Raw genomic sequence first — 50,957 nt, forward strand, 5'->3', positions numbered from 1 at the left:
AGAGTGTTTTGACAATTTAGAAACACCGTTAGGACAAAAAAAAGCGCCTGGAGGGAAAATATTAACCTTTTCCCTCCAGGCGCTCTATCTTTTAAGATTTACTTACGAATTGGCAATCTAGGCTTTGCGCTTCTTCGGAGCAGGAACGATTCCAGGTTCTTCTTCACGCGCTTTTTTGCGCGAGGCGGTCGCGACTTGCTCAAGTTTGGTATTCTGATGTTTTACCTCTTCCTTGATCACTTCTTCTTTAACGATGCGCTTTCTGAGGTCTGTTTGCAAAATATCGTATTTTTTATCTGCATTCTTGGCAGCCTCTTCTCTCTTTCTGCGATCAATTTCGCGCTGCATCTCATTCATTTTTTGCAAAAAGGCTAGCTTGATTTTCTCTGGAATATTGCGCATCTGAAGAATCATGAGATCCATTTTCAAGACGTCACTTAACAAATTTTCCTTTGCAAAATATTGGCGCACATAAGAACGGCCGGAGTTGCGGCGATCTCTGGAATCTTCTTGGCGATTTTTCTCTTCTTGAAGGCCTTCTTCTGGATTTAGGCGAATATAATCTTCAAATGTTTCCCCAACAACAGCCAAACGCTCGTATTCCGATTCGCTCAAAGCTTTAACAGCTACTTTTTTACCATTGATGGATAAATCCTGGGCTGTGCTCAAACGCTCAGCAAATTGCGGACTGACGTGCGCATACAAGACATCGCCCTTTTCGACTACGGCAACAAAACGGTTATCTTGCGCAACTTTTCTTAACTTTTCCAGCCGCTTTTCAGGAGACAATCCCTCTAAATTTAACAGTTTTAAAGTGGGAGACTTTTTAGAAATAACAAAAAGAGAAACTTTGACATCGCTCTTGTCTTGAAATTCACCCGAATTAAAAATTTGATCTAGCACTTCATTTTTAATTTCCATAAGGCACCTGCTTTTATTATTAAAACATATTATATTGATTATATTTTTTTAAAACAATCAATTTTTAATTAAGAAATTTTAACATCTTATTAATTCTATGGTAACATACTAGCTGATTTATGCCTGCTCCTATGTTGTTCTAACGCCCTCCATTTAAATTTTTTTACCGGATTCGGGCTTCTTTCTAGGGAGTGTCCCTGGGAAAAAAATTCAAATATAGACTATTATGAATTCGACAACAGTCTCTTATTCTTTATTTTTATTACTTGCTCTCATATGATAAGTCCAGCAAAGGAGGAGGAAACATGTTTAAATTTCCCTTTATGCCTAAGCGAAAGGCAGACAGCATTTCTAATGGTATTTTTCTAATTTTATTGGGAGTCCTGTTTTATACAGGTGCTTGGTGGCCAGGCATTCTCTTTGCAATCGGATTATCTTTTGCTTTAAGACAATTTTTAACAGGCAAGCGCTCCAACTTTTTTATTACGCTTGTTCTTCTAGGTTTATTAAGCATTATCACCTTGGCGGGAATGGCTTTTTCCTTATTATTTCCTCTTCTTTTCGTCCTCTTTGGAATTTATTTAATTTTGCGCGAATATGTCTATATCAGCGGGCAGCGTCTGCATTTCCGGTCTTTTCATGCTAATGAGGATTCTAAAGAAAGGTAAGAGAGAGCGATAGGAAGAAGAAAAATGAATGCTTTTAAATCCCGTCTGATCCACGTCGCGCGCATACAAGAACAAAACGAGCAACCGGCCTATCTTTTTTTACGCCAGCTAGATCCCTATCGCTATGTTTGGTTTAAAGAAGAGGCAGCGGGACAAGAAACCGAAACCCCCGTTTGGGGAGCGACAACTGAAGAGGCCATCCTTGCAGCCCGCAAGGCATGGAGGCAGGCTTATTTTACTCCTTTGCATTGCGGCTTTCGTTATACCTTGCCAGAAAGGGATGAGCATGGAATTAATGCTTTATTCTACCAAATGGCCGCTTCTTATGCTTCTATGACAGGAGTATATTTTGAAGAGGAGCTTGGATCCAATTGCCTGGTCCAAAATGCGTCAATAGAAGCGCGCGAGTTATGGAAAGCCCTACAACTCGCTAATCGTTTATGAACGATTAACTCTAATTTTAAACTGTATATCATTGTTTTTGCACTCTTATTTATAATGTAATTGTTTTATATTTTTATTATAATATTATATTTCATTTAAATAGGAAATTAAAATAATGAATACAGTTTCTTCAAAATTAATTAATTTTGATCGTTATGCCGATTACATCCCTTTGTTAGCATAGCCACAAATTTAGTTACTTTATTTCAAAAATATGTTCTCAAAAATTTTTCTACAGCTCAAATCCAAGATCATTATTTCAGGCATATAAAAGAGAAAAATAGTGTTAGATGTGCAATTTTGTTAGTTCCCTTTCTCGGAAATATCTGTATTGCTTTATTTGATTTATTAAATAGAAATCGGTTTAGCCGAACGGCACAAGTAGACAACAACGCGAGACCGGTGACAAGATTGGAATTCACCAGCCCAAACGTCAGAGACCATTTCGATATGGTCTTATAAATTGTGAGGCAAGATCCTTTCGCCCTGCAACAGGCAAGCGATCACTTGAAAAATAGCATTTTTATCGTTGATGCAGCCGTTGAAAGAGACGGGCTTGCTCTGGAATTCGCCGGCCCGAACGCCAAAGACCACTCCGATACCGTCCTAAAAGCCGTCAGGCAAAATCCTCTCGCCTTGCCGCATGCAAGCGACCGCTTGAGGAATAATGCCGCGATAGTTCTAGGTTAACTCTAATCCAGTCTTCCCTCATTAAGGCGCAAGAGGCATTAAAATTGCCTCTTGCCCTTTAGAAATGCCCATTTTCTAACGCACACAGAAGACCATGCGATCCTTATTCAGCTTTAATTCTCCTTTTCCCCTTGCCTATCTCACATGATCCGGTAGCCCATCCCTCGTCCTTGCCTTTGATAATCAAATATTTTACATTCTCACTTATCATATATAGCTTTGCTTTTTGCCTTTATTAATTTAATATGACGGCAAGCAGACCCATCCATTTGCTTTTGTTGCTAATTTAAGTTTAAAATTTCATCATGCAGAATCAGCCTAATCCCATTTCTTTTACTTGTGCATTTTGTAAACAAAGCTGCACCCTCTCTCTGGCGCATCCTCCAGCTTTTTGTCCTTTTTGCGGAAAACCGCAAAATGACTTGGAACTTCCTTTTACCCCTACACAGACTGATAGTTATAAAATTGTTAAAAGCATTGGCAAAGGCGGGATGGGAGAAGTCTTTTTAGCCTATGATACCTCTTGCAACCGCAACATTGCCTTAAAAAGAATTCGAACAGATCTGCTGGATCATCCTCAGATCCGCCATCGCTTTTTGAAAGAGGCCCATATTACGTGCCAGCTCACTCACCCGGCTATTATTCCCATTTATACCATCCAATCCGAACAGGCTTATTATACAATGCCCTTCGTAGAAGGCGAGACGCTCAAGCAGATCATCCGCAAGACCCGCCAGCAGGAGAAAAAGGGAGAAAAGTTGGATCACATTGGAGGCTCCATCCCCGCTTTAATGCGCATCTTCCTCACCATTTGCCAAGCCGTCGCTTATGCGCACTCCAAAGGCGTCATCCATCGTGATTTAAAGCCCGAGAACATCATTGTTGGAAAATATGGCGAAGTATTGATTTTAGACTGGGGATTGGCCAAATTCCTGAATGGCGCATCTGAAGAAGAGCTACCCGGCAACCACCCTCCTTCTTTAAAAAGGCAGGCCAACATTACACGAATGGGAAAAGTGGTGGGCACGATTGCCTATATGGCGCCCGAGCGGGCCCTTGGCCAACCGGCAACCATTCAAACAGATATTTATTCTTTAGGCGTTATCCTCTACCAGCTCCTGACTTTGCAAAGCCCATTTAAAAGAGGAACGCTGGAAGAGTTTAGGAAAAATCTGAACAAAGAAGAATGGATCGATCCTGTCCTTGCCGCTCCCTACCGGGACGTTCCGCGGATGCTGGCCCGCTTCACCGAGAAATGCCTGTCTCGCAATCTGCAAGAACGCTATCAATCGGTCGATGATTTGATTAGAGATTTAGAAAACTATATCGAAGGACGGTCCGAGTGGTTCCAACTCGCTCAACTGGATATTAAGCAAAAAAAAGACTGGGAATTCCAAGAGAACATCCTCATTGCCGAACATATCGCCATCACAAGAGTCACGGAAGAGGCAGAATGGGTCAGCTTGATGATCTCCCAGCAGTCCTTTCCGGGCAACATAAAGGTCGAAGCCGATGTATGCATAGGCGAACACGGCCACGGCATTGGATTTTTAATCAGTATTCCAGAGGCCAGCGAACGGACTTACCTCAACGAAGGCTATTGCCTCTGGCTGGGATGCGATAATAATCGTTCCACAAAACTTCTGCGATCCAATGTCGAAGTCGTCCATGCTCCCGACATTTTCTTAAAGCGACAACAATGGCACCGCATCCGGATTGAAAAAATTGAAGAGACAATCCATTTTTATATTAATGATGCCCTTCAATTTTCTTATATTGCCCATATTCCCCTTACCGGCACCCATATCGGCATGCTGTCGCGCGATGCCGATTTTGATATCAGCCCCTTGCAGGTCTCAGTTGGGAACTTGAACATCATGGTCAATTGCTTGGCCGTACCAGACGCGTTCTTGGCCCATCGGGATTATCCGCAAGCGCTAAGCGAGTACCGCCGCATCGCCTACCTGTTTCCCGATCGCGCCGAAGGCCGTGAGGCCATTTTTCGTAGCGGCCTGACTTTGCTCGAGCAAGCCCAAACGGCAGCTGATAAGAATGCCTTGCTCGATCAGGCTTTGCAGGAATTCGAAAGGCTGCATCATACGCCCGGAGCCCCGTTTGAATACTTGGGCAAATCTTTGGTGTACCAGGCGCTCGGAGATAATGAAGAGGAAATTAAATGCTTCGAGCTAGCCTATCGGCGCTACCCCAAACACCCTTTAATGCCTGTCCTTCAAGAGCAGATTATTTCTCGCCTGCATGAAGTTTCACGCCAGCAACGCATTGCCACCTATCGCTTTACTCTTCTATCCGTCCGCCATCTCCCCGCTTCCGCCATTGACACCCATACACGCCGCTTATTTACAAGTTTGCAAAAGCACTGGGAGATCCTACCCTTTATCGATGAAACCTCTTCCAAGCAGCATATGCATTCCTCTATGCGGCTTGCCATTCCGTTGGCCTTTTGGCTGGCCAAGCCTTATACTTTAGGAGAAATTATTCAAGAATTGCTCCAAGGCGATCTCTCCTTTTTACCAGAGCTGGGAAATGCCCTTTTTTGCCTACTTGAACTGGGCGCTTGGAAATATGCGCAAGAAAAGTTTGAGGAGGTTCGCTCTCACTTATCCGTTTCGCCTGCCCTCAATTGGACATGGCTGGAAGGAACCTTTGCCTGCCATGTTTATTCCCTTGAGGAAACATTTAAACACTTTTATCAGCGCCCGTTGACACGAATCGAACCGCATGAGTTGCGCTCAATTCTCTATTTTATGGATCACGCATTGGATCAATTCCAGACCGAATGGGTCCATGCCTGCACACCGGTCTTGGAACAATGCGAACTCTCCTTTGATTCTCAGCTTCGGCTTAACTGTAAGCGTATCTGGGCCTATTTATTAGAAAAAAATTGGCAAAGCGCAGGCGAAATTATCTATGTTTATCCTGTCGAATTGCTCAATCAAGACTCTACCCTTCTACACTTTTTATATGGATGCTGGCTACAGGGGACAGAAGGGAAAGAGATGGCTCACATCCATTTTACCGGTTTGCTGCCCGTTTCCTATCCGCGCACGTGGACATTGGCCAGCCACTTCCTCATTGAAAATCTTCCAGAGAATTGGCTCGATAAGGCGTTTCTTTGGGAAAAAAGACAGCTTTACCGGCAATTAATTCTCTATTATCATTGTTCAGGAGAAGAGGATAAAAAACTCCATTTCTTAAAACTTTACCAACAACAATTTATTTCTATCGATGAGTAATCAACCTTTCCCCTTACCCGTTATTGAAGAAAGCCGCCTGGTCTTTGAGGAATCTTTAATTAAGATCCGGCGAGATATGTTGCGCAAGGGTCAACAGCCTCCTTACCGCTATTATTCTTTGCTCACCCGCCCTTTCGCTGTTGTCATCTTGGCAACGACTCCGGAAGAATCCTATGTGCTCATTGAAGAATACCGCCATCCGACAGGAAAGATTTTATTGGGATGTCCAGGAGGTTACATCGATGAAGGAGAAGATCCGCTAGAGTCCGCTGCCCGGGAATTTGAAGAAGAGACAGGCTATCGAGCTGATTCATTTGAGCTGATAGGAAGCGCTTTCCCCTATGCGGGAGTCAGTGCGCAAAAAACATTTTATATCAAAGCAAAAAATGCCGTCCTTCATTCGAAGCCCAAGCTTGAACCTTCAGAAGTCATTCAAACACGCCTTTTATCTGCTGAACAGCTGAATCGGACCATTGAAGAAGGCATAGAATTAGACGGCACGCTTTGCACGGCCCTTTTTTTCCATGCCCGCCGCTATATTCTTACCACTCCTTAACAGATTAAAGAATTAGCTATAGAAAAAATGCATTAAAGTAAGGAAGAGGGCAAATTTAATTTTACTTGCCGGAGAATCGCTCTTCTGTTAAACACGTGACCTTTTATTATACAACATCCTTCTAAACAAGGAGTTTTACAATGAACATAAGCTTATACTCTCAAAATTGGGCATCGAAAGTCTTCGATAAAATTAAAGTAACCACCCAGACATCAGCCGATATAACCAGCGAGTGGGCCGGAAAAGTAGGAAAATGGACAGGACGAGCTGTCGTCTACATCAAAAGCATCCCTTCCCGCATGCAAGAAAGCGATCGCTATGCCGTGGCCGTCATTTTGGGAGCCAATCTAGCCATGTTCGCGCTTATTTATAAAATTACGGCATTCGTTAACCGACGCATTCAGGCAGATTCTCCTCCTTTAGACAACGATCAAATTAGAATAAAGAATTATGTCCTTGATTTTATTACCGGCACCTCCATGCTGACATTTAATCTAGTCTTTTCGCGCTTAACCCAATATTCCATTCACCCTCTGGCAATAGCCGCATTTGCAATCAGCAGCATTATTCTAAGAAGGGGCCTTGCGCGCGAATCTACCTCGACTGCTTCGGTATAGGCTACGCACAAAGCCTTTTAGAGAATGTATTAAATTCAGAATCACCTATATTTGAAAGGAGATTCTCTCGGGGAATCTGACATCAGATAGCGGGCAATAGGGAGTGACGATTGCCCGCTAATTCACGTCGCTTAAGGGGAAAAAAGAACGCGAACCTAGATCATTAGCTTAAACCCTGAAAGTGGCAAATTGCCATTCATCCTCTTCTTTGGGCAAACTTGCATTAAAGGGAAGAAAGGCTTGGACATCTGACAAAGGCGACCAATCCACTTGCTGCGAGAGGAATTGGCCTAAATAAGGCTTGGCGATTTCCATGATCTCTTGGTAATTCAAATCATCGGGAAGGCAACAGCCTTCTTGCGGATGCCGAATCGCATAAATAATAGCCGCAACCACTCCTATTGCAACTTGAACCGTTGTAGCGTTTTGGCCTGGCACAAGCCGCCGCGCTTCTTCTATATCTAGAATGCTCCCAATCCACCACGCCTTTAAATCATGTCCCATCAATAGACATCCCAATTCATCGCTTCCGGAAAGAATTTCATGCGATAAGATGCGCCTTTCTTTTTGAGGGCGGTAAGCCCGCATATGCAATTCCTGCAGGGAATTAATGGTCGAGTCACAAGGACAATAAGCGTAATGCACAGTGGGCCGGTAGACGGTTTGCCCGTCTTGATAGACTGTTAAAAATTGGGATAGGCTGAACGCCTCTCCATGACGGATCACCATTCCGACAATCGGGCCGCTAGGTACCCAGGAGCGGACCCATGTATGAATGCCTTTTTGAGACAGGCAAATTTGATTGCCAGGCCCCTTTGAATGCAAGAGAGCTCCTGGAGGGAGTTGCCTTTCGTGCGTGCCCCATCCAATCTCCGACGGCGCCATTCCTTCTTCAATGATGCCTTCCACGCTCCACGTATTGACGAATTCATTGACACGCTTGGGATCGTTGGCGATTTGGGTGTCCCTTTCCGAAATATGGATGGTTTTCAACCCAATCGCTTGAGCCAAGCGAGGGAAATCTAAATGGTGAAGAGCCTGCTCAAGCCCCACCTGTCTTTCAGCCGCAAGCGGCCGTTTCAATAGCTCTTGCGCAATATCAATGAGGCCTTGTTTAACAAAATGCGAAACGAGGCCGGGATTGGCTCCGTGATCGATAATGGCTGTCGGCCCTTTTTTTTCCAAAGCGGCAAGCCTGTCTTTCAACCTCATCTGCCGATGATAAAGCGTTAGCTCTCGGGGATCTCTGATCGCATAATGATCAAAGGGATTCCAAAGCTCCAAGGACGTATTGATATACCGCACTTGGCGCTGTTGGCACCACTCAATCAAGCTGGCCGTCTCTAAATTCCAGGCTAAATCGACCAATAAATCTCCCGGCGAAAGACAGTTTATCAATATTTCTTGATAATTTTCTTGCGTCAAGCGCACTTGTTCATAGCGAACTCCGCGCCTAATAAAAGGTTCGATGGCAGAGCGATTATCTACAAAATCAATGATAGTCACAGAAGAAGGCAAGATATCGATCAAATTAAATAAAATGGGCAACGTGCATTGAGCCACGCTTCCGCAACCAATGATAACGATATTTTGCCTAAATGGAACCATCATGAACTCCTTATAAGTTAAGGAAATAAGTTAAATTTTAGCACACTTGCCGGCACAAATTGCCATAATAATAATTAAACCATATATTTTAACCTGATTTTTAAAGAAAAGAGAGGAAAAGCGATGAGAGTGGAATTTTTAAGAGTAGAGGAATTTTCTAGATGGCTAGGTCAGATGACGCAGCCCACCCATCCGTATTATTTTTCTGCGCAGCTCCTCCTTTTTTCCGGACTGTCTTATTTAAGCACGGCCTGCCTAACGTCTATTCCTCCCGTCCAGGGAATGGCTTTTATGACTATAGCCTTTACCATTAGCCACTTTGTTGCCCCTCTCTTTGCCAAATGGCTAGAGCCTTATTGGACTGTTTCCCTTGTTCCTTTAGCGGGTCAAATCCTGCATTTAACCACCTCTGCGTTGCTATCCAAGGCGATCTGCTTTCTTGCCGGCTATCATTTAACACTGACCCAGATTGCCCAAGTCAGTTCGGCCTTTCTAGTAGCCGTCTATGTGCTAAAATTCGCCTTATTAAAATTCAGGCAATTATACCAATTTCCCTCCACAGCTTGATTGACTTCGGTATAGAGGAAAGTTGCAAATCCTTCCCCATTTATGCTAAATTATTTTCGTTTTATTAGAGAGGGTATTAAAACCTTAATTAATCGATAGTTGGGATTATTTTAATCCCCCTTGTCAAATTCATAGTTCAACCTTCAATAAATTGAATGATTGCATTCCTGCCCGGATTGCCTCAATAAGGAGACCCATGGCCGATTTACCCAAAGCCTATGAAGCAAAAACCATTGATGCAAAGTGGTATCAATTTTGGGAGGCCCGCGGCTATTTTCGCGCCGACGCCCATTCTACAAAACCTGCTTATTGCATTGTCATCCCCCCTCCAAATGTGACAGGTGTCTTGCATATGGGCCATGCGCTTGTGAACACCTTGCAAGATATTCTTATCCGTTGGAAACGCATGCAAGGTTTTGAAACACTATGGGTTCCAGGAACAGACCACGCGGGTATCGCCACACAGATGGTGGTTGAACGGCATCTCATTCGGACGCACAATAAAAAGAGAAAGGATTTTTCGCGCGAAGAATTCCTCGTCCATGTGTGGGAATGGAAAGACAAAAGCGAGACCCGCATTATTGAACAGCTGAAGCGCTTGGGCAGCTCTTGCGACTGGTCCAGGCAGCGCTTTACCATGGACGAGGGAAATACACGCGCCGTCCGAACCATGTTCAAAAAATTGTTCGACGATGGCTTAATTTATCAAGGCGACTATCTTGTCAATTGGGATCCTGTGACACAGACGGCTTTAGCCGATGATGAGGTAGAATACGAAGAAAAGCAGTCTTTCCTCTGGCATTTTAAGTATCCCTTAGCCGATGGATCGGGTTATATTCATATTGCAACAACCCGCCCAGAGACAATGCTGGGAGATACGGCGGTAGCCGTTTCCCCTCAGGATGAGCGCTATGCAAGCCTTATTGGCAAAACCGTCATGCTTCCTTTGGTTGACCGTCCTATCCCCATTATCGCAGATCATCATGTCGACCCTGCCTTCGGGACAGGAATGGTGAAAGTCACTCCGGCGCATGACCCGAACGACTATCAAATGGGCTTGACGCATCGCCTGCCTTTCATCAATATTCTCACTCCCGACGGCAAAATTAATGCCAATGGAGGAGAATTCGAAGGTCTGACCATGGCAGAGGCGCGCGAAGCCGTTGTCGCTCGCATGAAGGAACTTGGCCTTGTAGAGAAAATCGAACCTCACGTCCATCGCGTCGGCGTGTCTTACCGCTCTAAAGCGACGATCGAGCCTTATCTTTCCAAGCAATGGTTTATCCGCATGGACGGATTTGCCAAACAGCTTCGCGAAGCGGTCGATCAGGCAGAAGTCAAATTGATCCCTTCTCATTGGGAAAGCACTTATTTCCATTGGATTGACAACTTGCGCGACTGGTGCATCAGCCGCCAGCTTTGGTGGGGGCATCGCATTCCAATCTGGTACCACAAAGACGATCCCAAGCGCCTGATTTGCTACGATGGAGCGGACATACCGGAAGAGGTCAAGCAAGCTCCGGATGAATGGATACAAGATCCCGATGTCTTAGATACGTGGTTTTCATCGGCATTATGGCCTTTTGCGACTTTGGGCTGGCCGGACAAGACGCCCGAGCTGGATAAATTTTATCCCAATTCAGTGCTGGTGACAGGCCATGACATTTTATTCTTCTGGGTAGCCCGCATGATCATGATGGGCAAATACGCCATGGGAAAAGCGCCGTTTCCCGAAACATTCCTGCATGGCCTCATTTATGGCAAATCTTATTGGCGCAATTCGCCCGAAGGGGGAATTTTCTATGCCAGCGAACAAGAGCGCTTAGAGTATGACTTGGGCAAGCCAACCCCTAAAGAGGTCTTTTCGAAATGGGAAAAAATGTCCAAATCCAAGGGCAATATCATCGATCCTTTAGAAATGATCGATCAATACGGAACGGACGCCGTCCGAATGGCCCTTTGCGCAAGCGCCACGCAAGCGCGTCAGATTGATCTCGATCGCCGCCGCTTTGAAGAATTTAAAAACTTTGCCAATAAAATTTGGAACGGCGCACGCTTTGTTTTAATGAATCTGGACGGAAATGAAGAGCTCAGCAGCCATCCTCTCGATGCACGCTCATTCTCCACAGGCTTGGACGAATCCCTCCTCAGCTTAGAAGACCGCTGGATCCTCTCAACATTGGCCCGCACGGTAAAAAGCGTAAATAATAGCTTGCAGCATTATCTATTTGATCAAGCCGCTTTAGAGGCCTATGACTTTTTCTGGAAGGAATTCTGCGCTTATTATGTTGAAATTGCAAAACCCATTCTATTTGGAAAAATAGGAACAGCCCCGGAGCGGATCAATAAACAAAAACTGCTCGTTATTGTTCTTTGCCAGGCTATCCGCCTGATGCACCCAATGGCCCCTTTTATTACCGAAGAACTTTTCCATATTCTAAAGGAACGGTTTGAAGGCCTCGAAGAGGGCAAAGCAACAGATCCTTATACTATTGAATGCATTCGCGCCCTAAAAAGCCCCGCTTGCCTAACAGCTCCTTACCCGCAAGTCATCCGTGAAAGCGACCTCAATCCTCAAATCGACCAGACCTTTGCTTTAATGGAGCAAGTTGTCTATACGATCCGCAATATTCGCGGAGAAATGAAGCTTTCCCCCGGCACGGCGACCGATGTTTATATCATTGGACAACCGGATGATCCGGAATGGCAAACGGTCAAAGAAAATATCGGCATTATCTCGGCTTTAGTGCGCACGCAACGCATTGAAGTACAGAGCAAAGAAACGGCAATGGGATTTGCTTGCACGGGAGTATTCCATTCCTTGAAAATCATGCTGCCTCTTCCCGAAGAATTGCTTAAACAAGAGAAGGCGCGCTTAAGCAAAGAAAAAGAAAAATTAGAAGCTGCTTTGGAAAAACTCAACGTCCAGCTTTCTAATCCCGACTTTGTCAGCCGCGCGCCTGCCCAGCTCATCGAAAAGCAAAAAAATCAGCTTGAACAGGGAGAAAGGGAATTACAGGAAATTAACCGCAAGTTAAAAACCTTTTCTGACTGATCCTTTCATACATAAGGGAATTCAACCTTGAATTCCCTTATCTCCCAAACCAAACGTTTTTCCCGAATAGAAAATTCTAAGAGAAGAGATGAAAACAGCTCATGATCTCTGAATTCGACTTGGCATTCCTTGCGAAATTCATCCATCCCCGCACCGAATAAACAGATATAAGGATATAAAGAGAATGCCGCTACAAACCAAGCACGCCTATTCAAATGCTTTTATAAAAGAAAGAAACTTGAATTCAGCTCGTTAGCGGTTTTAATTCCCTCTCTGATAGCCCTTTACAATTCATATATAAATTTAAAATTTTAAAATACCACATTTTCAAATTTATTTTTCCTTAATCATATTTTAACACATAAAAGTTAACATTTAGATTAATTAAAAATTTGTTTTAAAAATAAGAATTTAGTATTATAAAAATAAAACTAAACAAATTTATTAACAACATATGATTAAACCAATTTCTCACTCCTATTCCAACTCTGCGTTTTATTCCGTAGATGCCCATCTAACTAGTAAGGGAAAATTGGAGATATCTACAGGTGATCGGACGTACCAAGTCAAATTATTGGATAAGGATGGCCTATTATTAAATAGAAATAAGTTTGATTCAAAAAAGATTGAACCTATTAAACAATTTTTTGCTCATGTGCTTCGCGAAAGCAAATTTAATAACAAAAATGAAAAAATTAAAGCGTTGACGATTACCCTTAATTCTACCGACTCGGCAGAAGTGACAATCCTTAAGAAAAACCGAATTGAACGCGTATATCGCGAAAAGGTGATTTCTATTACGGATCCCCATTTAAAAGAAATTTTCTCTCCTATGGGTGGTCCCAAATCCGTCATACAAATCCGTCACGTCAACCATTCGTCTCTTGTTCGAAGTGTTGTTAAAGCTTTTAAGAACTTCCTCGGCTTATTTTTTGGCAAAAAATCTCCAGCTACAAGAGAACTGCAAGGAGAATTTAAACACCTCATTTCTCAATTTCCTCGAAAAATCCAAAAGGCCTTTTTAGAGCGCTTATCCAAAATAACAGATGAAGAGCGCTATACGGCCACCTATTTGAGAGAAAAAATTGACTGGACTGGTTTGGATCAAAAAGACATTATTTTAAAGATTTTAAATGGCGCTTATGTCTTGATTGAAGATGATGGAAAAACGTACCAAGATTGGACCGCGCACTTAGAGGAAAAACACGAGCGTCCCTCTTCTCATGAGTCCAATGCCAAGCAATACGCTTTCCGCGGACCTATTGCAAGCGAAGGCCTATTCTCTAAAAAGACAATTACCTTGCCGGATGGAACCAAGAAAGAGGCTACCTGGTTTCAGCTCGAGCGCTATCCTGCAAAATTGGGGTATTACATCGCCCATTTATGGACATGGCTGCTCTATAAGAAAACAGGGCTCAATCAAGGTCCTTTTGGCAGCTCCCCTCATAGCGAAAAGTCCAACCCGCTTGTGTTACGCCTGCGTTCTCCGGGATCGGATCATCCCGTTTTTCCTGTTGCGGCCGCAGCCTAAAATTACCGAAAAAAATTTCCCCTGTAAAAGACAAAGCTCCAAAGAGGGAATCCTCTTTGGAGCTTTTGTTTATCAATCGCAATGGAAAGCGCAACAATAACTTAAGCCAAGGCCTCATTGTTAAGAGCTGCCTGTTTTTCCGCTTTCAATACATTTAGGAAAAGGTGGGTTTCAGCAATGACCACACTCGACAAGGCGCATAGTCCAATCAGATTAGGGAAGGCCATCAAACCATTAAAGACATCGGAAATTTTCCAAACAATATCTAACTCTAGTACAGCTCCCGGAATAATAACTAAGGTAAATAAAATGCGGTAAAAAGGCACCGATTTAACGCCAAATAAATATTCCACGCATTTTTCTCCATAATACGCCCAGCCTAAAAGGGTCGTAAAAGCAAACAGGATAAGTCCGATTGTTACCACATAGCCTCCGCCTGAAAAAACGGATTCAAAAGCTGCAACGGTCATGGACGCTCCATTTAATAATTTGCCTTCGGCATCCATTTGTCCAAAAACACCTGTCACCCCCAAAACCAATCCCGTTACCGAACACATGATAATAGTGGCTAAGAATGAACCTGTCATAGACACAAGCGCTTGACGTCCGGGAAGATCCGTTTTGGCAGCCGCAGCGGCGATAGAAGCCGTCCCTAATCCCGCTTCGCTCGTCATCAAGCCTCGACTCACACCGACTCTTAAGGCTAGCAGCATGGTCGATCCCATGAAACCGCCAAACGCCGCTTGCCCGGTAAAGGCATGCGTGACAATGGCCATCAGGGTGCCGGGAATCTCCATATAATTGAATGCTAAAATAACGCTTGCGCCGGCAATGTAAAAGAGGGCCATGAAGGGAACCAAAAAACCGGCCACTTTGCCGATGCTCTTGATCCCGCCCAGCAGGGTTAGCCCCGTCAAGGCAGCCACGGTAATACCGGACCACCAAGGATTGATGTGAAACATTCTTCCCATGACATCTGCGACGGAATTGGCTTGAAGCATATTTCCCCCGCCTAGCGCCGCTATGGCGCCGAATAAGGCGAAGCAGACGGCTAGCCAGCGCCAGCCCAGCCCGGAGGCAATGAAATACATCGGTCCGCCGCACATTTCTCCCCGCGCATCTGTCACGCGGTATTTTACGGCTAAGATGGCTTCGGCATATTTAGTGGCCATTCCCAAAAGAGCCGTCACCCACATCCAAAACAAAGCGCCCAATCCGCCGACAGCAAGGGCGGTTGCCACACCGGCAATATTTCCTATCCCAATCGTCGCTGCTAAAGCTGTCATTAAAGATTCAAAATGGCTGATATCTCCTTTTCCTTCAGCTTCCGGATGATCCTTGCTTGGACTGAAGACCAGTTTTAAGGCATAACCTAAGTAGCGGAACTGCAATCCGCGCAAGGCAATGGTCAAATAAATGCCAACTCCGGACAAAAGGATTAAAAGAGGAGCTCCCCACACCCAACTATAAAGGACGTCCAGTCCATTCAATAACGTTTCACCCAAATTCGACATTTACTTTTCCGCCTCGCTTAGCTTAAGATTTTCCTCTTCTTCCTTATTGACAGTCAAAAGAAAATCTTTGGTTTCTTTTACAATCACTCCCGACAGTCCGACTAAGGCAATTAAATTTGGAATAACCATTAATCCATTGCTGATGTCGGCTAAATGCCAGGCGATTTCCATTTTCAAAGCCGCTCCCGGAATGACAACCAAGGCGAATAAAAAGCGATAGGCAATGATTGATCTTTCACCAAATAGATATTCGCAGCATTTCTCTCCATAATAAGACCAAGCCAATACCGTTGTATAAGCAAATAAGATCAGCCCGATCGTAACAATATATTCGCCGCCTGTAATATGCGAATTAAAAGCCGCAATGGCTAAAGACGCGCCGTTTAAAACTTGGCCCGAGGCAGACATCGTTCCCATGACGCCCGTCACAGCCAAAACGAGTCCTGTCATTGTGCAGACAATAACTGTGGAAATCAAGGCACCGGTCATGGTAATTAACGCTTGTCTGCCGGGACTATCTGTTCTTGCTGCCGCTGCCGCCACAGAAGAAATGCCCAAGCCGGCCTCATTTGAAAATACACTGCGCGCTACGCCCATTTGCAAAGCCATGACCATGGTCGAACCCAAGAATCCCCCTGTTGCAGCTTGTCCATTCCAAGCGCTATGAATAATGAGAAGAAACGCTTCAGGAATGAGATCGATATTAACAATTAAAATAAAGATGGCAGCTCCGATATAAAGAAGAGCCATGCCAGGAACTAATACGCTAGCCACATGACCGATGCTTTTCACCCCTCCGATGACGACGACCATGGTCAAAACGCATAGAACAAGGCCTGTAATCCAAGGGTCGACTTGCCAAACATGATTAATGGCCTCGGCAATTGAATTTGTCTGCACCAAATTGCCCGTGCTTAAGGCCGCGATCATCCCCAAAGAGGCAAATACCCATGCCATCCACTTCCAGCCCAATCCCTTTTCAATGTACTGCATAGGTCCGCCCGCCATTTCGCCGCGTTTATCCTGCTCGCGGTACTTGACGGCAAGCAGCGATTCGGCATACTTCGTCGCCATACTCAAAAAAGCTGTCACCCACATCCAAAAAATGGCTCCCAAACCGCCCACTGTAATGGCAGTTGCCACACCTACAATCGTTCCTGTTCCGATCGCCCCCGCTAAAGACGTCATCAATGCTTCAAAGTGGCTGATATCTCCCCTAGATCCTTGGCGCTGCCGCGCAACAACCTGTTTAAATGCATAGCCTAAATAGCGAAATTGCACACCCTTTAATAAAAAAGTTAAATACGCTCCTGTGCCTAATAATAATAACAATAAAGGAGCGCCCCAGACCCAATTTCTCAGCTCACTTAAAAATTGATCGACTTGTTCCATGGTTCACCCGTTAAGTAAATGTTTATTGTTTATAATGGGGGAATTGCAAGAATCTCTCACACAACTGACAACAGCTTGTTCAGCGAACAAGAAGGAACGAACGCGGTTTCTTGCCAAATTTTGACATCAAAATTTTAGCGAAGTATAACAGAAATTATATTTCTGGCTCAAGAAATAAACATAAAAATTTTTATAAAAATTTTATTTATAAAACACTCGTTTATTAAACTAAATTTAAATTTAAACAAATAATATTTAAACAAACAAACCCCCATTTAAAATATTAAATAACCTGAAATTGAAACTGTGGGCAGGAAAATCTTCATGTCTTATGGCTGAATTTTTGGCCTTATCCGCTTATTGTAGAGGAAGGGAATTAATACCATTAATGACCTAAATTCGCGTGTTGTTCTCTAGAAGGAAATAATCGCGAACAAGGTCATTAGCCATTCAACGCTAGTCCACTAGCGTATTTTCCCGATAGATCTGCTCCATTGCCGATCCGGGATCTCCTCGAAAAGGCTTAAGGGCAAAGTGGATGGCCAGCGCCTGCCGAACGCCTTGGCTAGCTCCTTGCGCAGCTTCGCTCCAAAAGGATTTTTGCATGTCTTGCCCGGTTAAGAAACTGGAGAAAGGCAAGCGGTGGGATTGAAGAAAATGAAAAATGATTCTTCGCGCGTCCCGGCAAAAATAATAAAAGTAATCGGCTATAGATGCATGCGGACTGTTGGATTGCCCTTTCTCCTTTTGGGCAATCGCCTGTAGATCGGCCAATTGAGCCAGCAAGCTTTCGGCCTTTAAGCGGCAGTCTTCGAGAGGAAGCATCGAAGATCCGTCCTCCCGGGTTAGCGCCTGTATATGTCTCAGTTCTAGCGTTAAATTCGCTAGGGAGTTAAACCATTTTTGCAAAGTCATAAAAGAAAGATCCGAACGATAGGCCCGAAACCATGTGTCCATTAAAAGGGACGGGGCAAGCGGGCGCCAAAGCGCTTGCCCGGCGACCCATAAATTGCAGGCCAATAAGCCGCTCCTATCGGGAAATCGATTAGTCAGCGCAACCATGCCGGCAAAGGCATGGCGATGGAAGCGGCCAAGAACAGCGTCTATGCGCTCAGGCGTGAGAACCGGCCATAGGCCTTCGCCTTGCTGAATCGCTCCGACATTCACTAAAGGAAGCAAAGGCGTCTGAAGAGGATCGGGCAGTTGCCTCAAGTGGTCCCAAACGGGATGCGGAGGGAGAAAATCTTCCCAAGGATCGCCGGCAACGGCAGAGAAGACAACTAGCGTTTTTCTTCCTGCCCGCTGGCATAAAAAGGCTAGCCTCTGCGCCTGCTTGAGCATCTCCTCTTTTTTAGTGGCTGATAGATAATAAAAGAAGAAAGCGCCGGAATTAATGTTCTGCTCCCATCCCTTCAATTCTTCCAGCATGGCCTCAGCTTCCGAAGCGGCATCCGCAAGCGGATGCTGCATAAATTGCGGATGAGTCGACTGACTCTCCCACATTAATCCATCATATTCAGCTGACTTTAAATGGCTTATATGTTCGGCTAAATAGCTGCGAAAATGGGGATCAAAAGGCGAAATAAGAAAAGAACGAAAGGCAGGATCTAAACAACGCCAAGTAGGTTTTAAAATAATTTTCAGTCCATATGCATGAAAAGCTCGGCATAGAGCCTGTAAATCAAGGGAGCGAGGAGGCTGGGTTTGGCTTACTGCGTTTTTTTGCTGGCAGCTTCCTAAAATGACCGTATTAAATCCTTTTTCTAAGGTTTGGAGGCAAAACGAGCGGAAAACCGGCTGTTCCTCTAATGGAACGTCTAGCGCGCATAAAAAAGAAGGGAGAAACAGGCAGATCTCAGGAGTCAAAGAGCAGAGGAGGTCGCCGTTTAACCAAAGCGGGCGCCAGGCATAGCAGGGGGTTGATGCACCTAGATAATCCGGTAAATGGCGGCTGCTAGCCGCTGCTTTAAGCTGAGCCAATCCATAAACAGCAGCAAGCGGACTATCGGCTTCCAAATGAAGGGCCCCTCGATAAAGAGACGCGGTAAATCCTTCTCCTCCCCTTTCCCGTATCTGAGGGAAAAGACAAGCAGGGGCATGTTCAGTTTGCCTTGTTTCTTGATAGTCATTATAAAGAGATTCGACAACTGAAAAGAGTTTTGCCTTCGGACGATGCGTTAAATCTGCATCTGTGCTACACTTTAAGTTCAAATGAAAATTTTTGTTATAGGTCACCATGGAACGATTGCCATCCTATAAAGAACTAAAGAACCGACTGCCGCTAACTCTGCAACAAAAAACTTTTGTGACGCAAAGCAGACAAACGATTCGCGATATTTTAAATAGAAAGGATCCCCGTCTTTTGCTCATTGTGGGCCCTTGCTCGATCCATGATACTCGATCCGCAAAAGATTTTGCCAGACAATTGAAGGAATTGGCGGCAAATGTTGCCTCGCAATTTTTTCTTGTCATGCGGGTTTATTTTGAAAAGCCCCGTACCTCTGCCGGATGGAAAGGATTTCTCTATGATCCTTTGCTCGACGGCTCCAACCGCATGCAGCAAGGAATCGAGCTTTCTCGCCAACTCCTTTTGGAGCTAGCCGATCTAGAAGTGCCGACAGCAACGGAATTTTTGGATCCGTTGACGGCTTTTTATTATAATGATTTAATTGCATGGGGATCGATTGGCGCCCGCACTTCCTCTTCCCAAACGCACCGTCAGTTTGCATCAGGCTTGGATATGCCCATCGGGTTTAAAAATGGCATTGCCGGCAACATTTCAGCAGCTGTGCATGGCGTGATCGCCGCCTCCCATTCCCATTCTTATATGGGCCTCAATGAAGAAGGATTCCCTGTTGTCATTCATACCCCAGGCAACAGCGATGCGCATATTGTTTTAAGAGGAGGAGAGCATCGGCCGAATTATGATCCCGCCTCCATTTCTGAAGCTGCCTCCCGCTTATCCCATGCTCAGTTGCCCGTCCGCTTAATTGTCGACTGCTCGCATCAAAACTCCGGAAAAAAATACGACCGCCAACCGGGAGTCTTCCAATCCGTTTTACATCAAATTGCGGAAGGAAATCCCGCTATTCGAGGGCTCATGCTGGAAAGCCACCTCTATGCAGGCAGCCAACTCCTGCCCTCTCATCCTAGCCAGCTCTCTTATGGGGTCTCCATTACGGATTCCTGCTTAGACTGGAATTCGACGCAGCACCTCATCCGTTGGGGGGCTCATCATCTCAATGCCCTAGCCCTTGCATCTACTAAAGCCCATTTAGATGCACCGGAGCCTATTTTGACATAACCTGCGCTTAATTTGAATGGAATAGATAAGACAAAGCCACGTAAGTGGCATAACTGAAAGCGCATCCGAGATTAAATTCCATTCTTTCAAGAATCCATGTATCGCCTGCAGGAAGCCTGGAATCTCTTTATTTTTTAATTGCAAATTTGAGATAATCATTCCGCATCGCTTCGACCGGCAACGGAGCGGCATAGAATAACTAAAAAGGCTGCTCATTTTCATGCTTAAAAAATTGCTTTCCGCCAAGCTTCGCTTAATGATTTTTCTGGGGCTCTTCCAGCTAGCCTTGAGCAGTTGCGTCTTTCAACGCTTAAGCGTTCAAACGCATTACCTTAGCCATGAAAATTTAGCCAGTTATTATGTTTATACGCCGGATCCTCATCTGGACAATCCGATCATAGGTCAGCGGCTGCTCATCCAATGGTCGCTTCCATCCAGCTATTGTGCCTATGACGACTTGGCCTTGCATCTTAAAGTTCGCTTGCGCAACCATAAAGAAGAAACCATTTCGCTTCCTTTGAAAAGCATGAAAGGGACCTACCTATACTATGTCGTCAACGAGGCTTATTGCGAATCAGGCGGCGTAGCCACTTATAAAATTGATGTGACAGGCGGCGGATGTGTGCTTGAAACATGGAAACATCCTTTGTGGGTAGATTTAATCACGTTCAATATTCCCCAAGAAGAAAAGCCCGCATCCCCTTAAAGACTGGGCCCGATCATCTTTTTGGGATCTACAATTCGATCAAATTCCTCTTCCGTTAAAAAACCAAGCGAGAGGGCCGCTTCTTTTAAAGTCATATTTTCTTGATAGGCTTTTTTCGCTATCTGGCTTGCCCGGTCATAACCGATCGCTTTATTGAGGGCCGTCACAAGCATCAAGGACTGCTTAAGGTGTTCGGCAATGCGGGGCCGATTAGCCTCAATTCCTTCCAAACATTTTTGGGAAAAGTTTAAGGCTGCATCGCTGAGCAAACGAATGGATTGAATTAAATTATAAGCAATCAACGGACGGAAAACATTTAACTCCAGATTTCCTTGCGAGCCTGCAAAAGTAATTGTCGCATCATTTCCCATCACTTGAATGGCTGTCATCATCAACGCTTCAGATTGAGTCGGATTGACCTTGCCCGGCATAATGGAGGATCCCGGCTCATTGGCCGGTAAAATGAGCTCGCCAATTCCACAGCGGGGACCCGAAGCTAGCCACCGGATATCATTGGCTATCTTAAAAAGGGAAACAGCCACACGCTTTAAAGCTCCGCTAGTCTCAACAAGGGCATCATTGCTAGCTAAAGCTTCAAATTTATTAGGCGCAGAAATAAAAGCATAACCCGTTAGATTGCTGACAGCCTCAGCAACGCGCCTGGCATAGTCGGGATGCGTATTGATGCCTGTTCCCACTGCAGTCCCGCCTAAAGCCAATTCCGATAAATGCCCCAAACTATGCTCGATCGCTTGTATGCCATGGTCAATTTGACTGACATAGCCTGAGAACTCTTGCCCTAGAGTAAGCGGCGTAGCATCCATCAAATGCGTGCGCCCGATTTTGATAATATCTTTAAACGCTTGCTCTTTTGAATAAAGCGCATTCCTGAAAACTTTCAGATTGGGCAGAAGCTTTTGGCAAATATCTAAATAAGCCGCAATATGCATGGCAGCGGGAAATACATCATTGGAGGATTGAGACAAGTTCACATCATCATTTGGATGGATGGGATACTTCGAACCTAATTGCCCACCCGCTTTTTCAATCGCCCGATTGCTGATCACCTCGTTGAGATTCATGTTTGTCTGTGTTCCCGATCCTGTTTGCCAAACCGAGAGAGGAAAATGCTCATCCAGCTTGCCTGACAAAATCTCATCGCATACGTCACTGATCAAGCGGTACTTATTCTCAGGCAAAAGCCCCAATTCATGATTGACCTTAGCTGCTGCTTTCTTGATCAGCGCTAAGGCATAAATCACCTCTAAAGGAATTTTCTCCGTTCCGATGGGAAAATTGTAATAAGAACGCATTGTCTGCGCGCCGAAATAGCGATCAACGGGAACAGCCACCTCTCCAAAACTGTCTTTTTCAATGCGATGATTCATTTGCCCCTATTCCCTTTTAATCGATCGAAGAATACTGAAAAAAACGCAACTGGCGAATGTTATGCCAACACAAAGTCAAAAAGCGAATTTTTACATTCACTTCGCTATCGTTCCATGCGGTATAACGCATTAAAATAAATTCTACAAGCCTAAAAGATGGTTCACAGAGGGGCATTCCTCCTTTTAGAACTCGAAAAATTTTCCTCTTTTAAATAATCAACCCCCATTTCTTTTTCAATTAACAAAACTTCAAAAAAAACTATTCTTTAAAAATTAAGGCAAAACAATTAGAATTTCATTAATTGATTTATTAACAAAGATAAATATGATTGTTCAAAGCTTGCAAAATTTGGTTCTTAATTTTTTTTTAGATCCTTTGCCAGAATGGGTGGAAGGGAAGACGGATGCGTTACCATTCGCTCAAAAGCGTTCTATTAATCAAATTATAAACGGGCTCTTTTGCCAAGCAATTATCGATAAAAAGAAAGATTTAAAGTTCTTAACCTATTTCTCTAATAATCATATTTTAAGTATTCTTCCCATTAGGAAGTTATCCAGTAAACTAAATCCCGCCGAAATTGCCAACATCCTTTTAAACGCTTTTCCGCATCTTAAGGCGCTTGATTTTACCCAAACGCCTATTGCAAGCTTTGAAAGAATGGATTTATCGCGTTTAGAAGAATTAGACCTTAAAGAGTGCAGGCATCTTTCCACTCAAGAGATAAGAAGGCTCGGGACGTTATGCCCGCTTCTGCGCAGGCTTAATTTGTCCTCTACAGGCCTGACAAGCTTGAAAGGCTTGGCCCTACCTTCGCTTGAAGAGCTAGACTTAAGGGATTGCGAAGAGCTTCCAGCCGCAGAGTTTCAGAAAATTAATGGGCTTTTCCCCAATCTCAAGAAATTGACTCTTTCTCGCACCCTGATCACAAGCCTGGACGGATTGCAATTGCCCCTGTTAGAGGAATTAAATTTAGCCGACTGCGAGAGATTGAAACCAGACGAATTTCTCAAAATAAAAGACTACTGTCCCCAGCTCAAAGCTCTCAATCTTGCCTATACTCGAGTGGCTAATTTGGATGGTTTGCAGCTCCCTTTTCTGGAAAGATTGAAACTGAACAATTTCCTCTCGCCTGCAGAATTTCTCAAAATCAAAGCGCTTTGCCCACAGCTTAAATGGCTGGATCTTTCCGGTACCAACATCACAAGCTTAGATGGACTGCCTTATTGCCTGGAAACCTTAATTCTTTATGGATGCAAAGATCTTCCGGCTGAAGAATTTTCCAAAATTAAAAATCTTTGCCCACGGCTCCTCTTGCTTAACGCCAGCCAGACGAACATAAATAGCCTTAATGGACTGCAGCTCTTTCATTTAGAAGAATTGTATTTATATCATTGCTTGGAGCTAAAGGAAGAAGAATTTCTCAAAATTAAGACTGTCTGTCCTCAACTTAGGATCCTCGATCTTTCGCGTACGCATATTTCCAGTACAGATGGCCTTTATCTACCTCATCTTAAAAAACTTAATCTTGAGCTATGCCCTTTTCTTCCGGGAGACGCGCTTGTTCACTTGAACAAGCAATGCCCTTTTCTCAAAACGCTTAATCTCAACCATACGAAAATCGTCTATTTGGGTGAAACGGCATGGCTCCATTTAGAGAAATTAACCCTTGACCATTGCCTATTTATTCCAGCAGCAGAATTTCCTAATATGCGCACGCTCTTTCCGGTTCTCAAAAAACTAGGATTGAACCATACAAAAATCTCTTGCTTGGATGGACTGCCTTCTCAACTGGAGAATTTAAATCTCTCTTTAAACTACCACCTGTCCGCCGAAGAATTCAGTAAAATCGGAACGAATTGCCCTTTCCTCAAGATACTTGATCTTTCACGCACTATGATTAAGAATTTAAAAGACTTGCCTTTGCCATCGCTAGAAGAATTGTATTTGCAAGGAAGCTGTGGCCTTGTAGCAGAAGAATTCCAGCTAGGCAGGCTTTTTCCCAAACTTAAAAAGCTGTCTCTTTCCTGTATGGTCCATGCAAAAATTCAAGAAGCAGGCTTAAAACTGCCCGCCCTTGAGAGTTTGACCATCTTTTAATTAGTCTTAAATTCTTGGCTATTTTGTACTCCTGCAGAATTGCAGGAAATGATTCATTTAACTATATTTCAGCCAATTCTTATTCCACCAAGGAAAGGTACTAACCAAAGATAATTAACTTATTGAATCATTCGCTTTCTCGAAAAAATCGTTAATGCTTTGGCACCTTTTCTATTCTATGCTCGCTCCGAACTGTTTCTGTTATCGCTTATTTGCCAACATCTTTTAATTTGTTATCAACCCTTAAAAAAGAATAATTCATGCTTTCTTTACAAAAATTTTCTGCTATTGCTTTCGTCAATTCATTACCAATAAACATGACAGATACTGTAAAGCAATCATTAGAATTAATTGAATCCTATCCTCTTAGCTCATTAGCAAATAGTTTGATTTGTCAAACTATTCTCGAACAAAATAAAGACCCCCGCTTATTGCGGCCGTTTACCGATAATATTGTTAGCCATATTCCTCCTATCAGATCTCTAACTAAGCCGTCCTTAAACGATAAGAAAATAACAAAAATTATCTTAAAAGTTTTCCCTTGCCTTAAGGAGCTTGATCTATCCTTAACCAATCTGACTAGCCTAAAGAAACTCCCTGTATCGGAGATAGAAGAATTAAAACTGAATGGATGCACTCAGTTATGTCCCGAGGAATTTCTTAAAATTAAACAGCTTTTTCCCTCTCTTCGAAGGCTTAGTCTTAAAAATACCGCCATTAATTGCCTAGAAGGATTAGATCTGCCTCTTCTCGAAGAATTAAATTTGGATGGATGTGCCCATCTTCCGGCAAAAGAATTTACCAAAATAGCCCTTCAATTTCCAAAACTGCGAAAACTTAGCCTTGAGTGTACGGCGATTGCCAGCTTAGAAGGATTAAAGCTGCCCCTGCTTGAAGACTTAAATGTATCGAATTGCAAAAGTCTGCCTCCCAAGTGCTTCTTCCTCCTTCAAGAGACATGCCCCACCCTCAAAAAACTGAATCTTAGTGCCACTTTAATTGGCAGCTTGCAAGGCCTGCAATTGCCTTTATTAGAGGACTTAAATTTAGCCGACTGCCCCTTTCTTATCCATTCTTACACTCCCATTAACTGCCCCCGATTGAAAAAGCTTAACCTTTCTCGTAGCACGTCTCTTACAGGCTTAGAGGGTTTCGATTGTTTACAATTGGAAGAACTTAACCTATCCGGATGCTGGAAACTCTCCCCTCGCGCCTTTCTGCACATTCAAAATAATTATCCCAATCTGCTCTTCCTTAACCTTGAATTTACGTGTATTCTGAGTCTGGAGGGATTGCATCTATCTAAACTGCAGGCATTGATTCTTGACAACTGTTCGCTCCCTCAAGAGGAATTCCTTAAAATTAAAGAGCTGTTTCCCCAACTTAAAGAGCTCGATTTAAGCTATACCCCCTTAGTAAGTGTAGAAGGATTGGCTCTCCCTCATTTAGAAGCCTTGAGCCTTTGCGGATGTCAATTCCTTCCTCAGGAGGAAATCTTTAAGCTCTCATATAAATGCCCGAATCTTAGATGGCTCAATCTTCAGGATACTAATATTGAAGCGCTGACAGATCTGCATTTGCCTCTACTCGAAGTGTTAGTTATTAAGGAGTGGGATTATAGGAGTAACTTTACAAGGACGTGAACACAAAGAGTGCATTGAAAGCAAAAAACCGGCGTTCCGGCCAGCAAAGGAAAAGCCCAACAATCAAATGGGACTGTTGGGCCGTTCAAACCATTCTTTCTCGCTTGCCTTTACATGATCAACAGAGCAAAGACGAAGGCAAACAAAGCGAAAGATTCAATAATACCGATTGCGGCAAAGCATTTACCGTAAACAGAAGGCTGTTTCATAGACGCTTGAATACCCGTCGCGCACACTTTTCCTTGGTAAATAGAGGAAAATACAAATGCCAAACCGGAGAATGTTCCGATGGCAATGGAAGAAACGGGAGAGAGCGTTCCGGCTTGAATGGCCTTGCTCATCTGCAGCATCAACAAGAATCCATAAATCACTTGGGAAGAAGGAGCGGCAGCCATACCAATGAACTTACCGTGGCCTTCCTCTGTTCGACTCATGGCAGCATGAGACGCAGCACCTGCAATCCAACAGCCAACGCAACATCCCATGCAACTTAAGCCCAGCGCAATGGCAGGACCTACCATATTGAAATCCATAGTTTTTCTCCTGATTGATTTATTCCTTTTTTAATAATTTAAGCGGTTGGAATTGCTTGCCTCCCCCCTCAAACGAGTAGTGATACCACTCCAAGAAGTTAAGACGCAAACCGTGAATAATGCCACTCATTGTTCCCAGAACGATATTAACCATATGGGATACCACTATCAGCAGAACAGCGAAAATGAGAGGCAGACCGCTTGCAATTTCGTTAATTGTTGAACCAACGATGGCCCCTGCCAGTCCCAAAGCATATAGACGCAGATAAGACAGCGTATCGGCAAATACCTGGATCAGCGTCATGATTTCAAAAATCCCCTTCCACTTATGAATGAAAATGGAAGCGAGCCAAGCAAAGCCGATCCCGCCCATCATCAACTGAAAACCGACCTTCCCTCCCTTTTCCAAGTCAATGCCTCCTACCGTATTGAGGAAACTTGGCGTATGCAGATAGGAAGGAAAATACAGATACGCTCCGACTAGAAAAATGGCCCAACCTATATTGGGAGGATTCCGTCTGGCATAGCGCAACAGCGACAAGATTAAGTGCACGACGCCTATAAAAAGGGCTAGCTCGAACATAATATTGTCGGTAATCTTGTTAAGCACGATATGCCCTTTTTGGGGATCGGACGACGGAACAAACGAAACGAATTCATGGCGGTCCGTTACATGGGACAGCGTTGGATACTTCTCGATCCATTCCTGATACGCAGCATCGCGGTGCACAATGTGGTATTCGACCTTCTTTTCCGCAAGCCATTGAACGAGCGACAATTTGCGAAGCGGATTATTAATGTCGATTGACATCCCGAAGAAAGAGGTCATCAGCGTTCCCCAGACCACGCACCCCACACACAAAACCGTGAAAAGGTTCAAGGCCCGCTTGCCCGCCCCTTTCAAATTGGGAAATTTATAGCGCAGGAATAAGGCCAAAGCCAAATAGACCAACCCATAGCCCGCATCGGCAATGATAAAGGCAAAGAACAAAGTAAAGCACCACAACACCCACTTAGAAGGATCTTTGTCCGTTGCCGAAGGCGTGTCATAAATATGAACCAGATCTTCCCCTAGACGCCCCAACCCCTCGTTTTCCAAATAAGTCGGCACGACATCGGTCGGCTCAATGGCAATTTCTTCCGCATAGACATTCAAGCGGCTAACAAGCGTCTCAACTTGATCTTCCTTGTTGATAGGCACCCATCCTTCGACAGCAAAGAGCATTCCGCCCATCGCTTCTTGCACATAGGTTTGGGCATTATAAAGATGGTATTCGTTCAATTTGTCCACAAGAGCGCGGTGAAGAAATTCATTGTATTTCGCATAGCCTTTCAAGCGATGCTCCACCTCGTGAAGTTCGTCCTGCGATTGGGCCATGCGCGCCCTCAATTCCGCCAGCGAATGATCGATTTTCATTTCGATCATCCTGTCATACACGACAGAACGAGGATTGATGGCAACGTAGTAGTCTAAGTTGTGCTCGGAAGCAATATAGATCAGCTCTTCCGGGAGCGGCTCTTCGTCGAACAAACTGGGCCTGCCGACAAAAAACTGGACCTTGCGCTTGCCCTCTTTTTCAATATAGGCGATATCTTCCAAGGAAAAATTTCCAAAGACGCTAATACGCGCAATTTCTAAAGACAAGACGCGTAGCTCCTCTTCAAGGCGCTCTTTTTTTCCTTGCAAATCCAGAATGTCTTTGACAATTTGATCGCTGTCTAGATGGGTAAAGTTTTCCTCTTGTTCCACCGGAGGCAGCCCGCGCAGGATTTTAATGGCAGCCCCAACGCGCTGGACATCTTCGGGGATCTCTTTATGCGAGCGGGACAAGGGATCAATAAAGTGGATGATTCCCATGGACTGGGCTTTCTTAAAAAAATAGTCCTTATCGTCCTGGGATCCGATAAACAAAAACTTCTTTACATCTTCACGCATACTCCCTCTCCTCTCCAGGCTGATTCCTGCTCTCGGCGGCTTCTTTATTCGCTTCAATCTTTGCCTTGGCGACTTTGGCACGCGAAACCGCTGCTAATTGCTGATCGCCCAAAAACACCTTGATCGTACGGATATTTTCGATGGCACGAGGAATGAGAATTTTCTCAAACAAATTGACCCGGATCGACACTTCGCGCAACTCCTTCTCAAGCGCGCTCTTCTGCTCCTGAGTAATTTTGACATGTTCGCGCAGCTCGGCCAATGCCCGCAAGCCTAAAATAGCGGCATCGACCCAAGGCGCAGTTTCAAATAGGCTATAGGTAAATTCTTCGAATTCGATGCCTTCGAAATAAGGCACTTCAACGCCGGCAATGTTCTCATAGCGCTTACCCACATGCTTGATTCTCACAGCCTGCAAGGGATCGATCGTCGTCTTCGTTGCCAGCAGGCCGCTGAATTCATCGACTTGGCGGCGTTTTTCCGCTAATATTTGCTCCAAGCGATGAATTTCCTGGCGTGTCTCCTGCACCTCTGCCTGCAGCATGGCTTTCTTTAGCTGCAACGTTGGCAGATACTTCTCCAGCTGCGCCAGGCGCGTCTGTTGATTGCGCAATTCATTCTTTGTTAACTTCACATCAGCCACAGATGACTCCTCAACCCATAAATAATCTTAAGAAGCAATCGAAAAACCACTCACGATAGTTTTTCGATCCTTAACTCCCTGAAATAGCGACTACTAGATCTCTTGTATAACTGGCAGCCTCTCAGATTCGAGTTTTTTCCAATTGAGAAAATAATTCCGCATATGAGGCGTTACCAGTTATGCAAGAGATCTACTAAAAAGCTGCACCGACTAGGCCGTCTGAGCAGCTTGAGGCCAATACTTGGATACAATAGATTGCTTAATGCCCACTTCATTTGGCTGGAAGCATTCGGCAAGCGTCTCCCATCCCAAATTCAAGGCTTCCTCTAAAGTATAGTTAACCTCTAGATTCATCATTCTTTCTTCAAATAAATGGGAATAGGTCAGCAGCTTTTCATCCCAACGCGAAAGCTTGAAACCCATCGCCTGCCTTTCACGCGCCTTCTTAGATTCGGCATACAAGCGGATCATGGCGTTGGCCAGATCACCGTGGTCTTCGCGCGTGACTTTCCCGATGACGAGCTGTTTCAAGCGGGAGAGCGATCCAAAAGGATCAATCCTGCCATGGTGGAGATAAAACTGCCCTTCGGTAATATAGCCAGTATTATCAGGAACAGGATGCGTCACATCGTCGCCCGGCATCGTGGTGACGCCGATAATGGTAATCGATCCGCTCCCCTCAATGGAAACAGCTTTCTCATAGCGCGATGCCAAATCGGAATAGAGCGAGCCGGGATAGCCGCGGTTGGACGGCACTTGGTCCATCGTAATGGCAATTTCCTTAATCGAATCGGCAAAGGCGGTCATATCCGTCAGAAGCACGAGCACGCTTTTCCCATCTGTCGCAAAGCGTTCGGCACAAGCCAGCGCCATGTCGGGAACAAGCAAGCATTCGACGGCAGGGTCTGTCGCGCGATGGATGAACATCACGGTCTTATTCATCGTTCCGGCCGCTTCTGCATTGTCAATAAAAGCCTGGTACTCTTTAAAAGTCAGTCCCATGCCCCCAATGATAACCACATCGGCGTCCGTCTGGTTGGCAATACGCATCAATAAAGCGTTATAAGGCTCTCCAGGAATCGAAAAGATGGGAATCTTTTGGGATTTAACCAGACAGTTGAACACGTCGATCATGGGAATATTGGTTCTCACCATTTCACGAGGCACAATACGCTTGACCGGATTGAAAGATGTCGAGCCGATCTCGATAGACTCCCCGATCACGTTGGGACCGCCGTCAACAGGCACCCCTGCCCCGCTCAAACGGCGCCCTAAAAGGGCATCTCCATAAACCGCTTGCATCTGCCGGTTTAAGAAAGTGACGCGGTCCCCAGTAGAAATTCCGCGCGTACTTTGAAAGACTTGTAAGGTGACCTGGTCGCCTTCAATGCGCAAAACAGAAGCATAGATGCTGCGGCCATCCTTTAAATCGACGCGCGCCAACTCTCCCAATCCCACTCCCGTCGCTGTAACAGTAATGAGATTTCCGCGCATGCTGTTGATTCTATCATAAACGATCTTCATGTCTGATATCCTACTCTGCTAGCGTTCTGTTTTTTGGGACTTTTGAATAATGTGCTCAATGTCAGCAAAGCTGCGGCGGTACATCTCCGATTCAAAAGCCATGCTATTCATGTTCTTGAGCCGGTTCTGCAGATCCAAGAAGAACTGCCGAGCCTCGTCATGCGTATGGAATTTAAAGTCCGCTTCAAAAATTTTATTGATCAATTGAAACAGCGGAATTTGACGCTTAAGCGGGCAATAGGCATCCTCTTTGTCAAAGGCATTCTGCTGAAGATAACTGAAATCATACAGTTCGGCCTTCAGATAGGTCAGCATATCTTCCATCGCAATGCCTTCCTCGCCTACGACTTCCATACGCTTTCCAATATCATTCCCTTCAAATAAGATCTTGCTTGCGCGCTTGACCATCCGATCCCAGTCTTCTACTTGATGATCCAGCTCTTTCCCTACCGCTTCCACATATTTGGACCAAGACATCAGTGGATCGATGGCCGGATAACGGCGGGAATCTGAACGGGCACGGGACAGGCCTAAGAAGGCTCCGACAACCGACAAAGTCGCTTGCGTCACAGGCTCTTCAAAGTTACCGCCGGCAGGCGAAACAGCCCCTCCAATTGTAATTGAGCCCGGCTTGCCATGTCTCAAATTGACGACGCCGGAACGCTCATAAAACTCAGCTATGCGTGAAGCGAGATAGGCAGGGAAAGCCTCTTCGCCCGGAATCTCTTCCAAGCGGCCGGACATTTCGCGCAACGCCTGCGCCCAGCGGGACGTTGAATCGGCCAAGACCAAGACATCCAACCCCATCTGCCGATAATACTCGGCAATGGTAATTCCCATGTAAATAGAGGATTCACGCGCCGCAACAGGCATGGATGAAGTGTTGCAAATAATTACCGTCCGCTTCATCAAAGGCTCGCCCGTGTGCGGATCGATCAAGTGAGGGAACTCTCTTAACACTTCCACAACTTCACCGGCACGCTCTCCGCAAGCCACGAATACGACGATATCAACCGAGGCATATTTGGATAAATGGTGCTGCAACACGGTCTTGCCTGCGCCAAACGGACCAGGCGTACAGAAAGATCCCCCTTTCATCAAAGGGAATTGCGTGTCGATAATGCGCTCGCCTGTGTCCATCATTTTGGTTGGCTTAATCTTCTCGCCTTGGATAAGGGCATTCTTCACCGGCCACTTTTGAACCATTGTAAATTGATGCTCTTGTCCATTTTCATCCACTGCCTTGGCAACGACTGTGTCGACTGTATAAGAACCTGCCGAAATGACCCATGTCAGCGTGTATTTGCCAAAATGCGTAAAAGGAATCATGATGCGGTGCTGGAAACGCCCTTCGCGCGTCGATCCAATGCTGTCTCCTCGCACTAAAACATCTCCCGCCCGGGCCAGGGGTTCAAAGTCCCAATGCCGTTTGCGGTCAATAGCCGATAAGTACACACCTCTTGGCAAAAAGAATCCCGATACATCCGCGACCTTGACCAAAGGATTCTGCAATCCATCAAAAATAGACGTCAATAGGCCCGGCCCCAGCTCCGCCTCTAACAAATCGCCAGTAAAGCTGACAGCACAGTCTAATTTCACACCACGCGTATCTTCAAATACCTGGATTTTTGCTTCATTGCCGGCAATTTCAATGACTTCCGCTTTAAGTTGCGCACTTTCCGTGTGAACCATTGCCACTTCGCCCTGGCGGATATTGCCATCAAATTCCACTTGCAGCAAATTACCGAAGGCTTTGATGACTTTGCCTCGCGCATGCTTTCTTTCTTGGGATTCTACCATTTGTTCCATGTTGTTACTTTTCCTTCACAATGGTGTCGACGATTTCTTTACCTTTATTTTTATCTAACTCAAACCATTTTTCGATAATAATCAGCTGCGCCATGTAGGCCAGAATGCGCTCAATCGAAAACGCGTCCGCCATATCCACCATTCCTTCAATATAGGCGACGCGATACTGGTCCAATGCCTGCTGCAAAGCCAGGGGATCATCCCCGTACTTTTCAAACATGACTTTGAGTTCTTGGTATTTCTCTGGAGGTTCAAAGACTTTTGCATCTTTTTGAGCGAGCAATTGGGCAATCAAGTCCTCTTCGGGATCCTCGTATTGTAATTCTACGCTAAGGTCCCTTCCAAGTTTCTTGGCCCTGTACCCCGTCCAAACAAGGCGGAGCTCCCGCTCAAAATTTAAATACTCCCTCAGAAAAGGGTCTGTTTCCTCTGCAGCGCTTTGAAAAAACTTAGCTAAAAGAAAAGGGAAATGACGCACGCGCTCTTCCGCTTTTTCATGCGCGGCAATAAAGTCATAAACATAATCGGGGAGCCCCACATGATTGACCAACGCCTCTTCCAACTCCAGCCTGTCCAATTCTCCTCTTGGATCCAGCTCCTCTCTTAACCACAGCGAACGGAGATTCAAAATATCATAATAAGCGCGGATAACCTTGGTCTTCTCATAATCGCGCTTAGTTAAATTATCTCGTATCAAAGTATCAAATTCAGCGAATGTGATATCCGGAGGGCTATCAAAAGAAAGAGGCGGAAGATAAGTGCCTACATAGTAATACTTTGCCATCCTGTTCCTTAATGACTGAAGATCATTTGACGAAAATCTTTGCGTACATAGCTAGCCAGAAGCTCTTTAACGGCTTGATCGCTTAAATCGATTGTCATCCGCTTGCCATGCAGCTTCACTTGAGCGCCTCCGGCAAATTGTCCAATTTCCAAAGGCTTTGCCATCAAACGCTTGCGTATATTTTCAAGCAGCAAGGCATTGATATCGTCAACGGAAACCGTACGAGGAATGACAGCGCTCAAATCGGTATTCAACCCTTCCTTTTCAATCGCCTTGACAATTCCGGTAATGATGTCTGCGATGAGCTTAGGATCGGACATCTGCTTCTCCAATAAGGACTGCAGCTCTTCATTAAATAATCTTTGCTCGATCTCCTGACGGAGAGCTTCGACTGTCTGTTTAGACGCTTGCTGTAAAGAGGAATGAAAGACATTCCGCTCTTGCTCAATTTGTCCCCTGGCTTGCTTGATTAACTGCTCAGCATGCCTTTCAGCCTCGGCGGTAATTTCATCAGCCTTTTTTCTTGCAGCGACAAGAATCTCTTCCGCTTCTTGTTTTGCAGGTTCAATTGTTTCATGGCGGATTTTGTCGCAAATTTTTTGAATTTTGTCTTGACCTTTTTCCAATGATTTCATCTTATATAACTCAAGAAAAGGGTTTATAAAGGTTCTCAATAGCTCTATTCCAGATACTATAGTCTGAAATTCGGTAATTTTCAAGCCTTTAATTAGTCCCTGTCTTCTCTTTTCTAACTCTTTTATAAACACCGCATTAGAAAATAAATAAAGAAGAATTAAAAGAAGCGGCGAAGACGGTTAACTGGCTTCTTTATAGAAAAAGATCGCCAAAAAAATCCTGCCCATGTTAAGCACTTGTCCTTGAACTTATTTCAAAAGAGCGCCTTTGAATAGATAAGCGTCTGTTTTTAATTTAAAATCAACTTTAGATCAAAGACTTAGGAATCCGAACTGCTATTATAGCGCCTTTACACTATTATAATCGCCTATGTTTTGGGATTCTAGGGCCAATCCGCTGGATGATTCATTATAAATGCGCTATTACACTTTATTTTAATGGGATCAGTTCTTATATTCTTTGGCATTCTCATCAAGCGAGGTCGAACCATGAAAAATCTTTTTTTTTCCTGTTTATTTAGCGGACTAATTCTTTCTATCGCCCCCTCAGCCTTTGCGGCGCCTTCTTCCACCCCCTCCACTGTCCAATCAGAAGACACACTGAACAGCGGAATTGTTTTGTTTACGCCCCCAAACGGGTGGCATTTTGCCGATCCCAGCGTGCTTCCTGCCCGCGTAAAAGTCATGGTAGTAGGAAAAGGCCCTTCCGCCTTCCCCCCTTCCATGAATCTGAGCATGGAACCCTATAAGGGCACGCTTAAGCAGTACCTAAAAATCATTAAGAGCATGAATGACGCTCAAGGATATGAATGGAAGGATCTGGGAACGATCAGAACGGAAGCCGGCAATGCAAGCCTGTCTCAAGTAGACACAAAGAGTGAATGGGGAACCGTCCGTCTAATGCATGCGGTTTTGCTAAAAAATGGGAACATTTACATTTTGACAGCCTCGGCATTGAAGGACGAATTTTCTCGATTTTATAAAGATTTCTTCGCCGCTATGCGTTCGCTTAGAGTGGTCAAAAATGCCTTTGAAATGGTCGTCAATCCCCAACAACGCAACCAATTAAAAAGCGCTGCCCAAAAAGTCCAAGACCAATGGCAAATGACGCTTGCGCAAAAACAGAAAGAAAATCCGGATGTCGATCTAGATCGGTTGAAAGAGCAAGTTTTTAATAGCGAAGCCTTCCAAAAAAACACCTGGGAGCCTTTTAAAGAAATGTTAAACCAAAAGTTTGTAGATATGGGTCCAGAATGGCAATCCGTTCTGCTACAAAATTTGGAAAATGATTTATTTGGATTCCACATATCCAGCTCGCGTTAAATAGCTCAAGATTGGCCGGTAAAGCCATGCACCAAGCTCGTGCGGCTGGCTTGGCCGCTTTCCGTTTTATTTAACGCATGCGGAATAAACTTAAGAGAGAGGGCCTGTAAACCCTCTTTCAAGCCTTTTCCTAGGGGCAAAGAACTCGAATCTAGGTTATGGTGGGTTTAAGCACATTCTCAAAACCATGGCGAGTTTTAATACACCCTCTGAAGGCTTTATATCATTTGCTTGTATATATGCGGGTCGCTACTATTACATTCAAATGAGAAAGAATTTATCAAATGATTATGCACCAAGGAGAACGTTATATGAATAGCTTTAGAAAAATAGTAGCTTTGGCTCTTGCCATAGCAATGACAGGCCTGTCTACCCAGCAAGCAGAAGCCGTTACCTATGTGACAGACACAGGAGGATTTGCTTATGATGAATCACGCGCCGCAACCAATTTAGCCCCTGCCATTGCCCTAGGAACAGTTGCGATTGTAGCCATCATTGCCATTGCCGTCCAAAACTCCCATGAGAGCTCCTCTTCTTCCCATAGCCATAGCATTTATACATACTCCTCTTCTTATCACGCCTCCTCTTATTCGCACTAGAAATGAGTATAGCTATATCGTCTCTTCAAAGGGCGCTCTCCGCCCTTTGCCTTTCTCTTAGTTTGTTTGCCTGCTCTACCCCCTGCCGTCAATGGGAAATGCAAGAGGCCCTTTCAAGCTGTCTCTGTTTTAACTCGGGCAGGCTCTTTTTATCTCCCGAAACGGACTATTCGCACATCGAGCTGGAGATCGTTCGCACGTCTTCCGGCATCCGCATGTATCTTAATGTCCTTTTTCTACAGGCTTATCCCTACCCGGAAAATCCGCAATTCACCAAAGTCGATATTCAATGGGAAGATGACGAGCAGCCGAGAACTGTTTATGCCTATCTCTTGCAAGGCAATCAGCGCCTGCTCTTTCCCGGCGATGTGGCGGACATTCTCATTCAATCTCTTTTGGACAATCGCCCGTTCACCATTATTCTTGGACGAAATAGAAGCACCATCATTCCGGACCAATTTGAAGAGCTCTACTCTAAGCTGCTAGCCATTCCACTAGAAGAAGAGCCTCCTAAAGGGTGCCCTCAATTAGACGATGACTCAAATTAAAAATTATTTCCCCTAACTAAAAAAATAAATATATTGCGCAAATTTATTTTTTAAGTCATAACTAACGCTCAAGCCTTCTTGAAGCGATTTTAGAGTTTTGAAAGCGCTTATTCATTTAATGATGGGCCTGCCTGCCATTAGATCAGCTAAGCAGCACGGCTTTACTATCATCACGGGAACAAGCTTGGCTCATGCAATATAAAAGACACGCATTCAAAGTAATAGATATGAAAAGGATTGATTATGCAAATACTTCGAAAATATGTAATGGTGGCATTGTTTTTTGCCCTTGCGACTCATTCAGTCTATGGACAACCTGCTTATAATCAAGAATATGATTACTCAGACTCGGCTTATACGCAAGGAAGCCGCGCTGCCCATTGGTCAGTTTATGTGCCCATTGCCTTATTTGTTGCAGCAGGCATTCTCTTCGGAATCGCGGATAAAGATCATAAAGGCTCGCATAGCCATTCAGGTTATGACAGTTATGATGGACTTGGCCGTTTAGAAAGCTATGGATCTAGCAGTCACTCCGGAGGATATTCAAGGTCGGGATATAGTCACTAATTAAAATTTAAACCATCGGTAAAAAATTTATTGCGATAATTTTAATTTTCCGCCATAAGAGAATTGTAAAGCTTTAGAGGCCCTTCTCTTATACGATGCCGTGGAATAGTATTTAAGCGATCCGGCCTCAACGTGACACGTATCAAAAGGATTAAACTATGAAAAAAATGAATAAGATATTTGCTCTTGCAACCTTGATGGCTATGCTCGCTGGTCAAGTGCAAGGCCAAGAATATGAAAGTGATGCATACTATGACAGCGGAAGAGCCTCTTCTATGTCCGCTTGGATTCCTATCGGTGCCTTGGTCGTTGCCGGCGTATTGATTGCCACAACTGATCGCCACCACCACCACCACCATGGAAGCGGAAGCGGAAGCAGCAGCCACTCTCATTACCACGCTCACTACTAATAGCTTGGGTAAGAGGGCTTCACGTGAGCCCTTTTACCTTCCAGACTCCTATCGCTTTCCTTCCCAACTTGATTTGAGATCTTGAAGTAAATTCTCCACCGTTTCAAAATACTGATCGACAAATAAAAACTGGCTGCGCAGCTGTTGTCCATCTTTTGCTAGAATAAGGCGGAAGAACTGTCCAAACAAATAGCGGTATTCCAAGAGTTGCTGCCTGAATCGATGGATAGACTCATCGAGGAAAGGATCGCTGGATCTTTCCTTTGCAGCACGCTGAACAGTCGCCAGGAAATCCTGCAAATAGGTTTTCATGTCATTGATATCCAATTCAATCTCATGAACATGGGCATAGACATCGCCTCTGCGGACCCAATCTTCAATTTGATCGAATAACAAGCGGAAGCGCTCCAGCCTAAAAGCGTGCGCCGGATCTTCAAAGTATTCAGACAAGCCTTGATGCGTGCGATAAATTTCATGGAAAGCCGGAAACTCATGCAAAACATGGTACTTCCAATCTTCTCTCATAGCCTTGGCTAGGACATTTTCTACATATTGAATGGTTTCCATTTTAGGGCTGCCAACTTCATCGCATTCTTTAATTAAGGTCAGCAAACGCTCTGCCCGGCTGCGCATCATGGCACGTGAAATCAAAGGCTGCCCCATTTCATGCAGCAATCTTTCTAATTCATGATGGGCAGCATTTTCACGGCGCTGCTGCTCGTCAAGTCCGCGATTGAGGGAATCTAAAAAGCCTCCATAGCCTAAATTAAGCTCTTCTGCCGAATAAATTAAATTCAGCAACCGTTTGGCTTTTGCAGGCTCAGGCCCAACAATCCATTCGGTAAATCCCCAGCGCGAACGGATATAGGGATTAGCATCTGTTTTTAACATAAACGACCGATAATGCCCCATTGTCTTAATCAGCTGCTGCAATTCATGCTGATATTCGACCACTTTCCCTTTTAGCTTCTGAACCCCGCCCTCTCTGAGTTCACTGTCCGAATCTAATGATTTCAGCTCTAAACTACTGTTAAAGAAGGCGTCTTTCAATTCTCGATAATAAATGCGGAAAATCTTAATGGCATTATCAACGCTCGCCAATTGTTTCAAAGAACGAATCGTCTCTTGGGCTAGCTGACCTTTCGGCTGGCGATTGAGCTCCAGCATTTTTAAGAGACGGAAAATATCCACATATAAATTTTGCTCGGGAATATCCAGCAAAGCAAAGACGGGAAAATTCTTCATTTTTTGAAGATAATCCTCCACCTTGACGCTTAAATGCATATATTGGCTGTAAATCTGGTTGAAGATCGCATATTGCCGTTTTAAAAATTTCTCGCTTTGCTCTAAATTTCTAAGCAGGCCCGGATCCAAAAACCTCCTCCAGATAGACATCCAGCGCTTCCATAAGCCCGCTTTCTTCTGGCATTTTTGACAATAATCCTTTAAGGGTTTCTCTAAACGGCGAATCGCCCAAATCAAATCTTCAATGCGATGAATGAGCATGTCCTTGACGGCATGAACCACATTGGAAATGGAAAGATGCCATTTATCAACGCTGACTAGCCTGACTTGCTGGAACAGTTCAACAGCGCAGCTCTCCAAGACCTCCGTAAATTCCCATAAGGCCGCATTCATCTCTTGAACAATCCGTTGGCCGCCATCATTCGGCATCTGATTGATGCCGCCCTTAATAAATTGACGCACCTGTTTGCTAAATCCTTCGACAGCCTCTGACAACTTCAATTGGCCGCCCGCAAAGGGTAAAAGCGGGGCAAAAGATTCCGACGGCAAAGGCTGAATCATATTAAGAATTTGATGAGCCAGACGCGTTTCTTTTTGCTGCAAATATTGCTCGAGCTGATCGATAATCTTGCGGTCCAAATCGATCAGGCTTTGAAAATCAATAGGACGCCAACTCATAATTTCTCCTCTAACTCAATCTCTAAAACTTCATTCCTTTCTAATAATATTTTAACACATTAGCTTTTTATAAAAAATTAATTGAAAAAAAATCACCTTTTTAAACACAAACTTTTTATTATAAATATTTTACAATGCAATTTCCTTCTTTAACAAAGTATTTTTCAAATAATTACCCTATTATTTTCTCTCTTATTTTTAATTTATTAAGAATTTTTCAATTTTTTCTTGCCTATAAAATAAAGAAAAGAAGGGAAAGAAGCGATTTTACCAAGCTCTCTTGAAGCTCTATTAAAATCGCCAATGAACTGAAAAAGTAAAGCAAAGAGGGCTATTTTGCTTATCAACCTGAGAAGATCTAACGCAGAGAAGGATGATCCTGCGGCTTATTAAAAGAGAAGACGAATGCCTACTTTTTATAGCCCCATCGCATGAAAAAGGCTATTCCAATTAAAAAAACCCAGATAAGCGGTAAAAAGGACGAAGACCAGTCCCACTCTTCGGACAAGGGATCAGCCGGAAGAGTGACTGTATAGCTATTCTCCTGGGCTTGCTGCATTAATTCCCGGTGTTTAGCCAAGTTCTCGGGTTTGACATGGTCATCATAGCTGTGATAGGCAAAGTCAAAAGTTAACACGTCGCGAACGGCATGGGCCAATACCTGGAAACTGAACGCTTCATCAGAGAGTGTGTCGTGAAGTTCCTGAAGGCTCCAATCGCCCCCATTGATTTTAACAAAATGATAAGAATCGCTGATATCCAGAGGAAAAAGATGACTTAGGGGCGTTTGACGAGTGGGATCAATCGTTTGATTTAAATAGGTGCTTAAATTCAAAGGAAAGAGGGAAAATTTTAGCTGCTGGTTTTCATCTTCTTCTAAAAAGGCATCCACATAGTAAGATTCTTTCGTAACAAATTGATTAGTCTCGCGGTCGTCTTTCACCTCCAGAGGGTGCGTTTGCTTTAATTTTCCCAACAACGATGAATAAAATTTCTCATAGTCTTGAGCAATTTTTTGCTCTCCCCTTTTTTTAAAACGCCTTCTCACGTAATCCGCTTCATGGCCGGTATAAGTCGACACCACTTCTACAGCCGCTCCCTTTTCAGGAACAAGAAGAAAAAAGGTGGCCTCATGCTTGATTTGGCCCATTGTCGGAGGTGGAATAGACGCAAGCGCATCCGAATCTGGCTTTAAAACCAATCCATAATGCAGAGAAGGATAATAGTTAGCCTCTAGGCTTCCTCCTTGGAAATTAAGCGTCGGATCAATCCAGTACACGCGGTCATTGATGACTGCCTGCACAATGGCATGATTGAAGGCATTATAGGTTGGGTGATAGTCGTTTAAAAATTTTGTCCATCGCGTGTTAACCAACACCGGATAAGAGTCGATATCCAATAAGCGGAAAAAGGTCCTGAGCAACTGCGTTTTATCTTTGCAGTCTCCGAACCGGTTCTCGAATACCCTAACAGGATCATGGGGCTTAAAAGAGCTGATCCCATTCTCCATCCCCAAATAGCGGATTTTATCCTGCACAAACCGGACGGCCTTCAACGCTTGCCCTTCCTTGGTGGGACACGCGTCTTTCCACTCTGCAACCAACTCTAACATGTCTGCTGAGCAATGGGAGGTTAGATCGTCCGGCAGAGCAAAAAGGGACTCCCCCCATTTTACAACAGCTTGCCAGTTAGGGAAGCTGCTGATTTGCACAAAAGGAAAATCATCAAACCACTCGGGTTGGGCAGATTCCGAATCTTTGCGAGGAAGATGGGACAATTCCCAGCAATAGACGCACTGATCGGGATGGGAATCGTCAATGACAGGCTCGACAGCGGTAAAATGGTTTTTGATAAATAACTGATGGTGTTTGGGAGCAAAAAGACGAAGAATGTACTTGTCCAGCGGCTCTGAAAATTGCAAATAAGTGGAGTAACCAAAATCCGGCTTTAAGACAGGATTGAATCCTTGAAGCGAATACGCATATTCGACAATATCGCCTTCTCGGATATCATCCAACAAGAAAAGGGCGGTTAAACAGCCATCATACAGATGGGCATCGCTATTTTCTTCTCTTTGAATGACCTTGGCCTTTACCTTGTTCAATTTATTGATCACTTTATCCTCGCGATAAACGCGAAGCGTATGCAAGGTTAGCGTTTCATAGGACGGATCGAAAGAAATTGTCAGAGTCGACCGTTGCTGAACATCTTCATCATTTAAAAGCTTATAGGCAAAGCGGTCAAAGATCTGCTCTTTCTCCAAATGGACTTGCCGCTCTACCAATAAATATTGATTATCGGATTCCAGCTCTTGCCGCTCTAACTGTCCACTCGAAACAATCCAATCTGGCAGGGAGGCAATTAAAATTTGATCGACTGAAACGGCATCAAGCGGTTTTACCGAAAAAGAGGCGTTGATCATGAAAGCTCCTAAGGCTAAAAAATGTCAGCCTAGACTTTGAGTGTTGGGAATGAATAAAGTTTTGCCATTCATGCGGTGAAGCAAATGACTCAAGAGAATAGACGAAAATTGCTAAAGCCTAGATTCGAGTTCTTTTTCTCTAAAAGCCAACTATTCTAACAAAATGGACTAATTTTCAAAAATTTAAATCATTTCGGGATTCGCAAGAGAGGAGATCTAAGAGAACGATTGAAAGCAGTTGCTCAACCGCTTAAAACCTGTTAAGATAGAAGTAGATATTCTACCGACGTGAATTCAAAATTGATTTTGGACAACCGCGCATGCCGGCAATCCGAAAATGCATGTTTGAATGCCGCAGCGGTATAATCTGCGTTTTGTTTTTTTCCCATTCTTTGGACTGCCGTAACCGTTCGTGGATAAAAATTTCCTCGCCAGGCTCTTATGTCCTTACGATTAGCCTCAGAATTGGCCTATTTATCGTTGCAACCTGACGCAGCCGACAGGGGGAAAAAGATAAAACTCAGGTTATACCGAAGGAAAATATTAAATCGGCATGGGACGATGCCCCTTTAATTTTTTCCTTCGGTATTATTAACACATTCAATTCTTTAAAGGTTTTATGCAAAAAGGTCACCTTCTGCAGTTTAGCTGCCAATGTTGCCAATATCCCATTCATTTTTCCGTCTTTGATTTAGAAAACAGTGAAGGAGGAGTGAGCTGTCCCGAGTGCGGTTTAATTTATGACTTTAATGACGAGGCGCTTAGACGCCAACTGCGTAAATTTGAAAATCTGTGCCGCCAAATTCAGTTGTCCGAAGAAATTTTATCGAATACGTCTGTTGGCATCCATCTAGGTGACCGGGAGATCAAGATCCCCTATAAAATTCTTCTTACCCGCTTGAATTCCACTCTAGATTTAATGGTGGGAGACCGCCCTTTAACCATCACATTCCGTATTGAGCCGGCAACCGATACACCGCCTCTAGAAAATTATTCCAAAAAGCTATAGAAAATGCACGTATCAATAAATGGTTTAATTAAAAAAAATCACAAACTCCCGTTTTAGGCATTTTTCGAATGTTTAAAGCGAGTCAAAGGAGCTGCTATGAATAAACTGGACCAATTAAAAAAAATGACGACAGTTGTCATCGATACAGGCGATATTGATGCCATCAAGCACTATTCTCCGACCGATGCGACAACCAATCCCTCCCTGATCTTTTCCGCTATCCAAAAACCCGCCTACAAGCCCCTCATGGAAGAAGCGTTCCGCTATAGCCAAAAGGCTAAGAATGCGGATGAGCAAATGACATTATTGATGGACAAGCTATTCGTCAATGTCGGTTGCGAAATCCTCAAGTTAGTCCCCGGCCGCGTATCGACAGAGGTCGATGCCCGTCTGTCCTTCGATGTAGAAGGAAGCATCCAAAAAGCGCAATCGCTGATTGCCCTCTATGAGGAAATGGGTGTTAGCCGCGACAGAATCCTCATCAAGCTTGCCTCAACATGGGAAGGCGGATTGGCGGCCCGCGAGCTGGAGAAAATGGGCATCCACTGCAATATGACTCTTCTTTTCAGCCTAGCACAGGCCATTCACAGCGCAGAAGCCCAAGCGACGCTGATCTCTCCTTTTGTTGGACGCATTTTAGATTGGTACAAAAAGAGCGAAGGCGTGGAAGGCTATCCGCCGGCAGAAGATCCCGGTGTGAAATCGGTGACGAAAATTTACCATTATTTTAAGAAATTCAATTACAAAACGCAAATCATGGGAGCCAGCTTCCGCAACAAGGAAGAAATCCTTGAGCTGGCCGGATGTGACCTCTTGACCATTTCACCTCAGTTTTTGGAAGAACTCCACAAAGCGGAAGGAGAGGTTCCCCGCCGCCTGGATCCTACTAAGGCAAAAGAGATGGACATTCCTCGCATTCCCTTAGATGAGAAGACGTTCCGCTGGATGGTCAATGACGAAGCCATGGCATGCGAAAAGCTGGCCGAAGGCATCCGCAATTTCGCCAAAGACGCCGCCAAATTAGAAAATACCCTGCGCGTCACATTCAAAATCGGCTAAAAAAAGAAACGCTAGCTTAGTTCTATAGACTAAGCTAGCGTTTAAACATCCATTCTAGCCCAATTCTTAAGGCTGATTGGGATCAACAGTGGTCACTGTTGGAACAATGTCCTTATCTGCCGCTTCTTTAATTTGTTTTTCCAATCCCGCTAAAACAGCTTTTTGTTCTTTAATGAGCTTATTCACTTCCGATAAGGCGGCGTTAATCTGGTTACTAATGACAGGTCGTGAGTGTTGATCGCCAACAAACCGCTGTTTTAATTCTGCTAACCATCCCGTTGGAGAAGGAGGGGCTCCGCCGACTAAATCTTTTAATTCTTTCAAGTCTTTTTGATAGGCCTCTAAATCCCGTTGAATTTCCTGCATGCGGCCGATGTTATTGAGCATGTCTTGGTGGGCGGCTAAACCCTCTTCCAACGTTTTTACTCTCTGCCTTGCACTTTGCAAGGGCTCATAATGTTGAGTAATTTCTTGTTTCTTTGCCTCAATATCCTGGTTAATGGCATCTTGCGTCCTAGTAGCTGAGGGCTGTTCCTGCTGAAGGGCCTCTAATTCGCTTTTAAGCGTCTCTGCCTTAGTCTTCCACTCTTCTTTATTGGCCTCTAGTTCAGCTTCTTGCAAGTTTTGTTTAGCTTCTGTTAGCTCTTTTCTCGCTTCTCTAGGGTGAATATTGGCCAATAAATCTTCTAATTTATCTGTATCTTTGCTGCCCCATTTAAGGAATTTAGGCTGCTTGAATTCGGCTTTAAGCATTTCGAATTCGGCCTCTAATTGCTTCGCCTCATCCCGCACGCCCCTAACAAATTCGGCAGGACCGCCTGCATTTTGCCGTAGTCTTTCTAAAAGGTTCAAATTGCTTTTAATTTTGATATGTCCCCTTGCAAGCTTTTGCTCCTTATTATAGCGGACTTTCACTTCTTCGGGATCATAATTCCTGCCTTCAACTTTTGTAAGACCGCCCTCGCCTAAAGAACGCTCGTAAGTACGCTCTTTATTTTTTTTGGTCACTTCTAAAACCGTTCCATCTTTTGTTAATATTTTGGAAACCCCATTAATTTTTCCTGTTTTACTATCTGTCGTAAAGGAAACGCTAAATTTTGTTTCATTAAGCAATTCCTGGCTTGTCTGATCATTAGAAGCGAGTTCCACCATTTTATTTTTTGTGGCCTGGACAGCCATCAAAGCCGCACGGGGATTGGGTAAAGTTGTGAAATACATGCGTTCCATTTTGACTTCCACATTCTTTCCATCAGGCCCCTTAATAGGTTGGCCGCTTGCATCTTGCGCTTGAACCGTATAGGTGACTTTGACTTTGTAGAGCGTCAGTCCGGGGTATTTTTCATGTGTATAAGGTTCTACAGCGTACTCTCCGTTGTCTTTATCAAGACTGGAGGAAATCTTGAATTGGGCGGCTCCCGATCCTTCCGCTGTTTTTGCCAGATCTTCTTTAATTTTCTTCAAATGAACGGCAGGAGATTTGTCTATTTCAAATTTATCGGTATATTTAGCTTGAAGCCCTTGTAGAGTAGGAGCAGGCGTAGATGTGGGTGGCGTACCCGTCCGGCTAACATCAATTTCTTCGCCTCTCTCTTGAGGTACTGTGCCCGGCTCGGGATGCGTTGAATCTTGTAAGTGTAATTCGTCTAATCTTTGAGTTAATTCTTCCGAATTTACAGGCGAGCCTTCTTCCGATTCCTCAGGCGTAACGGTTCCAGAGCGCGGAGATCTAGGCGCTTCGTTCACCTTCTCTTGTTGAATAGGATCATCTATGTGAATTTGTTGAATAAGCTCTGGTTGCCCTCCTACATTTGGTAAACCCTCTAATAAATCTTCAGGTTGTTCCGTAAATCCCTGGATAACTTCCTTAAGTGGAGACGTATTAGCAACCGTATCCTGCACTAATTGAGTATCTTCTAGTGGGGTAATATTAATATCAAAATTGAAATCTTGTAATTCCTTAAGAGTTTCCCCACCTCCCTTATTCATCCCCTCTCGCGCTGTATGAGAATCAACCTGTTTTAAAGAAGAAGGATGCTCGACTTTTTGAGGAGTTTCGCCTACTTGTAAAGTTCCATTATCACTTGCCGACTTTACTGGCTTAGTAGAAGTTTGCAAGGGTTCAACAGTTACCGTTATAGGAGTGGGAGGAAGACCTGTACTTTCATGAATGCTCATAATTGCACCAATAATTATTTACTAATATATTCTATTATAATTATAAGTTTTTTTATTCAATTTTGTAAACTTTAATCATCAACAAATAAAACAATATTAAATAAATCTTTAAATATCGAATATGATAAAATTAAGTTTATATAAACATTAAGAAAAGACTTACTTCTCTTAAACTTGAAAATAATTTAGATTTTTTTTATGATTTTGTTAATATTAGATTAAGATTAAAAACTAATTTTGATGGAGAATTAGATTATGAATGAAAATAGCCCTGTTAGCACTCAAAGGATGCCAATTCAGCATTCCATGCCAATGAACAACAGCCAACCAGCAAAAAACTTAAAGCCCTTACCCTCCCCACCTATTGCTTCGAATGAAAATTCAACAGCTTCTTCTCTTAAAGGAAGAGTAGTAACGCCTTCTTCGAAAGTGGAATCAGGAGCGGAAACAAGCTCAGAATTAAGCTTGACATTGTCTTCAAGCTATAAATTATCTTCTAAAAAGGCAGAAGATGTAAAATCTAGTTTTTCAAATTTACATATTCAACTTGAAAAAACCCCTGACCATGTTCCCACACGAGTTAAAGCTGTTGATGCTAGTTTATCAATAGCAAGTATTGCATCCCAAAAACAAGTCGAAGATTCTTATGTAGTTTATGCTGAAGAATGTGCCAAAGTGGTAAAAAAATCCAATTATTTTAGCCCAGTTCCTCATTATTTAGATCATTTGATTACCCGCTATAAAGGCGTCGATTGCACTAATATGAATTCTATTAGAGAAGCCCTTCTACAGCTAAAAAGAGGGCTTGAAATTGACCCTAGCGCTTCAAAAATTCAAAATGCTTTTGATAGTACAGTAGAAGCAATTAAAAATAAGTGGGCGCAAATAAGAGAAAGAGGAATGATAGATGAAAATACCTACAATCTTTTATTAGAACAATTAGAAAGCGTTCTCAAAGAAGATCCCTTCAAAGATGAGTTCAGAAAAAATCCCGCTTTATTTACATCCGCTCCTCGGGAATTCTTAGCTTCTCATCGACACTTATCAAGCATTGAAGAATTTATAAAAAAATATCCTTCAGAAGGGAATATTCGATTTCTTAATAATGAATATAGCATGGGAAATTTGAGAAAAGCTCTTGAAGAAGCGCTGCCAAATCCATTTGCTAGACAGCTTAAACTTTTTTCGGACGAACCTTTTCTTACTTTATCTGCTGCTAATTTAATTAAAATTTTTATGGTAGCAAAATTAGAGAAAAAACAAACGGTAAGCGTTTTTTTCGAAAACGAAGCGGATGGAGCGACCTTGGAAATTGCTTTTGGCCAGGATATTGAAAAATATGGTTTGAAAAAAGCAAACGGACATTTTGAAGGCTCTTCTAAAGTAGTCTATGAGTATTTTTTGCAACCTTCAAAGTAAATACAGTAATTTTCCGTTAATTTATAAAAGGCCTAGAAATTAATCTAGGCTTTTTTATTGGTAGCCTAATTAATTTAAATAAATTATAATAATATTTAACATGTATTATCATATCTATTGGCTTTTTCCACGCGAGGTATTATGCATGTTAGTAGACAAGATTATGGTCCTGTACAAACTTCTAGTTCAGAAGAAAATAATAAAGCGCTGGGAACAAATGGCACTGGCAGTATTGCAGGCAGAACGGCAAATCCAATTAGTCCTTCTGTTCCAAATGATTCTGCCCTGATTAAATCCGTAAATTCTACTCATAGTCAATTAGAAAAAATTCCCATTCAACCTTTGCAAGAGCCCAAGCCATCCCCAATTGCTACTCCGATCAATATTACGCTAGGGCAACAAGAAGAACCTGGATCGGTGCCTATTTTTCCTCATACACATATCAATGATTTATCCGAAAACGATGCGACTTTTATTCGTAATGAAATTGCAAACCCAACCCTAAAGAATGCTTTTGCGCTTGCTAGCCTTGATACGAACGGCAAGGCTGTGTATAAAAATATGACTAGCGCAGCGGCTCAAAAATTGCCCGCTAGCCAATTTGATAATATCTATACCGCCGTTCAACTGCCAAGCGGCAAATTGGCTTTGCTTACCACCCAAGAAAAGGCGGACACTCTTCATCAGCAAAAACTTGAATTTCATGATGAACACGGCAATCCAATCGAATATGAAATCGTTATCATAGACAAAGATATGCATGATACCATGCATGCCAGCATCCGCACTTTAGTTGACAATTTTGTTGCTGCCCGCTTAGAAACAGAAAAAGCCAAGCAAAACGAACAAAGAGAAGATGTTCAGCGCGAACATGCCCGCCATCCTAATCCCCTTAAAAGCTTCCGCCCACCAGCCGAATCCCCTGAGAAAAAAACAGAGAAAAAGAAGACCGATGTCGATTCTTTGAAATTGCTTCTTGCGACTCCTGAAAGCATAGTCAAAAATGTCATAGCTGCTGAAAGGGCTATGGAAGCCAAGCAACAAGAAAAAGACAGGGTTGCAGCAGAAAAGAAAAAACGCATCCGTGAACAGGAAGAAAATCGCGAAATCCGCCATGAAAGCTATAAAAAAGCGGAAATCCAAGGAATTGAAAAACAGCATGACACTTTAAAGCATGAAATAAACGATCAGGAAAGAGGCCGTCCAGCCCCCTTAAATCCGACGAAACGCAGGCGCATCGAACCTTGATTTCTACTGTTTATTGCTCTAATCCTTTAATATTAAATTCTGCAATTAAATAGGGCGAAAAATAAGGAGGGGAAAGATAACTTTTTATTCCCCATTCCGGATAAATGAATAGGATGCCTTCCTCGCCAATTCTCATCGATGGGAAACTAGCGCGAAATGCTTTTATTGCACGAGTTAAGTTTAAGACAGTTCCTGTGCTACAATCCTCAACAATATTTCCATGCATTGTTTTTAAAGTATACGATACGTGAATGAGCGCATCCTTGCCTATAAAAGCTCCCATACCAGGATTCATTTGCTGATAATAAAGACGATCTTTTTCTAAGCATATAATATCTAAATTTAGCCTTTTCTCAAGCGTCTGAAAATGTGAAAGGGCTAATTGCCTTTCATGCCTATCAATGTTTTCAAAAATATTATGATAAATAAAAGCGAGGGCTTTAGGAATCTGATTTGATTGCACTGAAGAAATTTTAGCTTTTACCATATCCTGTAAATGAGAGATAACAGAAGACAGGGAAATAAATTTATTGAATTTATAATAACTCCATATTTTAAAACCGATCAAAAAGGCCTGGCTATGAAAAGATAATTGACCTTCTACTCTTGGCAAGAAAGGGGCGAGATAATGAGCATCTATTTTCTTTTCTGCTGCTTTCATCCCTTCAATTAATTCTTCAAATTGATTTCTTTTTTCTCCATCAAATTCATCCTGAAAACGATTAAGGACTGCTTGTGCAACTACATTCGATAAATCTATTTTGTCATTTATAAGAGTATCTTTTCCCTCTTTCTTATTCTTAACAAGGATTTTTACTGACTCTCCATAAAATTGAGATAGAATTTGCTCAAGCCATTGAGAATGATCTAACACATTGATAATTTTTAATTGAGTCTCTTGATAGGAATTTATTAATTCATCTGATGAGTTAGAGCTATCTGCAACTCTTCCAAAAATCAATTTTGGAGCATAATTCTCAAGAGCTGGTGAAGCAATGTCTATTTTATTTTCAATCACATTGAGTTCTTGAGCTAAAGAATCATATCCTAAACTAGGCCTAATAGGAAATTGCTCAAAGGGCGGCATAAATTTCTTGTTTTTCTCTTTAAGAAAAGTGGGAATTGCCAAATCGAGTTTTTTAGAAATTTGAGGAGCATCTAAAACTTCTAGAACTTGCTCAAAACGACTAACATATAAAGAATTCTCTAATCCGAAACCAAGTAAAATGCCTATTAAAGCCTTATCATTTTTAAAAAAAGAAAAGAAATCTAGCTTACTACTCTTAATTTCTTGTAACAATTTATCTGCCGTTAATTCGGGCCCTAATGCATAACGAAAAAGAGAAGAATGGCCGGAAAATATCTTGTGAAATGCTTTTTTATTAATAAAAATGATATGGGAGCAAGGTCTATCATTTTCATCAACGCCTTCTTTCATGAGAAAAATAAAATTGGAAGTCTCTGAAGGCAAAAGCAATTTTTTCCAGACTCTTACCCCTTCCGTTATAGACGTCAGGATATGCTGAGCCATTTTTCCACTGCAATCGGCATGACCCATACTATAAGACTCAATGCATATAGGTTTTTCTCCATATAATACATACCCCACCTCGGATCCCCATAAAACTGCATGAAAAAATTCTGAAAGAGAATTTTTATCCTTTTCAGATAAAGTGATTAATAAATCGGCATTTCCCAAAATAGGTTTAAGGCATAAAATAAAAAAGAAAAGAAGCTTTAAACTATTATTTGATTTTCCAGAAAACATAATTCACGTCTTAAATTTTTCCAGATAGAACACTGGGTTTAGAATTTTAATTTCCTTATTTATTTTAATAGCGTCTTGGCGGACATTTACAGCGAGATGGACATCTATTGCGTGGATTGCATCCTCCACAATTTGGGCAATAAACAGCATGTCCACAATCTGGATCTCTGTACAAAACAATTAAACATAATCCATCTTGTAGCCACGTAACATTCTTAACTGGGACTAATCCACCATGTTCCAAATCTACATAGATTCCTTCATTTAATATAATAATTCGATCTATTGTCACATAAATTTGGTGCTTATCAGTATCTTCTATGTAAGAATCTATCTCTGTTTTTGCTATGGATGAAAAAGTTGTTAATATAGTGATCAAGAAAATAAAGACTTTGAAATAGCTTAACCGTAACATTGTTCTCCTCCTTAAGTTGAGATTCTATCTGGAAAAAAGAATTGATTGTTTATAATTAAATTTTGAAATTTAGGCGAGTAATTTTTAGGAAAGAAATAACTTTATAGTAAAGTAAGAAAAGCAAAAATCGATCAATAGCTGGACGTATAATGAAATGGGGCAGGAAACCAGCTGCATAGAAGGCCTAGGCACACCCGAACAAAAGCATACCTATACCGACTACAATGCTTATGGGCAAAAAAACAGGACCAC

The 50,957-nt window shown here is 43.4% G+C and carries 41 protein-coding genes (1 of these 41 cut by a window edge); 23 read left to right on the top strand and 18 right to left on the bottom strand.

Going from position 1 to position 50,957, the window contains the following annotated elements; genetic code table 11:
- Positions 1–20, top strand: partial view of an excinuclease ABC subunit UvrA gene (gene uvrA, locus BN3769_RS05190; RefSeq protein ID WP_068468260.1) — the 3' end only. The gene continues 5,680 nt to the left of window position 1, outside the view; only the last 20 of its 5,700 coding nucleotides appear in the window; its start codon lies beyond the left edge, outside the window; it ends in the stop codon at positions 18–20.
- A 97-nt stretch (positions 21–117) separates the two neighbouring features.
- On the opposite strand, the gene BN3769_RS05195 is transcribed toward uvrA, so the two are convergent.
- Positions 118–921: a hypothetical protein gene (locus tag BN3769_RS05195; protein ID WP_068468262.1), complete on the bottom strand. Its 804-nt coding sequence runs from the start codon at positions 919–921 to the stop codon at positions 118–120.
- Positions 922–1,226: 305 nt separating this feature from the next.
- Here BN3769_RS05195 and BN3769_RS05200 point away from each other — a divergent pair, with 305 nt between their 5' ends.
- The 6 genes from BN3769_RS05200 (at position 1,227) to BN3769_RS05225 (ending at position 7,150) form a co-directional block, all read left to right on the top strand.
- The gene (locus BN3769_RS05200) at positions 1,227–1,589 is read left to right on the top strand and encodes a hypothetical protein (protein WP_068468264.1); all 363 of its coding nucleotides are present in this window, start codon (positions 1,227–1,229) and stop codon (positions 1,587–1,589) included.
- Positions 1,590–1,613: 24 nt separating this feature from the next.
- Complete coding sequence (locus tag BN3769_RS05205) at positions 1,614–2,033, top strand: hypothetical protein (protein WP_068468267.1); 420 nt, start codon at positions 1,614–1,616, stop codon at positions 2,031–2,033.
- Between the two features lie 465 nt (positions 2,034–2,498).
- Positions 2,499–2,723 carry a DUF4116 domain-containing protein gene (locus BN3769_RS05210; RefSeq protein ID WP_068468269.1) on the top strand — a complete coding sequence of 75 codons (225 nt, stop codon included), beginning with the start codon at positions 2,499–2,501 and terminating at the stop codon, positions 2,721–2,723.
- A gap of 305 nt (positions 2,724–3,028) precedes the next feature.
- On the top strand, positions 3,029–5,977 hold the full coding sequence (gene pknD, locus BN3769_RS05215; RefSeq protein ID WP_068468272.1) for a serine/threonine-protein kinase PknD: 2,949 nt from the start codon (positions 3,029–3,031) through the stop codon (positions 5,975–5,977).
- Positions 5,970–6,533, top strand: coding sequence for an NUDIX hydrolase (locus BN3769_RS05220; protein WP_068468274.1), 564 nt, complete (start codon positions 5,970–5,972; stop codon positions 6,531–6,533). The genes pknD and BN3769_RS05220 overlap by 8 nt, the downstream gene beginning before the upstream one ends.
- Positions 6,534–6,673: 140 nt before the next feature.
- Positions 6,674–7,150, top strand: coding sequence for a hypothetical protein (locus BN3769_RS05225; protein ID WP_068468276.1), 477 nt, complete (start codon positions 6,674–6,676; stop codon positions 7,148–7,150).
- Between the two features lie 168 nt (positions 7,151–7,318).
- Here the strand turns inward: BN3769_RS05225 and BN3769_RS05230 are convergent, their stop codons facing one another.
- Positions 7,319–8,761, bottom strand: a complete 1,443-nt coding sequence (locus BN3769_RS05230; protein ID WP_228840623.1) for a saccharopine dehydrogenase C-terminal domain-containing protein — start codon at positions 8,759–8,761, stop codon at positions 7,319–7,321.
- 120 nt (positions 8,762–8,881) lie between these two features.
- On the opposite strand from BN3769_RS05230, the gene BN3769_RS05235 reads away from it, so the two are divergent.
- The 3 genes from BN3769_RS05235 to BN3769_RS05245 all read left to right on the top strand — a co-directional run bounded on the left by BN3769_RS05235 (position 8,882) and on the right by BN3769_RS05245 (position 13,911).
- Complete coding sequence (locus BN3769_RS05235; RefSeq protein WP_068468280.1) at positions 8,882–9,325, top strand: hypothetical protein; 444 nt, start codon at positions 8,882–8,884, stop codon at positions 9,323–9,325.
- Between the two features lie 196 nt (positions 9,326–9,521).
- Positions 9,522–12,380, top strand: a complete 2,859-nt coding sequence (locus tag BN3769_RS05240; RefSeq protein ID WP_068468282.1) for a valine--tRNA ligase — start codon at positions 9,522–9,524, stop codon at positions 12,378–12,380.
- A 454-nt stretch (positions 12,381–12,834) separates the two neighbouring features.
- A complete protein-coding gene (locus BN3769_RS05245) occupies positions 12,835–13,911 on the top strand; it encodes a hypothetical protein (protein ID WP_068468285.1) in 1,077 nt (358 codons plus the stop codon).
- A 101-nt stretch (positions 13,912–14,012) separates the two neighbouring features.
- Here BN3769_RS05245 and BN3769_RS05250 read toward each other — a convergent pair whose 3' ends face one another.
- The 3 genes from BN3769_RS05250 to BN3769_RS05260 all read right to left on the bottom strand — a co-directional run bounded on the left by BN3769_RS05250 (position 14,013) and on the right by BN3769_RS05260 (position 19,055).
- A complete protein-coding gene (locus BN3769_RS05250; RefSeq protein WP_068468287.1) occupies positions 14,013–15,425 on the bottom strand; it encodes an alanine/glycine:cation symporter family protein in 1,413 nt (470 codons plus the stop codon).
- The gene (locus tag BN3769_RS05255) at positions 15,426–16,817 is read right to left on the bottom strand and encodes an alanine/glycine:cation symporter family protein (RefSeq protein ID WP_068468288.1); all 1,392 of its coding nucleotides are present in this window, start codon (positions 16,815–16,817) and stop codon (positions 15,426–15,428) included.
- A 456-nt stretch (positions 16,818–17,273) separates the two neighbouring features.
- Positions 17,274–19,055, bottom strand: a complete 1,782-nt coding sequence (locus BN3769_RS05260; protein ID WP_068468290.1) for a hypothetical protein — start codon at positions 19,053–19,055, stop codon at positions 17,274–17,276.
- Between BN3769_RS05260 and BN3769_RS05265 the strand changes: the two genes are divergently transcribed.
- Complete coding sequence (locus BN3769_RS05265; RefSeq protein WP_068468292.1) at positions 19,054–20,121, top strand: 3-deoxy-7-phosphoheptulonate synthase; 1,068 nt, start codon at positions 19,054–19,056, stop codon at positions 20,119–20,121. The two genes, BN3769_RS05260 and BN3769_RS05265, sit on opposite strands and share 2 nt — an antisense overlap.
- Before the next feature lie 220 nt (positions 20,122–20,341).
- On the top strand, positions 20,342–20,827 hold the full coding sequence (locus tag BN3769_RS05270) for a hypothetical protein (RefSeq protein ID WP_228840624.1): 486 nt from the start codon (positions 20,342–20,344) through the stop codon (positions 20,825–20,827).
- Here the strand turns inward: BN3769_RS05270 and fumC are convergent.
- Both fumC and BN3769_RS14685 read right to left on the bottom strand, forming a co-directional pair.
- A complete protein-coding gene (gene fumC, locus BN3769_RS05275; protein WP_068468294.1) occupies positions 20,824–22,215 on the bottom strand; it encodes a class II fumarate hydratase in 1,392 nt (463 codons plus the stop codon). The two genes, BN3769_RS05270 and fumC, sit on opposite strands and share 4 nt — an antisense overlap.
- A gap of 16 nt (positions 22,216–22,231) precedes the next feature.
- The gene (locus tag BN3769_RS14685) at positions 22,232–22,390 is read right to left on the bottom strand and encodes a hypothetical protein (protein WP_154017824.1); all 159 of its coding nucleotides are present in this window, start codon (positions 22,388–22,390) and stop codon (positions 22,232–22,234) included.
- A 150-nt stretch (positions 22,391–22,540) separates the two neighbouring features.
- On the opposite strand from BN3769_RS14685, the gene BN3769_RS05280 reads away from it, so the two are divergent.
- Together BN3769_RS05280 and BN3769_RS05285 are read left to right on the top strand one after the other, a co-directional pair.
- Entirely contained in the window at positions 22,541–24,313 is a 1,773-nt protein-coding gene (locus tag BN3769_RS05280) for a leucine-rich repeat domain-containing protein (protein WP_068468296.1), read from the top strand.
- A gap of 260 nt (positions 24,314–24,573) precedes the next feature.
- On the top strand, positions 24,574–25,956 hold the full coding sequence (locus BN3769_RS05285) for a leucine-rich repeat domain-containing protein (RefSeq protein WP_068468298.1): 1,383 nt from the start codon (positions 24,574–24,576) through the stop codon (positions 25,954–25,956).
- A gap of 110 nt (positions 25,957–26,066) precedes the next feature.
- Here BN3769_RS05285 and BN3769_RS05290 read toward each other — a convergent pair whose 3' ends face one another.
- The 7 genes from BN3769_RS05290 to BN3769_RS05320 all read right to left on the bottom strand — a co-directional run bounded on the left by BN3769_RS05290 (position 26,067) and on the right by BN3769_RS05320 (position 33,820).
- Positions 26,067–26,489 carry an ATP synthase subunit C gene (locus tag BN3769_RS05290; protein WP_068468301.1) on the bottom strand — a complete coding sequence of 141 codons (423 nt, stop codon included), beginning with the start codon at positions 26,487–26,489 and terminating at the stop codon, positions 26,067–26,069.
- A gap of 19 nt (positions 26,490–26,508) precedes the next feature.
- Positions 26,509–28,425 (bottom strand): V-type ATP synthase subunit I, encoded by a 1,917-nt coding sequence (locus tag BN3769_RS05295; RefSeq protein ID WP_068468303.1) that lies wholly within the window; start codon positions 28,423–28,425, stop codon positions 26,509–26,511.
- Positions 28,418–29,068, bottom strand: a complete 651-nt coding sequence (locus BN3769_RS05300) for a V-type ATP synthase subunit D (protein ID WP_068468305.1) — start codon at positions 29,066–29,068, stop codon at positions 28,418–28,420. The genes BN3769_RS05295 and BN3769_RS05300 overlap by 8 nt, the downstream gene beginning before the upstream one ends.
- Positions 29,069–29,278: 210 nt before the next feature.
- Complete coding sequence (locus BN3769_RS05305; protein ID WP_068468307.1) at positions 29,279–30,592, bottom strand: V-type ATP synthase subunit B; 1,314 nt, start codon at positions 30,590–30,592, stop codon at positions 29,279–29,281.
- A gap of 18 nt (positions 30,593–30,610) precedes the next feature.
- Complete coding sequence (locus BN3769_RS05310) at positions 30,611–32,392, bottom strand: V-type ATP synthase subunit A (RefSeq protein WP_068468374.1); 1,782 nt, start codon at positions 32,390–32,392, stop codon at positions 30,611–30,613.
- A 13-nt stretch (positions 32,393–32,405) separates the two neighbouring features.
- The gene (locus BN3769_RS05315; RefSeq protein WP_068468309.1) at positions 32,406–33,185 is read right to left on the bottom strand and encodes a DUF2764 family protein; all 780 of its coding nucleotides are present in this window, start codon (positions 33,183–33,185) and stop codon (positions 32,406–32,408) included.
- Positions 33,186–33,193: 8 nt separating this feature from the next.
- Positions 33,194–33,820, bottom strand: a complete 627-nt coding sequence (locus BN3769_RS05320) for a V-type ATP synthase subunit E (protein ID WP_068468312.1) — start codon at positions 33,818–33,820, stop codon at positions 33,194–33,196.
- 489 nt (positions 33,821–34,309) lie between these two features.
- Between BN3769_RS05320 and BN3769_RS14910 the strand changes: the two genes are divergently transcribed.
- From BN3769_RS14910 to BN3769_RS05345, 5 genes are all read left to right on the top strand, one after another.
- The gene (locus BN3769_RS14910; protein WP_068468313.1) at positions 34,310–35,143 is read left to right on the top strand and encodes a hypothetical protein; all 834 of its coding nucleotides are present in this window, start codon (positions 34,310–34,312) and stop codon (positions 35,141–35,143) included.
- A gap of 311 nt (positions 35,144–35,454) precedes the next feature.
- Positions 35,455–35,742, top strand: a complete 288-nt coding sequence (locus BN3769_RS05330) for a hypothetical protein (protein WP_068468376.1) — start codon at positions 35,455–35,457, stop codon at positions 35,740–35,742.
- Positions 35,743–35,744: 2 nt separating this feature from the next.
- Complete coding sequence (locus tag BN3769_RS05335) at positions 35,745–36,290, top strand: hypothetical protein (protein WP_154017825.1); 546 nt, start codon at positions 35,745–35,747, stop codon at positions 36,288–36,290.
- A 243-nt stretch (positions 36,291–36,533) separates the two neighbouring features.
- Positions 36,534–36,857 carry a hypothetical protein gene (locus BN3769_RS05340; protein WP_068468317.1) on the top strand — a complete coding sequence of 108 codons (324 nt, stop codon included), beginning with the start codon at positions 36,534–36,536 and terminating at the stop codon, positions 36,855–36,857.
- 158 nt (positions 36,858–37,015) lie between these two features.
- The gene (locus tag BN3769_RS05345) at positions 37,016–37,267 is read left to right on the top strand and encodes a hypothetical protein (RefSeq protein WP_068468319.1); all 252 of its coding nucleotides are present in this window, start codon (positions 37,016–37,018) and stop codon (positions 37,265–37,267) included.
- Between the two features lie 48 nt (positions 37,268–37,315).
- On the opposite strand, the gene BN3769_RS05350 is transcribed toward BN3769_RS05345, so the two are convergent.
- Both BN3769_RS05350 and BN3769_RS05355 read right to left on the bottom strand, forming a co-directional pair.
- Complete coding sequence (locus BN3769_RS05350; protein WP_068468321.1) at positions 37,316–39,190, bottom strand: low molecular weight phosphatase family protein; 1,875 nt, start codon at positions 39,188–39,190, stop codon at positions 37,316–37,318.
- A gap of 409 nt (positions 39,191–39,599) precedes the next feature.
- Positions 39,600–41,612 carry a DUF3857 domain-containing protein gene (locus BN3769_RS05355; RefSeq protein WP_068468322.1) on the bottom strand — a complete coding sequence of 671 codons (2,013 nt, stop codon included), beginning with the start codon at positions 41,610–41,612 and terminating at the stop codon, positions 39,600–39,602.
- 619 nt (positions 41,613–42,231) lie between these two features.
- Between BN3769_RS05355 and BN3769_RS05360 the strand changes: the two genes are divergently transcribed.
- Both BN3769_RS05360 and tal read left to right on the top strand, forming a co-directional pair.
- The gene (locus BN3769_RS05360) at positions 42,232–42,621 is read left to right on the top strand and encodes a hypothetical protein (RefSeq protein WP_068468324.1); all 390 of its coding nucleotides are present in this window, start codon (positions 42,232–42,234) and stop codon (positions 42,619–42,621) included.
- A 96-nt stretch (positions 42,622–42,717) separates the two neighbouring features.
- Positions 42,718–43,680 carry a transaldolase gene (gene tal / locus BN3769_RS05365; protein ID WP_068468325.1) on the top strand — a complete coding sequence of 321 codons (963 nt, stop codon included), beginning with the start codon at positions 42,718–42,720 and terminating at the stop codon, positions 43,678–43,680.
- A gap of 66 nt (positions 43,681–43,746) precedes the next feature.
- Here the strand turns inward: tal and BN3769_RS05370 are convergent, their stop codons facing one another.
- Complete coding sequence (locus tag BN3769_RS05370; RefSeq protein ID WP_068468327.1) at positions 43,747–45,855, bottom strand: coiled-coil domain-containing protein; 2,109 nt, start codon at positions 45,853–45,855, stop codon at positions 43,747–43,749.
- Between the two features lie 255 nt (positions 45,856–46,110).
- On the opposite strand from BN3769_RS05370, the gene BN3769_RS05375 reads away from it, so the two are divergent.
- Positions 46,111–47,274 (top strand): hypothetical protein, encoded by a 1,164-nt coding sequence (locus BN3769_RS05375; RefSeq protein WP_068468329.1) that lies wholly within the window; start codon positions 46,111–46,113, stop codon positions 47,272–47,274.
- Between the two features lie 141 nt (positions 47,275–47,415).
- Positions 47,416–48,522 carry a hypothetical protein gene (locus BN3769_RS05380; RefSeq protein WP_068468331.1) on the top strand — a complete coding sequence of 369 codons (1,107 nt, stop codon included), beginning with the start codon at positions 47,416–47,418 and terminating at the stop codon, positions 48,520–48,522.
- 10 nt (positions 48,523–48,532) lie between these two features.
- Here BN3769_RS05380 and BN3769_RS05385 read toward each other — a convergent pair whose 3' ends face one another.
- A complete protein-coding gene (locus BN3769_RS05385; protein ID WP_154017826.1) occupies positions 48,533–49,999 on the bottom strand; it encodes an FKBP-type peptidyl-prolyl cis-trans isomerase in 1,467 nt (488 codons plus the stop codon).
- Between the last annotated feature and the right edge of the window lie 958 nt (positions 50,000–50,957).

The organism is Candidatus Protochlamydia phocaeensis (assembly GCF_001545115.1).
In the GTDB taxonomy this organism is placed as follows: domain Bacteria; phylum Chlamydiota; class Chlamydiia; order Chlamydiales; family Parachlamydiaceae; genus Protochlamydia_A; species Protochlamydia_A phocaeensis.

Bases quoted from the DNA above. Each gene is read 5' to 3' on its own strand.
- BN3769_RS05310 (WP_068468374.1), bottom strand. From the start codon at position 32,392: ATGGTAGAATCCCAAGAAAGAAAGCATGCGCGAGGCAAAGTCATCAAA.
- BN3769_RS05195 (WP_068468262.1), bottom strand. From the start codon at position 921: ATGGAAATTAAAAATGAAGTGCTAGATCAAATTTTTAATTCGGGTGAA.
- BN3769_RS05235 (WP_068468280.1), top strand. From the start codon at position 8,882: ATGAGAGTGGAATTTTTAAGAGTAGAGGAATTTTCTAGATGGCTAGGT.
- tal (WP_068468325.1), top strand. From the start codon at position 42,718: ATGAATAAACTGGACCAATTAAAAAAAATGACGACAGTTGTCATCGAT.
- BN3769_RS05245 (WP_068468285.1), top strand. From the start codon at position 12,835: ATGATTAAACCAATTTCTCACTCCTATTCCAACTCTGCGTTTTATTCC.
- BN3769_RS05250 (WP_068468287.1), bottom strand. From the start codon at position 15,425: ATGTCGAATTTGGGTGAAACGTTATTGAATGGACTGGACGTCCTTTAT.
- BN3769_RS14910 (WP_068468313.1), top strand. From the start codon at position 34,310: ATGAAAAATCTTTTTTTTTCCTGTTTATTTAGCGGACTAATTCTTTCT.
- BN3769_RS05290 (WP_068468301.1), bottom strand. From the start codon at position 26,489: ATGGATTTCAATATGGTAGGTCCTGCCATTGCGCTGGGCTTAAGTTGC.
- BN3769_RS05280 (WP_068468296.1), top strand. From the start codon at position 22,541: ATGATTGTTCAAAGCTTGCAAAATTTGGTTCTTAATTTTTTTTTAGAT.
- BN3769_RS05335 (WP_154017825.1), top strand. From the start codon at position 35,745: ATGAGTATAGCTATATCGTCTCTTCAAAGGGCGCTCTCCGCCCTTTGC.
- BN3769_RS05260 (WP_068468290.1), bottom strand. From the start codon at position 19,055: ATGGTGACCTATAACAAAAATTTTCATTTGAACTTAAAGTGTAGCACA.
- BN3769_RS05340 (WP_068468317.1), top strand. From the start codon at position 36,534: ATGCAAATACTTCGAAAATATGTAATGGTGGCATTGTTTTTTGCCCTT.
- BN3769_RS05200 (WP_068468264.1), top strand. From the start codon at position 1,227: ATGTTTAAATTTCCCTTTATGCCTAAGCGAAAGGCAGACAGCATTTCT.
- BN3769_RS05320 (WP_068468312.1), bottom strand. From the start codon at position 33,820: ATGAAATCATTGGAAAAAGGTCAAGACAAAATTCAAAAAATTTGCGAC.
- BN3769_RS05380 (WP_068468331.1), top strand. From the start codon at position 47,416: ATGCATGTTAGTAGACAAGATTATGGTCCTGTACAAACTTCTAGTTCA.
- BN3769_RS05360 (WP_068468324.1), top strand. From the start codon at position 42,232: ATGCAAAAAGGTCACCTTCTGCAGTTTAGCTGCCAATGTTGCCAATAT.
- BN3769_RS05255 (WP_068468288.1), bottom strand. From the start codon at position 16,817: ATGGAACAAGTCGATCAATTTTTAAGTGAGCTGAGAAATTGGGTCTGG.
- BN3769_RS05225 (WP_068468276.1), top strand. From the start codon at position 6,674: ATGAACATAAGCTTATACTCTCAAAATTGGGCATCGAAAGTCTTCGAT.
- BN3769_RS05305 (WP_068468307.1), bottom strand. From the start codon at position 30,592: ATGAAGATCGTTTATGATAGAATCAACAGCATGCGCGGAAATCTCATT.
- BN3769_RS05230 (WP_228840623.1), bottom strand. From the start codon at position 8,761: ATGATGGTTCCATTTAGGCAAAATATCGTTATCATTGGTTGCGGAAGC.
- pknD (WP_068468272.1), top strand. From the start codon at position 3,029: ATGCAGAATCAGCCTAATCCCATTTCTTTTACTTGTGCATTTTGTAAA.
- BN3769_RS05270 (WP_228840624.1), top strand. From the start codon at position 20,342: ATGCTTAAAAAATTGCTTTCCGCCAAGCTTCGCTTAATGATTTTTCTG.
- BN3769_RS05295 (WP_068468303.1), bottom strand. From the start codon at position 28,425: ATGCGTGAAGATGTAAAGAAGTTTTTGTTTATCGGATCCCAGGACGAT.
- BN3769_RS05350 (WP_068468321.1), bottom strand. From the start codon at position 39,190: ATGAGTTGGCGTCCTATTGATTTTCAAAGCCTGATCGATTTGGACCGC.
- BN3769_RS05375 (WP_068468329.1), top strand. From the start codon at position 46,111: ATGAATGAAAATAGCCCTGTTAGCACTCAAAGGATGCCAATTCAGCAT.
- BN3769_RS05285 (WP_068468298.1), top strand. From the start codon at position 24,574: ATGCTTTCTTTACAAAAATTTTCTGCTATTGCTTTCGTCAATTCATTA.
- BN3769_RS05355 (WP_068468322.1), bottom strand. From the start codon at position 41,612: ATGATCAACGCCTCTTTTTCGGTAAAACCGCTTGATGCCGTTTCAGTC.
- BN3769_RS05220 (WP_068468274.1), top strand. From the start codon at position 5,970: ATGAGTAATCAACCTTTCCCCTTACCCGTTATTGAAGAAAGCCGCCTG.
- BN3769_RS05265 (WP_068468292.1), top strand. From the start codon at position 19,054: ATGGAACGATTGCCATCCTATAAAGAACTAAAGAACCGACTGCCGCTA.
- BN3769_RS05315 (WP_068468309.1), bottom strand. From the start codon at position 33,185: ATGGCAAAGTATTACTATGTAGGCACTTATCTTCCGCCTCTTTCTTTT.
- BN3769_RS14685 (WP_154017824.1), bottom strand. From the start codon at position 22,390: ATGCCCCTCTGTGAACCATCTTTTAGGCTTGTAGAATTTATTTTAATG.
- BN3769_RS05370 (WP_068468327.1), bottom strand. From the start codon at position 45,855: ATGAGCATTCATGAAAGTACAGGTCTTCCTCCCACTCCTATAACGGTA.
- fumC (WP_068468294.1), bottom strand. From the start codon at position 22,215: ATGAATCATCGCATTGAAAAAGACAGTTTTGGAGAGGTGGCTGTTCCC.
- BN3769_RS05240 (WP_068468282.1), top strand. From the start codon at position 9,522: ATGGCCGATTTACCCAAAGCCTATGAAGCAAAAACCATTGATGCAAAG.
- BN3769_RS05330 (WP_068468376.1), top strand. From the start codon at position 35,455: ATGAATAGCTTTAGAAAAATAGTAGCTTTGGCTCTTGCCATAGCAATG.
- BN3769_RS05345 (WP_068468319.1), top strand. From the start codon at position 37,016: ATGAAAAAAATGAATAAGATATTTGCTCTTGCAACCTTGATGGCTATG.
- BN3769_RS05205 (WP_068468267.1), top strand. From the start codon at position 1,614: ATGAATGCTTTTAAATCCCGTCTGATCCACGTCGCGCGCATACAAGAA.